At 69.4% G+C, this 57,671-nt stretch carries 43 protein-coding genes, 1 other RNA gene and 3 pseudogenes (1 of these 47 running past the window's edge); 37 read left to right on the top strand and 10 right to left on the bottom strand.

Going from position 1 to position 57,671, the window contains the following annotated elements:
* Positions 1-408, top strand: partial view of a peptide chain release factor 2 gene (gene prfB / locus ACIBAG_RS43395; protein WP_399113365.1) — the final stretch only. 699 nt of this gene lie to the left of the window's left edge; the window shows 408 of its 1,107 coding nt (coding positions 700-1,107); its start codon lies beyond the left edge, outside the window; it ends in the stop codon at positions 406-408.
* 292 nt (positions 409-700) lie between these two features.
* On the top strand, positions 701-1,330 hold the full coding sequence (locus tag ACIBAG_RS43390; RefSeq protein WP_399113363.1) for an LPXTG cell wall anchor domain-containing protein: 630 nt from the start codon (positions 701-703) through the stop codon (positions 1,328-1,330).
* Positions 1,331-1,436: 106 nt separating this feature from the next.
* Here the strand turns inward: ACIBAG_RS43390 and ACIBAG_RS43385 are convergent, their stop codons facing one another.
* Complete coding sequence (locus ACIBAG_RS43385; protein ID WP_048586204.1) at positions 1,437-1,628, bottom strand: hypothetical protein; 192 nt, start codon at positions 1,626-1,628, stop codon at positions 1,437-1,439.
* Positions 1,629-1,920: 292 nt separating this feature from the next.
* Here ACIBAG_RS43385 and ftsE point away from each other — a divergent pair, with 292 nt between their 5' ends.
* The 9 genes from ftsE to ACIBAG_RS43340 all read left to right on the top strand — a co-directional run bounded on the left by ftsE (position 1,921) and on the right by ACIBAG_RS43340 (position 8,770).
* Positions 1,921-2,610: a cell division ATP-binding protein FtsE gene (gene ftsE / locus ACIBAG_RS43380; protein ID WP_031478235.1), complete on the top strand. Its 690-nt coding sequence runs from the start codon at positions 1,921-1,923 to the stop codon at positions 2,608-2,610.
* Between the two features lie 34 nt (positions 2,611-2,644).
* Positions 2,645-3,562, top strand: a complete 918-nt coding sequence (gene ftsX, locus ACIBAG_RS43375) for a permease-like cell division protein FtsX (protein WP_399113360.1) — start codon at positions 2,645-2,647, stop codon at positions 3,560-3,562.
* A 67-nt stretch (positions 3,563-3,629) separates the two neighbouring features.
* Positions 3,630-4,796: a S41 family peptidase gene (locus ACIBAG_RS43370; RefSeq protein WP_399113358.1), complete on the top strand. Its 1,167-nt coding sequence runs from the start codon at positions 3,630-3,632 to the stop codon at positions 4,794-4,796.
* 59 nt (positions 4,797-4,855) lie between these two features.
* Positions 4,856-5,398, top strand: a complete 543-nt coding sequence (gene smpB / locus ACIBAG_RS43365; protein ID WP_399113432.1) for an SsrA-binding protein SmpB — start codon at positions 4,856-4,858, stop codon at positions 5,396-5,398.
* Positions 5,399-5,492: 94 nt separating this feature from the next.
* Positions 5,493-5,861, top strand: a transfer-messenger RNA (tmRNA) gene (ssrA, locus tag ACIBAG_RS43360).
* A 188-nt stretch (positions 5,862-6,049) separates the two neighbouring features.
* Positions 6,050-7,093 carry a DUF4232 domain-containing protein gene (locus tag ACIBAG_RS43355; RefSeq protein WP_399113356.1) on the top strand — a complete coding sequence of 348 codons (1,044 nt, stop codon included), beginning with the start codon at positions 6,050-6,052 and terminating at the stop codon, positions 7,091-7,093.
* Between the two features lie 105 nt (positions 7,094-7,198).
* Entirely contained in the window at positions 7,199-8,188 is a 990-nt protein-coding gene (locus ACIBAG_RS43350; protein WP_399113354.1) for an alpha/beta hydrolase family esterase, read from the top strand.
* Between the two features lie 4 nt (positions 8,189-8,192).
* The gene (locus ACIBAG_RS43345; RefSeq protein ID WP_399113352.1) at positions 8,193-8,576 is read left to right on the top strand and encodes a hypothetical protein; all 384 of its coding nucleotides are present in this window, start codon (positions 8,193-8,195) and stop codon (positions 8,574-8,576) included.
* Complete coding sequence (locus tag ACIBAG_RS43340; RefSeq protein WP_399113351.1) at positions 8,573-8,770, top strand: hypothetical protein; 198 nt, start codon at positions 8,573-8,575, stop codon at positions 8,768-8,770. Before ACIBAG_RS43345 ends, ACIBAG_RS43340 begins: the two co-directional genes overlap by 4 nt.
* A gap of 113 nt (positions 8,771-8,883) precedes the next feature.
* On the opposite strand, the gene ACIBAG_RS43335 is transcribed toward ACIBAG_RS43340, so the two are convergent.
* Positions 8,884-9,894: a LacI family DNA-binding transcriptional regulator gene (locus tag ACIBAG_RS43335; protein WP_399113350.1), complete on the bottom strand. Its 1,011-nt coding sequence runs from the start codon at positions 9,892-9,894 to the stop codon at positions 8,884-8,886.
* Positions 9,894-12,146, bottom strand: a complete 2,253-nt coding sequence (gene yicI / locus ACIBAG_RS43330) for an alpha-xylosidase (RefSeq protein ID WP_399113348.1) — start codon at positions 12,144-12,146, stop codon at positions 9,894-9,896. Before yicI ends, ACIBAG_RS43335 begins: the two co-directional genes overlap by 1 nt.
* Before the next feature lie 165 nt (positions 12,147-12,311).
* Here yicI and ACIBAG_RS43325 point away from each other — a divergent pair, with 165 nt between their 5' ends.
* Positions 12,312-13,685 (top strand): cytochrome P450, encoded by a 1,374-nt coding sequence (locus ACIBAG_RS43325; RefSeq protein ID WP_399113346.1) that lies wholly within the window; start codon positions 12,312-12,314, stop codon positions 13,683-13,685.
* On the opposite strand, the gene ACIBAG_RS43320 is transcribed toward ACIBAG_RS43325, so the two are convergent.
* On the bottom strand, positions 13,669-14,955 hold the full coding sequence (locus ACIBAG_RS43320) for an MFS transporter (protein ID WP_399113344.1): 1,287 nt from the start codon (positions 14,953-14,955) through the stop codon (positions 13,669-13,671). The two genes, ACIBAG_RS43325 and ACIBAG_RS43320, sit on opposite strands and share 17 nt — an antisense overlap.
* A gap of 83 nt (positions 14,956-15,038) precedes the next feature.
* Between ACIBAG_RS43320 and ACIBAG_RS43315 the strand changes: the two genes are divergently transcribed.
* The 4 genes from ACIBAG_RS43315 (at position 15,039) to ACIBAG_RS43300 (ending at position 21,182) form a co-directional block, all read left to right on the top strand.
* Positions 15,039-16,049: a LysR family transcriptional regulator gene (locus ACIBAG_RS43315; RefSeq protein ID WP_399113342.1), complete on the top strand. Its 1,011-nt coding sequence runs from the start codon at positions 15,039-15,041 to the stop codon at positions 16,047-16,049.
* A 253-nt stretch (positions 16,050-16,302) separates the two neighbouring features.
* Complete coding sequence (locus tag ACIBAG_RS43310) at positions 16,303-18,552, top strand: transglycosylase domain-containing protein (protein ID WP_399113341.1); 2,250 nt, start codon at positions 16,303-16,305, stop codon at positions 18,550-18,552.
* Positions 18,553-18,600: 48 nt separating this feature from the next.
* Positions 18,601-19,887 (top strand): hypothetical protein, encoded by a 1,287-nt coding sequence (locus ACIBAG_RS43305; RefSeq protein WP_399113339.1) that lies wholly within the window; start codon positions 18,601-18,603, stop codon positions 19,885-19,887.
* 131 nt (positions 19,888-20,018) lie between these two features.
* A complete protein-coding gene (locus ACIBAG_RS43300) occupies positions 20,019-21,182 on the top strand; it encodes an amidase domain-containing protein (RefSeq protein WP_399113337.1) in 1,164 nt (387 codons plus the stop codon).
* Between the two features lie 64 nt (positions 21,183-21,246).
* Here the strand turns inward: ACIBAG_RS43300 and ACIBAG_RS43295 are convergent.
* Positions 21,247-24,731 (bottom strand): annotated as a pseudogene (locus tag ACIBAG_RS43295) (DNRLRE domain-containing protein).
* Between the two features lie 544 nt (positions 24,732-25,275).
* Between ACIBAG_RS43295 and ACIBAG_RS43290 the strand changes: the two are divergent.
* The 3 genes and pseudogenes from ACIBAG_RS43290 (at position 25,276) to ACIBAG_RS43280 (ending at position 33,191) form a co-directional block, all read left to right on the top strand.
* Positions 25,276-31,365 (top strand): RHS repeat domain-containing protein, encoded by a 6,090-nt coding sequence (locus ACIBAG_RS43290; RefSeq protein ID WP_399113335.1) that lies wholly within the window; start codon positions 25,276-25,278, stop codon positions 31,363-31,365.
* A gap of 278 nt (positions 31,366-31,643) precedes the next feature.
* Positions 31,644-32,091 (top strand): annotated as a pseudogene (locus ACIBAG_RS43285) (polymorphic toxin-type HINT domain-containing protein); the annotation flags it as partial.
* A gap of 425 nt (positions 32,092-32,516) precedes the next feature.
* Complete coding sequence (locus tag ACIBAG_RS43280; protein ID WP_399113334.1) at positions 32,517-33,191, top strand: hypothetical protein; 675 nt, start codon at positions 32,517-32,519, stop codon at positions 33,189-33,191.
* Positions 33,192-33,265: 74 nt separating this feature from the next.
* Here the strand turns inward: ACIBAG_RS43280 and ACIBAG_RS43275 are convergent.
* The 4 genes and pseudogenes from ACIBAG_RS43275 to ACIBAG_RS43260 all read right to left on the bottom strand — a co-directional run.
* Positions 33,266-33,586 (bottom strand): annotated as a pseudogene (locus ACIBAG_RS43275) (tyrosine-type recombinase/integrase); the annotation flags it as partial.
* A 25-nt stretch (positions 33,587-33,611) separates the two neighbouring features.
* Entirely contained in the window at positions 33,612-33,839 is a 228-nt protein-coding gene (locus ACIBAG_RS43270) for a hypothetical protein (RefSeq protein WP_399113332.1), read from the bottom strand.
* Positions 33,840-33,955: 116 nt separating this feature from the next.
* Positions 33,956-34,138 (bottom strand): DUF397 domain-containing protein, encoded by a 183-nt coding sequence (locus ACIBAG_RS43265; protein WP_399113330.1) that lies wholly within the window; start codon positions 34,136-34,138, stop codon positions 33,956-33,958.
* A gap of 7 nt (positions 34,139-34,145) precedes the next feature.
* Entirely contained in the window at positions 34,146-34,997 is an 852-nt protein-coding gene (locus ACIBAG_RS43260; protein ID WP_399113329.1) for a helix-turn-helix domain-containing protein, read from the bottom strand.
* A gap of 233 nt (positions 34,998-35,230) precedes the next feature.
* Between ACIBAG_RS43260 and ACIBAG_RS43255 the strand changes: the two genes are divergently transcribed.
* The 10 genes from ACIBAG_RS43255 (at position 35,231) to ACIBAG_RS43210 (ending at position 47,337) form a co-directional block, all read left to right on the top strand.
* The gene (locus tag ACIBAG_RS43255) at positions 35,231-35,698 is read left to right on the top strand and encodes an ATP-binding protein (protein ID WP_399113327.1); all 468 of its coding nucleotides are present in this window, start codon (positions 35,231-35,233) and stop codon (positions 35,696-35,698) included.
* A 171-nt stretch (positions 35,699-35,869) separates the two neighbouring features.
* On the top strand, positions 35,870-36,967 hold the full coding sequence (locus ACIBAG_RS43250) for a hypothetical protein (protein WP_399113325.1): 1,098 nt from the start codon (positions 35,870-35,872) through the stop codon (positions 36,965-36,967).
* Positions 36,968-37,228: 261 nt separating this feature from the next.
* Positions 37,229-38,611: a nitrate/nitrite transporter gene (locus ACIBAG_RS43245; protein WP_399113324.1), complete on the top strand. Its 1,383-nt coding sequence runs from the start codon at positions 37,229-37,231 to the stop codon at positions 38,609-38,611.
* A gap of 148 nt (positions 38,612-38,759) precedes the next feature.
* Positions 38,760-39,911, top strand: coding sequence for a uroporphyrinogen-III synthase (locus tag ACIBAG_RS43240; protein ID WP_399113323.1), 1,152 nt, complete (start codon positions 38,760-38,762; stop codon positions 39,909-39,911).
* A 255-nt stretch (positions 39,912-40,166) separates the two neighbouring features.
* Positions 40,167-40,763, top strand: a complete 597-nt coding sequence (locus ACIBAG_RS43235) for a CGNR zinc finger domain-containing protein (protein WP_399113321.1) — start codon at positions 40,167-40,169, stop codon at positions 40,761-40,763.
* Between the two features lie 319 nt (positions 40,764-41,082).
* Positions 41,083-41,604: a sigma-70 family RNA polymerase sigma factor gene (locus ACIBAG_RS43230; RefSeq protein WP_010039908.1), complete on the top strand. Its 522-nt coding sequence runs from the start codon at positions 41,083-41,085 to the stop codon at positions 41,602-41,604.
* Positions 41,604-42,437 (top strand): anti-sigma factor family protein, encoded by an 834-nt coding sequence (locus ACIBAG_RS43225; protein WP_399113319.1) that lies wholly within the window; start codon positions 41,604-41,606, stop codon positions 42,435-42,437. The genes ACIBAG_RS43230 and ACIBAG_RS43225 overlap by 1 nt, the downstream gene beginning before the upstream one ends.
* A 71-nt stretch (positions 42,438-42,508) precedes the next feature.
* Positions 42,509-44,902: a HelD family protein gene (locus tag ACIBAG_RS43220; RefSeq protein ID WP_399113318.1), complete on the top strand. Its 2,394-nt coding sequence runs from the start codon at positions 42,509-42,511 to the stop codon at positions 44,900-44,902.
* A 346-nt stretch (positions 44,903-45,248) separates the two neighbouring features.
* On the top strand, positions 45,249-46,673 hold the full coding sequence (locus tag ACIBAG_RS43215; protein WP_399113317.1) for an NAD-dependent malic enzyme: 1,425 nt from the start codon (positions 45,249-45,251) through the stop codon (positions 46,671-46,673).
* Positions 46,674-47,055: 382 nt separating this feature from the next.
* A complete protein-coding gene (locus ACIBAG_RS43210; RefSeq protein WP_004000874.1) occupies positions 47,056-47,337 on the top strand; it encodes an HU family DNA-binding protein in 282 nt (93 codons plus the stop codon).
* Between the two features lie 216 nt (positions 47,338-47,553).
* On the opposite strand, the gene murA is transcribed toward ACIBAG_RS43210, so the two are convergent.
* Positions 47,554-48,894 carry a UDP-N-acetylglucosamine 1-carboxyvinyltransferase gene (gene murA, locus ACIBAG_RS43205; protein WP_399113315.1) on the bottom strand — a complete coding sequence of 447 codons (1,341 nt, stop codon included), beginning with the start codon at positions 48,892-48,894 and terminating at the stop codon, positions 47,554-47,556.
* Between the two features lie 253 nt (positions 48,895-49,147).
* Between murA and ACIBAG_RS43200 the strand changes: the two genes are divergently transcribed.
* The 8 genes from ACIBAG_RS43200 to ACIBAG_RS43165 all read left to right on the top strand — a co-directional run.
* A complete protein-coding gene (locus tag ACIBAG_RS43200) occupies positions 49,148-49,720 on the top strand; it encodes a YqgE/AlgH family protein (RefSeq protein WP_030054423.1) in 573 nt (190 codons plus the stop codon).
* A gap of 29 nt (positions 49,721-49,749) precedes the next feature.
* Entirely contained in the window at positions 49,750-50,037 is a 288-nt protein-coding gene (locus ACIBAG_RS43195) for a DUF3039 domain-containing protein (protein WP_031478284.1), read from the top strand.
* Between the two features lie 187 nt (positions 50,038-50,224).
* Positions 50,225-51,544 carry an extracellular solute-binding protein gene (locus ACIBAG_RS43190; RefSeq protein WP_399113312.1) on the top strand — a complete coding sequence of 440 codons (1,320 nt, stop codon included), beginning with the start codon at positions 50,225-50,227 and terminating at the stop codon, positions 51,542-51,544.
* Positions 51,541-52,437: a carbohydrate ABC transporter permease gene (locus ACIBAG_RS43185; RefSeq protein ID WP_399113311.1), complete on the top strand. Its 897-nt coding sequence runs from the start codon at positions 51,541-51,543 to the stop codon at positions 52,435-52,437. The genes ACIBAG_RS43190 and ACIBAG_RS43185 overlap by 4 nt, the downstream gene beginning before the upstream one ends.
* A 5-nt stretch (positions 52,438-52,442) precedes the next feature.
* Positions 52,443-53,294 (top strand): carbohydrate ABC transporter permease, encoded by an 852-nt coding sequence (locus tag ACIBAG_RS43180; RefSeq protein WP_399113309.1) that lies wholly within the window; start codon positions 52,443-52,445, stop codon positions 53,292-53,294.
* Position 53,295: 1 nt separating this feature from the next.
* Entirely contained in the window at positions 53,296-54,921 is a 1,626-nt protein-coding gene (locus ACIBAG_RS43175) for a beta-N-acetylhexosaminidase (RefSeq protein ID WP_399113307.1), read from the top strand.
* 226 nt (positions 54,922-55,147) lie between these two features.
* Complete coding sequence (locus ACIBAG_RS43170) at positions 55,148-56,041, top strand: FAD binding domain-containing protein (RefSeq protein ID WP_399113305.1); 894 nt, start codon at positions 55,148-55,150, stop codon at positions 56,039-56,041.
* A partial coding sequence (locus tag ACIBAG_RS43165; protein WP_399113304.1) for a 2Fe-2S iron-sulfur cluster-binding protein occupies positions 56,038-57,671 on the top strand: 1,634 nt, incomplete at its 3' end. The genes ACIBAG_RS43170 and ACIBAG_RS43165, both read left to right, overlap by 4 nt.

Genomic DNA, 57,671 nt, shown 5'->3' with positions numbered 1-57,671 from the left:
GACGAGTCCGAGCTGCGCATCGACGTCTACCGGTCCTCCGGGCCCGGTGGTCAGGGCGTCAACACCACCGACTCCGCGGTGCGCATCACCCACCTGCCCACCGGCATCGTCGTCTCCTGTCAGAACGAGCGGTCGCAGATCCAGAACAAGGCCACCGCGATGAACGTCCTCCAGGCCAAGCTGCTCGAGCGGCGCCGCCAGGAGGAGCAGGCCAAGATGGACGCCCTGAAGGGCGACGGCGGCAACTCCTGGGGCAACCAGATGCGGTCGTACGTGCTGCACCCGTACCAGATGGTCAAGGACCTGCGCACCGAGTTCGAAGTCGGCAACCCCGAGGCCGTGTTCAACGGTGAGATCGACGGGTTCCTCGAAGCCGGAATTCGCTGGCGCAAGCAGCAAGAGAAGTAACTTTGTCGACAAGGCAACTGCCGCCTCCCTGGCGGCAGTTGCCTTTTCTGTTCCTGCATGTCTGGGTTTTACATCACACTCACAGTCTCCAACCCCCGGCATAACTCCCGTTTTTGGACATGGCGAACGTAAACGGCCTTGACGAGTCTTTGAAAAATGGGAAGGGTAAAGCGTGGCATGCGTATCTCTGGGGCGCATGTGAACCGGGGGGCTCAAGTTCAGCTACCTCCGTCGATCACGGCCCCCGAGCGCCCGCCTCCTTGACGATTCAGCTACTGGGGGTAGCAACCACATGACTAAGAAGACGCGGATCCGTATCGCGCGGCTCGCGGCCGGCGCCGTGATCGCGGCCGGTGCCTCGCTGACCGCTGCGGGTGCCGCATCTGCCGCGGAGACGGAGGGCGACGGCTGCCTGCTCGGCATCTGCCTCGGCGACGAGGACCCGACCGAGCCGCCGGCGCCCACCGACCCGCCGACGGACATCCCCACCGACATCCCGACGGACATCCCGACCGAGGACCCGATCCCGACGGAGGACCCGACGCTCGAGCCGACCGAGCCGACGGAGCCCACCGACGAGCCGACCGACGACCCGGGCAACGGGAACGGAAACGGCAACGGGAACGGCAACGGCAACGGGAACGGCAACAACGGCGGCGGTAACGACAACACCGACCCCGACGGTGGCACCTCCCCGCAGCAGGAGGGCTCCTCCGGCCTCGGCGACACCGGCTCGGACAACAACACCGGCACCGGCACCGGCACCAGCACGTCCGCCCAGGGCGGCGGCGAGGAGCTCGCCGAGACCGGTGCGGCCCAGACCACGTTCCTGCTGGTCGGCGCCGCCACGATGATCGCCGGCGGTATCGGCTTCCGCATGCTGCCGCGCCTCGTCGCCGGCCGTGGCGGTGCGGCTGCCTGACGGCAGTCGGTCGTTCACACTGTGTGACGCATGTCGTACGGCCGAGGGGCCCGGAGCGTGTCTCGCTCCGGGCCCCTCGGCATGTTCGCCTACGGTGTGTGTCGCCCTACGCCGTCTGGTGGGCCAGCAGCGCCACCGCGGCGATCAGCACCGCCAGCAGGGCGATCAGCGTCATGGGGTTCAGGCCCGCGAACGGGTTCTCCTGCTGCAGCCGCTCGCGGTTCGCCCGGCACACGGGGCAGCGGCCCTCACTCACGGGCGCGGCACAGTTCGCGCACACCAGCCGGTCGTACGTCATGCGCCACCCTCCTAAGCCGACGGTTCCAGTGGGACAACGCTTGCAGGCGCGTGAACGTTCCCCCCTCCACAATGCCAGGTTCCCGCGGAAGCCGCGCCGGGTCGCCCCAGAGGGGCGGCCGAGGGGATTTCGCGGCCGCGGCGCTGTTCGGGGCGCTTTACCCGCCGTCCGTCAAAGAGCTGAGCCCGTACAAAAGTGCACAAGGGTCGCGCAACCCACTCGGTGACTGCGCCTCCGCCCCCGGTTCGCGTATGGTCACGCTCATCTACCCCCGGCGACCCGTGGTGCATCCGTGATCCGATTCGACAATGTCTCCAAGGTCTACCCCAAGCAGACCCGCCCCGCACTCAGGGATGTGTCCCTGGAAGTGGAGAAGGGCGAGTTCGTGTTCCTCGTGGGGTCCTCCGGCTCCGGAAAGTCCACCTTCCTGCGGCTGATCCTCCGCGAGGAGCGGTGCAGCCACGGGCAGGTGCACGTCCTGGGCAAGGACCTCGCACGCGTCTCCAACTGGAAGGTGCCCCAGATCCGGCGCCAGCTCGGGACGGTGTTCCAGGACTTCCGGCTCCTGCCGAACAAGACGGTCGCCGAGAACGTCGCCTTCGCGCAGGAGGTCATCGGCAAGTCGCGCGGCGAGATCCGCAAGTCCGTGCCGCAGGTGCTCGACCTCGTCGGGCTCGGCGGCAAGGAGGACCGGATGCCCGGTGAGCTCTCCGGTGGTGAGCAGCAGCGGGTGGCCATCGCGCGGGCCTTCGTCAACCGGCCCAAGCTGCTCATCTGCGACGAGCCCACCGGCAACCTCGACCCGCAGACCTCCGTCGGCATCATGAAGCTGCTCGACCGGATCAACCGGACGGGCACCACCGTGGTGATGGCCACGCACGACCAGAACATCGTGGACCAGATGCGCAAGCGCGTCATCGAGCTGGAGCAGGGCCGCCTCGTCCGCGACCAGGCACGCGGCGTCTACGGCTACCAGCACTGACCGCACCGTCCACGGAAAGGCTCAACCAGACGTCATGCGCGCCCAGTTCGTACTGTCCGAGATCGGTGTCGGTCTCCGCCGCAATCTGACGATGACGTTCGCGGTCGTCGTCTCCGTCGCCCTGTCGCTCGCCCTGTTCGGTGGGTCGCTCCTGATGAGCGACCAGGTCAGCACCATGAAGGGCTACTGGTACGACAAGGTCAACGTCTCCGTCTTCCTCTGCAACAAGAGCGACGCCGAGTCCGACCCCAACTGCGCCAAGGGCGCGGTCACCGACGACCAGAAGAAGGAGATCCTCGCCGACCTGAAGAAGATGTCGGTCGTCGAGAAGGTGACGTACGAGTCGCAGGACGAGGCGTACAAGCACTACAAGGAGCAGTTCGGCGACTCCCCGCTGGCCGCCTCGCTCACGCCGGACCAGTTGCAGGAGTCGTACCGGATCAAGCTGAAGAACCCGGAGAAGTACCAGGTCGTGGCGACCGCCTTCAACGGGCGGGACGGCGTGCAGTCCGTGCAGGACCAGAAGGGCATCCTGGACAACCTCTTCAAGCTGCTCAACGGCATGAACTGGGCGGCACGCGCGGTGATGGCGCTGATGCTGGTCGTCGCGCTGATGCTGATCGTCAACACGGTGCGCGTGTCGGCGTTCAGCCGTCGGCGGGAGACCGGGATCATGCGGCTGGTCGGCGCCTCGGGCTTCTACATCCAGGCTCCGTTCATCATGGAGGCCGCGGTCGCCGGACTCATCGGCGGGACGGTCGCCTGCGCCTTCCTGGTGATCGCCCGGTACTTCCTCATCGACCACGGACTGGCCCTGGCCGACCAGCTGACACTGGTCAACTTCATCGGCTGGGACGCCGTCCTGACCAAGCTCCCGCTCATCCTCGCGACGAGCCTGCTGATGCCGGCGTTGGCGGCGTTCTTCGCGCTGCGCAAGTATCTGAAGGTGTGACCAATGCCAAGGGGGCCGTACGGGCAACGGACCGTACGGCCCCTTGCGTTGTCCTAGACTCACCGGCATGTCAGGTCGTGACCTGTTCTGTCAGCCCCGCCGCTTCGGCCGCGGGGCCGCCCTGACATTGGTCTTCGCCAGCGTGCTCGTCGCCGGTGCCGCGACCGGCTCCCTGCCCGGCCCCGACCGGAAGTCGCCGGACCACCCGACCCGTTCGGACGCCTCCGCCGTCCGGCACGAGGACGTCGCCGAGGCGGCCGCCGAGGCCATGGCCGCCGGCAAGTCCCCCGTGGAGGCCGCCGAGCGCGCGGTCAGCCGCAGCGGGGACCGCTGGGGCGCCGTCTACTCCGAGGGCGAGTACGAGGAGTTCGAGGAGGCCCTCGACGGCGAGTACACCGGCGTCGGGCTGTGGGCGCGCCGCGAGCGGGACGGCCGTATCGAGGTGACCAAGGTGCGGCCGGGGTCGCCCGCGGCCGCCGCCGGGGTCCGCGCGGGCGACCGGCTGCGCAGCGTCGACGGCGCGAAGGTCGACGGACGCCCCGTCACCGAGGTCGTCTCCTTACTGCGCGGCGACGCCACGGACGCGCCCGCCGGTACGGCCGTGACGGTGGGGCTGGAGCGCGGCACGCGCGCGTGGGACCTCACTCTGCGCCGGGCCGTCCTGTCCACCGACTCGGTCACCGTTCGAGAACTCGCCGGCGGTGTCACCGTCATCCGGATCGCCTCCTTCACCAAGGGCTCGGGCGACGCGGTCCGCTCCGCCGTACGGCAGTCCCCGGACGCCGCCGGCATCGTCCTCGACCTGCGGGGCAACCCGGGCGGCCTGGTCACCGAGGCCGTCACCGCCGCCTCCGCCTTCCTCGACGGCGGCCTCGTCGCCACCTACGACGTCGACGGCGACCAGCGCGCCCTGCACGCCGAACCAGGCGGCGACACGGCCAGGCCGCTGGTCGCGCTCGTCGACGGCGGCACCATGAGCGCGGCCGAGCTGCTCACCGGGGCTCTCCAGGACCGCGGCCGCGCCGTCGTCGTAGGCACCCGCACCTTCGGCAAGGGCTCGGTCCAGATGCCGAGCCGCCTCCCCGACGGCTCCGTCGCCGAGCTGACCGTCGGCCACTACCGCACCCCCTCCGGGCGCGCGGTCGACGGCACCGGGATCACGCCCGACCTGGAGGCCGACCAGGGAGTACTGGAGCGGGCCGAGACGGTGCTCAGCGGCCTCGGCGAGTCGTAAATCGGCTTTCCGCGCACCCCCTCCGTGGTGCGAAAATGGACGGCACTATGAGCAAGGGAATGTACGTACCCAAGGAGTCCCAGCCCAAGCAGGGCGGGGCCGCCGCCAAGGCCAGGGACGGCGAGAAGGGCGGCAAGCGCAAGATCGTCGCCCAGAACAAGAAGGCCCGGCACGACTACGCGATCATCGACACCTATGAGGCGGGCCTGGTCCTCATGGGCACCGAGGTCAAGTCGCTGCGCGAGGGCCGGACGTCGCTGACCGACGGCTTCGTCCAGATCGACGGGGGCGAGGCCTGGCTGCACAACGCCCACATCCCGGAGTATCACCAGGGCAGCTGGACCAACCACTCCGCGCGCCGCAAGCGCAAGCTCCTCCTGCACCGCGAGGAGATCGACAAGCTGGAGGCCAAGGCCCAGGAGACGGGTCACACGATCGTGCCCCTGGCCCTGTACTTCAAGGACGGCCGGGCGAAGGCCGAGATCGCTCTCGCACGGGGCAAGAAGGAGTACGACAAGCGCCAGACCCTGCGGGAGAAGCAGGACCGGCGGGAGTCGGACCGGGCGATCGCGGCGGCACGCAGGCGCCAGCGCGGCGTCTGACGGGCGGGAATACAGTGGCATCGGCGTGCGTTGGTCACGTACGATGGCAACAACACCGGGCGGACCCCCGGTGTGCGCATTGAAAAATCAACATGGGGATGATCGGTTTCGACAGCGGCTGTTGAAGCAGGGGAAGCGTGTCGAGGAAGCGGCAATGATCTCGTAAACCATATGTCGCAAAAAATAATCGCCAACACCAAGCGCGATTCCTTCGCCCTCGCTGCCTAAGTAGCGACTTGCGAAGTGTCAGCCCGGGGCTGTTCCCGACCCGGATCCTGGCATCAGCTAGGGAACTAAACCTTGATCCCGGTCACGGGGTGAAGAGGGAAACCAAACAGTGACTGGGCCCGTCGGCGACTTGTTCGCGTGATCGCCGGGGCCGAGAAAATCACAGCGGACTGCACACGGAGAAGCCCTGATTCTGCACCGTTGGACGCGGGTTCGATTCCCGCCATCTCCACTCATCCCATGTGGGCAAAGGCCCCGCCGCCTCCGGGCAGCGGGGCCTTTGTCATGCGGCCGTGCGGGTACGGCAAAAGGCTGGGGGATCATGACGCGGCCTGGGGATGCCCAGTGATCTGTGACACCGCTGTGACCGGAGGTGTGGGTTCCACCACAGCCTGTGGGGCCGGTGCTTGGTGAGGTGGGCGGATGCCTACCAGCCTGCGCACCGTCCGCGCCGTTCCGGCCGTCCTCACCGGGGTTCTGTTGCTCGCCGCCTGTGGTTCCGAGAGCGCCGCACCGGGCGGTGACGGCCGGGTCCGTGCCGAGGCGTTGTGCCCGTCGGGGTTCGCGCAGTACGGCAGCCTGCCGACGCAATACGGCACCCTGCCGTCGGCCGCTGGAACGTCCGACGGCAGCCGGACCTCGGGTACCGCGACGCCGCTTCCGCTGCCCTCGCCCGACGCGACGGCCGAGAGCGACGTGAAGGTCACCGCGCTGTACGCCTGGGGGAGCGACAGCGGCTGCGAGGCGGATTTCTCCGCCGACTTCGAGGTCACCAACAGCGGTAAGGAGAAGGCCACTTACACTGTCAACCTCGGGTTCTTGTCGTCGTCCGGCACCATCGCCGGGTATGCGGAGCAGACCGTCGTGTCGGTCGGACCGGGGCGTACCGTCAAGGGGACCGCCGGCTTCGGGCAGTCGGTCGCAGACGCGCCCGACATCTCGAACGTCAAGGTGGAGAAGGTACGCAGCGTCCCCGCCGACGAGGCGTCCTCCGCCTCGGGACCGTGCCCCGCCTCCGGGCTGCACGTCTACGCCGACGAAGGGGACGCCGCCATGGGCCTGCGCGTCCTGGGCCTGCATCTCATCAACTGCGGGACCCGGCCCTATGAACTCAACGGCTACCCGGAACTCGAGATCCTCGACGAGGACCACGACAACGTCGACAGTGTGCGGATTCTCCACGGGACCGACCGGATCAGCACCGGCACCGGTGGCACGGGCGCCCCGCAGCGCGTCGTCCTGCGCCCGGGCGAGGCCGCGCAGGCGTCACTGGCCTGGCGGAACACCACCGAGTTCGGCGAACCGGTGAACGCGCCGTATCTCCGCGTGCGGGCCAAGCAGGGGGCGCGCCCCGTGATGGTCGTGCCGGAACTGGACCTGGGCACGACGGGGAAGCTCGGCGTCGGGCCGTGGGAGCGGGACGAGACGTACCGGGATCCCACGGCGGCCGCCACCCCGCGCCCGTGATCGGTTCCGTACGGCCGGCACTCGGTGAACCACCATGACGGGCACGTCCGTTGTGTTGTCCGACTCCATATCGACGGGTCGTTCACGCTTCTACGGTCCCTCCCCATGACACAGACCAGAGCCGCAAGCCGTCGTACTCGTGTACCTGTCCTGGCGACCCTTCTCGTCGCCCTGATCGCCGCCGTCCTCACGCCGGGCCGAGCCGCGGCGGCCTCACTTCAGGAGGTGACCGGGTTCGGTTCGAACCCCGGCGCCCTGCGCATGTTCCGCCATGTCCCCGACGGGCTGCCCGCCGGTCGGCCCGTGGTCGTCGCGTTGCACGGCTGTACGCAGAACGCCTCCGGCTACGGCACCGCCAGCGGATGGACCCAGCTCGCCGACCGCTGGGGCTTCTCCGTCGTCCTCCCGCAGCAGCAGACCGCCAACAACGCCTCTTCCTGCTTCAACTGGTTCCAGAGCGGCGACATCGCGCGCGGCCAGGGCGAGGCCGCGTCCGTCGCGCAGATGGTCGACCGGCAGCTCGCCGACGTCTCCGGTGACGCGTCGCGGGTGTATGTCACCGGGCTGTCGGCCGGGGGTGGGATGACCGCCGTGATGATGGCGGCGTACCCGGAGAAGTTCGCGGCGGGCGGGATCGTGGCCGGGCTGCCCTACGGGTGTGCGCAGGCCGCCGGGTCGCCGTACGTGTGCATGTACGTCGGCGCCACGCAGACCCCGAAGCAGTGGGGCGAGCGGGTGCGCGCCGCACGGCCGGGGTACGCCGGGCCCTGGCCCACGCTGGTCGCGTTCCAGGGGACGGCCGACTACACCGTGAAACCGGTCAACATGACCGACCTGATGCGGCAGTGGACCGATGTGCAGGGCGCCGATCAGGTCGCCGAGGTGAGCGACAGCGTTGCCGGGTATCCCCATCAGGTCTTCAAGGACGCGGGCGGGCGTGCCGTCGTGGAGACGTACAGCGTCACGGGGATGGGGCACGGGCAGCCCGTCGATCCGGGGAGCGGGAGCGAGCAGTGCGGGAGCGCCGGGGCGTATGTGCTCGACGTGAACCTGTGTGCCGCGTATCGGATGGGGCGGGCTTGGGGGTTGGGCTGAGCGCATGACGCCGGAAGAACCGCGGCACCTGCTGGTGCGGGCGCGGGGCGGACCGTCTCCGCGGTACGAGGCGGAGGATCCGTGGGCCATCGAGGACCTCGGCGCCTACACCCGTGACGTCCCGCTGGACGACGACCGGCCGGCTCTCCCGGCAGAGCTGGCGGACGCGCTGCGTTCCTGGTCGCTGTCCCGCCCGCCGGACGGGTTCGCCTCCCGTGCGGAACTGCGGGGACACGTCGAGCAGGGGCTGACCCTCGCCCGGCGGCTCCGCAGCGGTCCGACGGGTTCGGGGACTTCGCCCCCGATGATCCGGCCGCCGCGCCGGCTCTGTCCGACGGCCTCGTCGCCGACCTGTACGCCTGGGCGAAGAGCAGCGACGCGACGGTGAACCTGGACCTGCGGGACCTTGTGGACGGCAAGTACGAGGGTGAATGGGAGCGGCTGTTCCGCGAGGGGGAGGAATTGGCACGACGCCTCGCGCACGAGCTGGGCCCGGACCGGACGGTGACGTACAAGGGTGTGGCTCATGGTGGTCCGGCCGCGCTGACGGCGGTCACCTGGCAGGGGTGCCGGCGGTTGTAGTCGCGTGAGGGACGAAGGGCGAGCCGGCCCCCGTCCCTCCGGGCAGGACGGTGAACCGGCGAGGACACCGCCGTCCCGGCACCGCACGGTGACCGGCACCGCACGGTGACCGCTCACGTGAGCTCCCGCGGTGCCGTGCTCGCCCGTTCCGTCATCCGCGGTGGCAGCAGAGTGGCCTCCGGTACGGCCTTCCCGCCCAGCTTCCGCATCAGCAACTCCACGGCGCGCGAACCGACTTCGGCGGACGGCAACACGATCGAGGTGACCGGTACGCGCAGGGATGCGGCGACTTCGTCGGGGCAGATCGCCGTGATCGACAGATCGGTCGGCACCCGGAGCCCGAGCTCCTCGAAGGCGTCGACCAGCGGTTCCAGGACGGCCTCGTTGTGGACCACCACACCCGTCAGCGCCGGCTGCTCCCGCAGCAGTCGCTCGGCGACCGCGCGGGCGGCGGCCGGTGCCGCCTCGCAGGGGTGCACGGCGGACGACATCCGGTTGCGGTCCGCGGCGGCCGTGAAGCCCTGGACGACCCGCTGGGCGAAGGCCGTCCGCCGTACGTACACCTCCGGCGGCGACCCCACCAGCGCCACCACCCGGTGCCCGAGCCGCGCCAGATGCTCCACGCAGGCTTCACCCGCCGCCTTGAAGTCGAGGTCGACGCAGGTCAGTCCGTCGGAGTCGGCAGGGAAGCCGATCAGTACCGACGGGCGGTCCAGGTCCCTCAGCAGCGGCAGCCGGGGATCGTCCAGCTGGACGTCCATCACGATCAGCGCGTCCACCAGTCCCGTGTCCACGACCCGCCGCAGCCCCTGCTCGCCCTCCTCCTGGGTCAGCAGCAGCACGTCATGGCCGTACCGTCGCGCCGTCGTCACCACCGACACCGCGAACCGCATCACCACCGGCACATCGATGCCGGCCCGCAACGGCATCACCAGCGCCAGCACGTCGGAGCTGCGGCCGGCCAGCGCGCGGGCGCCGGCATGCGGGTGGTAGCCGAGCAGGCGGACGGACTCCTCGACACGGCGCCGGGTCTCCTCGGAGATCGGGCGCTTGCCGCTCAGCGCGTACGACACCGTGCTGGGGGAGACCCCGGCGTGCCGGGCCACGTCCGTGATCTTCACCATCAGCCCAGCTCCAGGGAGAGGAAGCCGCATCCCGCCCGGGCCCGCGCCGCGCGCTCGCCGGCCGCCAGACCCCAGGGCGCGGACGGGTCACTGCAGGAGGCCCGCAGCGTGTCCCCTTCCCGTACGACCGTGAAGGCCACCTCCCCGACCCGCACCGTCACCTGCGCGCCCCGCACCGGCCCGAACGCCCGCAGCGTGACCCCGTCGGCGTGGGCGTAGTCGGGCCGGTCGTCCACCGCGCCGACCGGGATCACCGCCCCCGGCCGCACCAGCAGCGGCACACTCAGGAAGTCGTGCTTCTCACGAACCCAGCGCGGGCCGGTCACCGTCTCCCCGCTGAGGTAGTGGGTCCAGGTGCCCTCGGGGACGTAGTACGCCACGTCCCCCTCGTCGCTGAACACGGGCGCCACCAGCAGATCCGGGCCGAGCATGTACTGCCGCTCCAGATGCGCGCAGCCGGGGTCGTCGGGGAACTCCAGCACCATGGCCCGCATCATCGGCAGGCCCTCGGCGTGGGCGGTGCGGGCGACCTCGTAGAGGTAGGGCATCAGGCTCAGCTTCAGGCGGGTGAAGTGGCGGGCCACGTCCACCGCCTCCTCGTCGAACAGCCACGGCACCCGGTACGACGACGACCCGTGCAGGCGGCTGTGCGAGGACAGCAAGCCGAATGCCAGCCAGCGTTTGAAGAGGGACGGCGTCGGGGTGCCCTCGAAGCCGCCGATGTCGTGGCTCCAGTAGCCGAAGCCCGACAGTCCGAGCGAGAGGCCGCCCCTGAGCGACTCCGCCATCGACTCGTACGTCGCCTCGCAGTCGCCGCCCCAGTGCACCGGGAACTTCTGGCTGCCCGTCGTCGCCGAGCGGGCGAAGACCACCGCCTCCTCCTCGCCCCGGTGCTTGCGCAGCACGTCGAAGACGGTGCGGTTGTAGAGGTAGGTGTAGTAGTTGTGCATCCGCTCCGGGTCGGAGCCGTCGGACCACCGCACATCGACCGGCACCCGCTCGCCGAAGTCCGTCTTGAAGCAGTCCACGCCCTGCGCGAGCAGCGCCTCCAGCTTCCCGGCGTACCACTCGCGGGCGGCGGGGGAGGTGAAGTCGACCAGCGCCATGCCCGGTTGCCACAGGTCCCACTGCCAGACACTGCCGTCCGGCCGCTTCAGCAGGTGCCCGAGGGCCTTGCCCTCCGCGAACAGCGGCGAGCGCTGCGCGATGTACGGGTTGATCCAGACACAGACCCGCAGGTCCTTCGCCTTCAGGCGGGCCAGCATCCCCTCCGGGTCCGGGAACACCCGCGGATCCCACTGGAAGTCGCACCAGTTGAACTCACGCATCCAGAAGCAGTCGAAGTGGAAGACGGAGAGCGGGAGTCCGCGCTCTCTCATGCCGTCCACGAAGGATGTCACCGTCTCCTCGTCGTACGACGTCGTGAAGGACGTCGACAACCACAGGCCGAAGGACCAGGCGGGCGGCAGCGCCGGGCGGCCGGTCAGAGCCGTGTACTTGCGGAGGATGTCCTTCGGGGTCGGGCCGTGGATGACGTAGTACGTCAGCTTCTGCGCCTCCGCGCTGAACTGCACCCTCGACACGACCTCCGAGGCGACCTCGAAGGAGACCTTGCCCGGGGAGTCGACGAAGACGCCGTAGCCCGCGTCCGTCAGGAAGAAGGGCACGTTCTTGTACGCCTGCTCGCTGCACGTGCCGCCGTCGGCCTGCCAGATGTCGACGACCTGGCCGTTCCTGACCAGCGGCCCGAAGCGCTCGCCGAGGCCGTAGACGGACGTGCCGACCCGGAGGACCAGCTGTTCGCGCAGGTAGTGCGCGCCGGTCGCGTCCCGCATGATGCCCATGCTCTTCGGGCCGCTGGAGGTGAGGGTGCGGCCGCCGGCGAGGAAATCGACCTGCCAGGGGCCGCTGCGGGCGACCCGGACCGACAGCGCGCCGGAGGTCAGGGTCGCGTGCTCGTCGTCGTACGAGATCTGCGGGGCCGTCTCGGCGGACTCGGTGAGTTCGAACTCGGGGCCGCGTGGCTGCTCGCCCGCGAAGTGGGTGAGGGTGAGGCCGATGACGTCGGGCATCGGGGTGTGCGCGTTGATGGTCATGACCGGTCCCGTCATCAGGTCGCCGCGCGAGCGGATGGGCCGGGTCGGCGCGTGGATCTCCAGCGCGCCGTCCTGCTCGGTGACGTCGAGGACTTCGGCCGGGTGGGCCGCGGTGACGCCCTCGCGCAGCAGCCAGTAGCCGTCGGTGAACTTCATGCGGGGGTCCTTACGTGACTGCGTCCACGATGATTGCCGCGCTGCGAGCGTGGGCTTTCGTCGAATCGATTCGACGGTTGGCATCGAAGCGCTTCGATTGCTCGCTTGCCGAAGGTATGTGGGGGCCGAGGGTGCGTCAATGGCCCGTGCGGGAATGGGGGAGCCATGACGATGACGACTACGGCCGGCCGGGCGCCGATCGTGACGGGGAGTCCCCTGCTCGGCTCGATGAGCGATCTGCTGAACGATCCCCTCGCCGCCTATCTGCGGGCCCGCCGCGACCACGGCGACGTGGTGCGCTTCCGGGCCGGGCCGCCCGGGCTGCGGTCCGACATCTACGCGGTGTTCTCCGCCGAGGGCGCACAGCAGGTGCTGGCGACGCGGGCCGCCGACTTTCGCAAGGACAACGTCTTCTACGAGGAACTGCGCCAGTCGGTCGGCAACGGGCTGCTCACCAGCCAGGACGACACCTACCTGCGGCAACGGCGGCTGGTACAGCCGTTGTTCACCCGCCGCAGGGTGAACGGTTACGCGTCCCAGGTGGCCGGGGAGGCGGCTTCGCTGGCCGCGGGGTGGCGCACGGCGCCGAGTGACGTCGTCGAACTCGTCGGTGAGATGCACCGGTTCGCCCTGCGCGTCGTCGGTCGCATTCTGTTCGGGACGGACGTGGAGAAGGCGTTCGAGGTGATCGAGCGCACCCTGCCCCCGCTCCAGGAGTACTCCCTCAAGCGCGGCTTCTCCCCGGTCAAGGCGCCGCGCACCTGGCCCACCCCCGCCAACCGCCGTGCCGGACGCCTCCAGGCGGAACTGCACGCGCTGTGCGACGGCATCATCGACAGCCGCCGGGACCGGGACGACCGGGACGACCTGGCCACCCTCCTCGTGCACGCCGAGAACTCCGAGGACGGCAGCCTGGACGCCGATGAACTCCGCGAGCAGGTACTGATCTTCCTGCTGGCCGGCCACGAGACGACCGCCACCGCACTCGCCTTCGCCCTGCACCTCCTCGCCCGCCACCCCGAGGAACAGCGGCGGGTGAGCGACGAGGTGAACCGCGTGCTCGGCGGGCCGGGCGGACGGGCGCCCACCGCGGCCGACATGGAGGAACTGCCGTATCTGACGATGGTGCTGAAGGAGGCCATGCGGCTGTATCCCTCCGCGCCCGTGATCGGCCGCCGCTCGGTCGCCGACACGGAGGTGGACGGCGTACGGATCCCGGCCGGTGCCGACATCCTGGTCAGCCCCTGGGTCACCCAGCGCCACCCCGACTACTGGCCGGACCCGGACCGTTTCGACCCCTCGCGCTTCACCCCGGAGGCCGAGGCGGGCCGCCCGCGCTACGCCTGGTTTCCCTTCGGCGGCGGTCCGCGCGCCTGCATAGGGCAGCACCTGTCGATGCTGGAGTCGGTGCTCGGGCTGGCGGTGCTGCTGCGGGAGTTCGAGTTCGAGGACGCGGAGGTGGGGGAGGTGCCGCTGGGGGCGGGGATCACGTTGATGGCGAAGGGGCCTGCCCGGGCCCGTATCAAGCCGCGTTCCTGACGGCCGGGGCCGCGAGGGCGACAAGCAGCGCCGCGCCCGCTGCCGTGACCGGGATGCCGTACGCCGCCGTCGGCGAGAGGTGCTCCACCACCCACCCTCCGGCCGCGCTGCCGCACGCGATCCCGCCCAGCAGCGCGGTCACCGCCAGGGTCATGCCCTCGTTGAGGCGGCCGTCCGGGGTGCGCTGCTGGACCAGGGCCATGTTGGTGATCATGGTCGGGGCCGTGGCCATGCCGGAGACCAGCAGGGCGGCGGACAGCATCAGGAGCGAGCCGGTGAGGGACGCGGCGAGCAGGGGCAGCGTCAGCAGGGCGGTCATCGCCGCTATGCACCAGGGGTAGCGGTGCTCGGCCGGTCCGGACAGCCTGAGCCGGCCGAACCACAGGCCCGCCGCGCAGGAGCCCGCCGCCTGCAGCGCGAGCACCGGGCCCGCCGCCGTGCGGTGGCCCTGCGCGTCCGCGAACGCGATCGTGACGACCTCCGTCGAGCCGAACACCGCGCCCATGGCGAGGCAGACGGCCAGCAGCGGGGGGATGCCGGGGCCGCGCAACGGAGACTTCGAGGTCTTCGCGGCCGTGCGGCCTCGCGGCGGCGGCTCCGTCGACCGCTGGGCCGCGAAGGCCAGCACCCCGGTCACCAGGAGCACCACGCCGACCAGCGTCCCCGCCTCCGGGAAGAACGCCCCGCACAGGAAGGCCGCGAGCACCGGCCCCAGCATGAAGCACAGCTCGTCGGCGGCCTGTTCGAAGGAGTTCGCGGTGTGCAGGGACGCGGCGTCGCCCTTGAGCAGGTGGGCCCAGCGGGCGCGGGACATGCCGCCGGTGTTGGGAGTGGTCGCGGTGGCGGCGTACGCGGCGAAGAGGGTCCAGGCGGGGGCGTCGTCCCGCACGCACAGCACCAGCGCGAGGCTGCCCAGCGCCGCGAGGAGCGTGGCGGGTACGGCGACCCGTGCCTGGCCGTACCGGTCGATCAGCCGCGCGGTCCAGGGCGCGACCAGCGCGGTCGCCGCGAGGCCGGTCGCGGTGACGGCGCCGGCGAGGGCGTACGACCCGCGCGTCCCGGCGATCATCACGACCGCGCTCACGCTGAACATGCCCATGGGCAGGCGGGCGACGAGGTTCCCGGCGGTGAAGGCGCGGGCGCCGCGGTGAGCGAAGAGCCGGCGGTACGGGCCGGGCGGGCGGCTGCGTCCACGGGGCGTGAAGTCGACGGCCACGAGTGTGTCGCCGGTGACGGTGAAGAGCGGGGAGTTCATCGGCTGCTGCGGCATGGATCCACCGTCGCCCGCGGTGGATCATGGCGTCCAACACCTGCTCGGCACGGATTCACGCACCCACGTTGTAAGTTCACGGCATGTCCGCGCCCCCTCACCTCGACCCCCGCCTCCTGCGCGCCTTCCTCGCGGTGGCCCACGAGCTGCACTTCACGCGGGCCGCGGCCCGGCTGTACGTCGCCCAGCAGGCGCTGAGCCGGGACGTACGGCGGCTGGAGCGGGAGCTGGGCGCCGAGCTGTTCGTGCGGACGACCCGGCAGGTGACGCTGACGGCCGACGGCGAGCGCCTTGTGCCGTACGCCCGCCGCGCCCTGCAGGCCCAGGACGACCTGCTCGCCGCCTTCGGCCGGGCCCGCCCCCTGCTGGTGGACCTGAACTCGCCGGGCATGGCCACCGGCCGCAGGGTCCTGCACCGGGCCCGCGAACTCGCCCCCGAGCAGGAGCTGATGGCCCGCTACGAGAGCGGCCTGACGGGTGCGGCCGGCGAGTTGGTCGCCGGGCGGCTGGACGCCTCCTTCGGGCGGTTCGCGGGGCTGGACCCGGCTCTGCGGGCGGGCCTGGACCATCAGCCGGTCCGCTACGAGCCGATGGCGATCCTGCTGCCCGAGGGCCATCCGCTGGCGGAACGGGAACAGGTCCCGCTGGCCGCGCTGGCCGGGCAGACCGTGTACGCCGGTGCGGGCAACCCCCGTACCCCGGAGTGGACCGACCTCGCACACCGGCTGTTCGACGGGCGGGGTATCGAGGTCGCCGCGCCGGCGCCGCTCGCCGTCGGCGTCGAGGAGTTCCAGCGGATCATGGCCAAGACACGGACGCCCGTGCTCGCCGTCGTCGAATTTCCGGCCATGCCGGGGGCGGTGCTGCGCCCGTTGACCGATCCCGTGCCGCTGTCGCCGGTCTCGCTGGTGTGGCGGAAGGGTCTGGCGCATCCCGCGCTGGACGCCCTTCGGCGGGCGGCGGAGCAGATCGCGGCGGAGGAGGGGTGGCTGCGGCGGCCGGTCGGTGGATGGATTCCGGCCATCGATTCGGCCGCGATGAGTGGACATGGCGAGTTGAAGCGCTTCACCGCAGAAAATGCGAGTGAGGGCTGAGAAAGTCGCCATTGGTTTCGCGCCAATTGGCGAAGCGATTCGATGGTGAGCATCAGCACCAAGGTGCGGCGAGATGTCCCTTATCAGGGATTACACACCATTATTTCCCGCCTTTGCGTGTGGAGGGAATGTGAAGGGCGCTGGTAATTTATAGGCGCACCGAACTGCGGGACCGGCGGTCGGGCGAAAGGCGAAGGGGGATGCGGTGGCGCCGACGGGGCGTGGGGAGGGGTCTCAGGAGCCGGACGTCACTATGCAGTTGAAAGTGCCGGACTCATTCAAGGCGGATGAGACGGTGCAGTTGCGGGTGCCCGTGCAACGCATATCCGACGAGTCCGAGCGGCACACCAAAAGCGAATCAACAATATCCGACATACCTTCTCCCGAGGTCGCGGGGTCGTCGGATCGAATACGTGCCGACAATTCAGCCGATCAGCCCCATCGCCGTAAGAACCGGAACCCCCGCAAAGCCCCCCGCCCACCCTTTGCCCCCCGCCTGGTCGCAGCCCTCCGCCTGGCGCCCCTGCTGGCCGTCCTCGCCCCGCTGATCGCGCGCCTCACGCCGTATGCCCGCCGTATGCGGCCGCAGTACCCCCGGCCCGGACGCACCGGCTGGCGCCGATGGGTGCCGTCCTGGCGGCAGTCGCTCGGCGCGTCGCTCGCCGGAGTCGGGCTCAGCGGCCTCCTCCTCGCCGTCGCCTACGCGGCCACCGACATCCCGGACAACCTCAATTCGTACGCCACCCAGCAGGACAACGTGTACTTCTGGGCCGACGGTACGCCCATGGCCCGCACCGGCTGGGTGCAGCGGCAGGCGATGCCGCTGGAGGACATTCCCGAGGACGTGCGCTGGGCGGTTCTCGCCGCGGAGAACGCGAGCTTCTACAGCGACCCCGGCGTCTCCTTCAAGGGCATCACACGCGCCCTGTTCCGCACGCTCGGCCAGGGTGACACCCAGGGCGGCTCGACCATCACCCAGCAGTACGTCAAGAACGTCTACCTGAACCAGGACCAGACGGTCAGCCGCAAGTTCACCGAGGCCATGATGGCCCTCAAGCTCGACAACCGGATGAGCAAGGACGAGATCCTCGAGGGCTACCTCAACACCAGCTGGTTCGGCCGCGGCACCTACGGCATCCAGCGTGCCGCCCAGGCCTACTACGGCAAGGACGTGAGCAAGCTCAACGCCAGCGAGGCCGCCTTCCTGGCCGCCCTGCTCAAGGGCGCCGGCCTGTACGACCCGACCCTGAGCGGCGCCAACCGCGACCGCGCCGTGGAGCGCTGGTCCTGGACCCTCGACCGGATGGTCGCGATCGGCAAGCTCTCGCAGGCCGAGCGGGCGACGTACCAGAAGTTCCCCGAGCCGCTGAAGCGCAACCCGCTCTACGACACCGGCGAGCAGAGCGACTACCTGGTCGAACTCGCCTCCCAGTACGCCAAGAAGGCCGCGAAGATCTCCGACCAGGAATTCGACCTCGGCGGCTACCAGATCTACACGACCTTCGACAAGAAGCGGGAGGACAGGCTCACCGAGGTCGTCACCAAGGCGCGCAAGGACGCGCTGAAGGACCAGCCGAAGATCGCCAGGACCGCGCACTACGGGGCGGCCTCGGTGGCCCCGGACGGCCGGATCCTCGCCGTCTACGGCGGACCCGACCACCGTGAGCAGGGCTACAACGAGTCCAACGCCACCACCGTCCCGGCCGGTTCGGCCTTCACGCCGTTCGTGTACGCGGCCGGCCTGGAGCACGGGGTCCGCAAGACCCGCGACGGGGCGGCGACCCCGGTGACCGGGGACTCCCTCTACAACGGCGACGACGACGTGCCGGTGACCACGCCGGAGGGGCCGTACTGGGACCGCAGCGGCCGCAAGGTGGCCGCCAGCAACGACGGGGACCGGTCCTACGGGCAGATCTCCCTGCACCGGGCGATGGAGCTGTCCGTGAACACGCCGTTCATGCAGCTCGGCATGGACACCGGCCTGGACAGGGTGCGCTCCACCGCCGAGGCCGCGGGCCTGCTGCCCTCCTCCATCGGGGCCCAGGTGCCCGCGCTGTCGATGGGCAGCTCCACGCCCAGCGCCATCCGCATGGCCAGCGGCTACTCCACGTTCGCAGCGGCCGGCAAGCACACCGAGCCGTACTCGGTGCGCCGGATCACCCACAACGGCACCGCCGTGCCCCTCGAACTGCCCCGTCCGCGCCGGGCGGTCGGCGCCGACGTGGCCGAGGAGGTCACCTCCGCGCTGACGGACGCCTTCCGCACCGCCCACCCCGACGGCGCGCCCGCCACCGCGAAGGTGGCCGGGAAGCCCGGGACCACGCCGAACGACACCGCCGCCTGGTACGTCGGCACCTACGAGTCCGTCTCCACGGCGGTCGTCGTCTACCGCATCGACCTCGCCAAGAGCCTTGAGCCGCTGCCCCTGAAGGGCATCGCCGGCAGCGCCGACGACAGCGTCCCCTACGGCATCTGGTCCGGTGCCGTGACTCCCGTCGGCTGACCACCGACCCGACAGCACCGTCCCCACCGCTTGGAGAAAGAGCCGCACATGAAGCAACCCTCGGGGCGCCGCCGCAAGTCCCGGGCACCGCGCCGCACCGATGCCCTCCGCCCGGGGTTCCTGACCGTGGCGGCGCTTCTCGTCGTCGCCTCGCTGACGGCGGGCTACCTGGTGCTGAACCGTATGGACAACACCGCGCCGACCGCGTCCTCGGGGGGACGCAAGAAGGTCGTGGAGGCGGGCGGCGCCAAGCAGCCGCAGTGGGACGGCCGGACGAAGGTCCTCGGGGACGGCTCCACCTCCTACACCGGCCCGCAGAAAGGCCAGTTGAAGCCGGAGCCGCTGAAGCCGGGCCAGAAGCCGCCCCAGTTCGTGGTCTTCTCCTGGGACGGCGCGCTGCAGGGCGACGACCAGCTCTTCTCGCACTACCGGGAAGTGGCCAGGAAGTACGACGCCCACATGACGTTCTTCCTCACGGGGATCTACCTCCTCCCCAAGGACAAGAAGACGCTGTACGACCCGCCCCAGCACGACAAGGGCGCCGCGGCGATCAGCTACCCCACCGACGAGCACATCCGCACCACGCTGGAGCAGCTCGGCAAGGCGTGGGAGGACGGGAACGAGATCGGCACCCACTTCAACGGCCACTTCTGCGGCGAGAAGGGCGGCGGCGACTGGAGCGTCGAGGAGTGGAAGAGCGAGATCGAGGAGTTCAACTCGTTCGTGGCGAAGTGGAAGACCAACACCGGCTACACCGACCTGCCCCCGCTGCCCTTCGACGTCACCAAGGAGGTCGTCGGCGGTCGCGCCCCCTGCCTGGAGGGCCAGAAGAACCTGCTGAAGGCCGCGGCGGACTACGGCTACCGCTACGACGCCAGCTCCGCGGGCGACTTCCAGATATGGCCCACCAAGAAGAACGGCATCTGGGACTTCCCGCTGCAGATGCTCCCGTACGAGGGCGGCAAGTACCAGGGCCTCTCCATGGACTTCAACTTCCTCTACAACCAGTCCGACGGCGAGACCGAGGGCGACCCGGCCAAGTACCCCCAGTGGGAGGAGGAGACCTTCAACACCTACATGGCCGGGTTCAACCGTGTGTACTACGGCAGCCGGGCACCCCTGTTCATCGGCAACCACTTCGAGAACTGGAACGGCGGCATCTACATGCGGGCCGTGGACCGGGCCATCGAGAGCATGTGCACCAAGAAGGACGTCAAGTGCGTGTCCTTCAAGGAGCTGGCCGACTGGATGGACGTACAGAAACCCGCCACGCTCGAGCGGCTGCGCACCCTCGACCCGGCCCAGTCCCCGGACTGGTCGACCGTCGTGCAGTGACGTTCGCATAACGTCCTTGGCTCACAGGCGCATCCGTCTTCACAAGAGCCACACACGCCATGCAAAGATGCGCTTCCCCGGCCATCCGTCTGCCGGGGGCAAGAGGGGAATGACCAGTGAAGTCAAGGAAATTGAGCCGTACTCGGCGCCGCGCCACCATACTCGGGGCGGCCGCCGCCTCGGTCGTCGCCGGAGTGGCGCTGCTGCCCAACTGGAGCGCGGGCGCGTCCGTGGTCGACGACCCCACGGTGGACGCCAGGACCAAGGCGACCTTCCAGCGCCTGGCGGACGCGGTCTTCACCGACCGTACGGAGGCCCTGGTCGACGGCGGCCGGGGGGACCAGGACAAGCCGCTGACCGACGGCTTCTCCGGCGACGTCCGGCTGTCCTCCGGCCTGGCCCGCAGCGAGGACGCCGCACTGTCCGCGCTGAACCGGCGCGCGGACATGCTCGCCGATCTGGGCGAGACGTACAGCGCGGGCAGCACCACCGTCACGCTGGACGCCACGCGCGTGAAGGGCCGCAAGGCCAAGGTCGCGGTCACCGAGACCACGACCCTCACCTATGAGCAGGCCCGCGCCGGCGCACCGCGGACCACGGGCTTCCAGGCGCACCACGAGCTGACGTTCAGCGCCGACCGGTACGGAAACTGGCGGCTGACCGGCATCCGCGCGACCGACGAGGGCGACCTCGCCGTCAACCAGACGGCCAGGCCCGCCGTCGAACCCATGACCGCGAGGGCCGGCAGCACGACACCCTCGGCACCCAAGGCGTCGACCTCGTACCCCGGCCAGGCCAACCCGAAGAACTTCACCGCCAGCGGCCTGGACTACTCGGCGATGGCGGTCTACGCCAAGCAGTACTGGTCCAACTACAACCCCGCCTACCCCGACTTCAACGGCCAGGGCGCGGGCGGCGACTGCACCAACTTCGTCAGCCAGGCCCTGAAGGCGGGCGGCTGGAAGCACGTCCCCGGCTATGTGTACGACTACACCAGGTGGTTCGGGAACGCCGACATCCAGTCGCACTCGTTCGTCGGCGTCAACGAGTGGTCCTGGTTCGCCCAGAACTCGAAGCGGACGACCAGCCTCGCCAACGTCTACCAGATGGACGTCGGCGACGTGCTCCAGATCGACTTCGACCGGGACGGCTCGAAGGACCACACCATGATCGTCACGTCCCGCAGCCGGGGCGTGCCGTATCTGACGTACCACTCCACCAACACGTACAGCAGGTCGGTGGCGAGCATCGTGGCGTCGTACCCGAACGCGTCGTACTACGCCTACCGCACCTGATCCGGCCCGGTTCGGAATCCGTCCCTGGCCGCTGGTGTCGTCGACTGGCGGCCAGGGATTGCGTCTATCCGATGGCGATGCGTGTCTTCCAGTAACCCGCCGGAGTGATGATCTCCGTGCCGGACCCCGGCACGACCGCGCTCGGGCCGCCCGCGTAGAAGCGCACCGACCCGTCGGAGCGCACACCCCAGATGTCGGGGGTGGTGCCCGCGTCGCCGTCCGCGTCGGGGGTGCCCATCAACAGCGGGAAGCTGCTGACCGCCCAGCCCGCGGCGCCGTACTCGCTGTCCTCGCCCCCGGCCGAACTTCCGGCGTTGCCCAGCGAGGCGAGGCTGACTCCGCCTCCGGAGGCGGCTATGCCCCTGCGGAGCTGGAGCTTGCCCGACGTGTCGGACCGGTAGAGAAGGTCGGTGACACCGTCGCCGCTGATGTCGAGCGCGGTGACGATGTCCCGGCTGGTCCAGCCCGAGGCCCACAGACGGGTCGCCTGGTCGATGGTCGCTCCGTGGTAGCCGGTGAAGACCCACAACTCGTCGCCGATCGTGGCGAAGAAGTCGGTCCGGCCGTCTCCGGTGGCGTCGCCCGCCGACACGATCTGGGTCAGATCGGCGGGGTTGGGGGCGCCGTCGGGGAGGAGGATCTCGCGGCGCTTGTCGATGTTGACGGCGCCGTAGCCGTCACCGGGGTACACCCACAGCTTGCCCCGACGCGCACGACCAGGTCCTGGAGGCCGTCGCCGCCGTAGATGTCACCGTTGTGGGTGATCAGGGCGCCCTTGAAGTGACCGTTGGGTGCCGCCACGTAGGCCGGCAGCTCGTCGCCGTTGGGATCCTTGGCGGGATTGTCCCGGTAGGCGCCGGGCATCGAGTAGTCCAGGTCGCCGCTGCCCTTGTTGAGGTCGGTGGCGATGGCCTGCGAGGGATACATGGCCAGATTGCCGGCCTCGGTGACGACCATCATGTCGGGCAGCTTGTCGCCCGTGAAGTCGCCGGGCGCGTCGGCCTGGTCTCGGGGCGTGACGTAGAAGAAGTACTTCGTGGCCTGCGAGGGGTTGCCCGCGCCGTCCACGGCCCTGACGTAGAGCACGTTGGGTCCGGCCGCGGGCGGTTTGGCGTTGGCGAGGATCGCGCTGACGCTGGTGGCCGTGCCGGCGGTGCGGGCGATGCTGCCGGTGTAGCTGGGCGAGTTGAAGCCGTACTCGTAGCGCACGACGTCGCTGTTGAGCGCGCGGACCGTGAACGACCCGGGCGTCCCGAACTTCTTGGTGGACCAGTTGGCGTCCTCGGCGTCGTTGCCGAAGCCGTTCTCGCTGCCGTCGGCGTTGGGGAAGTCGGTGGAGCTGACCTTGGGCGGCCTGGGCGCGGTGGTGTCGAGGACGAAGCGGCACGGCGTCCTGGCCGGTGCGTAGCCCGAGCTGGTACCGGCGTCGTCGACGGCGCGCACGCGCCACGAGTACAGGGTGCCGTTGGTGAGCTTGCTGGTGGAGAAGCCCGTCGTCGTACGCAGTGCGGTGCCCTTGTCGCCGCCGACGGAGACCTTGCCGGTGGAGCCCAGCAGATCACCTGTCGTCTGCCACTTGCCGTGCGGCCACAGGTCGAAATCGAGGTAGTCGAGGTTGCTGTCCTTGTCGGACGCCCGGGCGGTGAACGTCAGGTCGCCCGAGCCCATGCGGACGTACGGCTCGGTGGTGGTGCACTTGGCGTCGGGGCCGAGGTCGAGTGACTTGGAGTCGACGGTCGGCCTGCGGTTGTAGACGAGCTCCAGTACGGGCGCGTTGTCCCCGTTGGCCTGGAACTTCTTCCAGGCGTACTGCGAGTGCTCGTCGCGGGCGCGCAGGCCGAAGGTGATGGTGTCCTTGCCTTGATCGGCGCGCTTCTGCGCGGCCTTCTTCACGTCGAACGTCTCGTACGCGTCCCGGCAGCCGGACTTGTATCCGTGCGCGAAGCTCTTGGTCGCGAACTTGTTGCCGTCGTGCAGCTTCGGCGCGTTCTTCCAGTTGGTCTTGGCGTGGACCGGACCGGTGAGGTGCACGCTCATCGAACGGGCGCTGCACGACCAGGAGTACGTCTCCAGCATGCGCAGCTTGGCGCTGGTGATCTTCGCGCCCTTGAGGTCCTTGTCGAAGGCGATGTTGAAGTACGAGCGGGAGGTGCCCCAGGTGTCCGACTCGAAGCCGACGCGGGCCTCGTGCGTACCGCCCTTGTTGAAGCCCTTGCCGTTGTAGAACGTGGCGTTGGGGTGGCGGCTGTAGGCGGTGGTCCAGTTCTGGGTGTGCTTCTTCACCGACGGGTCGATGAAGACCGGATACGTGGTGGCCGGGTCGTCGAGGAAGGCCAGGTCGGGGGTGAGCACCCAGGTCGCCCTGTTCAGGCTGGGTTCGACCAGCTCGCCGCGCGAGTCGGGCGAGGGCCCGTCGAGCCCGGGAAGGCTGAGGGTGGCCGCCGAGCCGGTCTGGGAGGGAGCGGGTGTCGGCTCAGCCGGCGCGGACGGCAGCGGGGACTCGGACACCGAGGGCTCGGGGCCGTCGGTGGCCGCCGGCAGAGTCTCAGGGGCGGTGTCCGCCTGCTCGTCGGTCTCGATGAGCTCCTCGGTGGGGCTCGTGCTCTCACTCGGCCCGTCGGCGGCCGACTCGGTCGGTGCGGGGCCTTCCGTGGTGGTCGGCTGGGCGGTGGCGCCGACCGACCCGTCGGTGACGGCCGGCTGGCCGCTGCTGTCCCACATCAGCGGGGTCGGCGACATCGCGACCTCGTTGGCGAAGGCGTCCTCGGCGGTGAGGACGCCCGTGAGCGGATCCAGGCGGAAGTTCAGGGTGGGGGAGGTGATGCCGTACGAGATCTGCCGGGCCCGCGGATCGGCGGCGGCCTGCCGGTTCTTGAGGACCAGCAGTTGGGCGAATCCGTCGTCGTCGGCCGTCAGCACCAGATCGGCGCCGGGGAAGATCTCGGGGTACAGGGCGCGTGAGCCGTCGATGATGGGGGCCGGGACCGTGCCCGGCCAGGTGAGCTGGATTTCCTGGCCGTCGACGGTCAACGTCACCAGAGGGCTCGCGGTCTCGTCAGCGGCCGCCTTCAGTCCGCTGGCCAGAGAGACCCGGCGCACACCGGTCCGCGAGGCGCGCTTCTCCCCGCCGTGCGTACCGGAGCCGGCCGAGAACACGATCCGGGCGTTCGTGGCCCGGGGCTCCCAACCTGCCCTCGTGCGGTGGAGGTCATAGTCGATGTCCCTCCATTCGCCGCCCACCTTGGCCCGGATCGGCGACGAGTACAGCTTCTTGGCCAGCAAGCCGTCGGGCCGCGCCCACGTGGTGGAGCGCGCGGTGCGCAGCTCGGTGACCTCGACGGACTTGCCGGCCTTCGCCGCCCGCGCGATCGCCACGGCCTCGGTCACGGGCTTCGCCCTCTCCGCTCGGCCGGACTCGCCGTGCGAACTCGGGTCGTCCAGACCGACGCCGATCAAGGTGATGCCGGTGGCGGCGAGCGCCGCTGTCACCACGGCGGCGGTGGTCCGACGTCCGGGCACACGGCGCCAGTTGCGCGTTCTGCGCGTCATCGGGCGAGCTCCCCTTCCCCCCTTGGAACCGGCGCGGGACAGGGCGCGGCCGGGCGAGCCGATGATGACCCATGAGCGGGCTGTCGTCACCCTTCGCGAGCGGGGCAGGGGTTTGAGTGAATCAACCTCGGGTGCCGTAAGGGTGGTTGTGCACGGTCGGCATCAACTCGCATGCAGCAATTCGGCTTACGGGCAAAGCCCCGCGAATCATTCTTCAACACTCCCGATTTGACGTCTATTTGCCATGTGAATCGACCAATTGCGCGATTGATCGCGGAGGTACGGCATCTGTCGCTATCACCAGCAGGCGGCAGACCTGGGCGTCACTTACCGTTATAGATCACTACGTCCGGTGACAGTCATCACATCCGCACAGTCGATCTAGCGGAACTCCACAGGGGCATCACAAAATCTCCGGCATCTGATACGCCATCACGCGTGGTCCGATCCAGGTCCCGCCTCAGTGGTCCGGGGGGACCTCGTCGTGTTCGGTCGCTCTTCGCATGCCCGTCGCCGTCGTCTGCGTCGTCTGCGCACTGCCGTCGTGCCCACCCTCGGGGCGGCCCTGCTCGTGGGCCTCCTGCCCGCGCAATCGCTGGCGGTGCCGCCCGATCCATCGGTCGCCGAAAAGGGCCGCGAGACGCTGGACCTGGAGACGCTCGACCAGGACGAACCCGTTGACGGCCAGGTCTTCGAGCGTGACCTGGAGTCGCTGAAGGTCGAGGTCCCCCCGGACCAGCAAGCGGCCCCGGCCGGCACGACGACAACACCACAGCCCGACACCGGCACGGTGAGCTTCGGCGCGCCGGCTTCCACCACGACCCAGGCCTCGGCTCGCACGGTCACGACCGTCCAGCCGGTTGCCCTTACCCCCGTCGACGACCTCCCTGTCAGCCTCGGCCAGGCCCCGGACCAGCAGGCCCCCACCGGCACCTGGTCCGTCCAGGTCTTCGACCGCACCGCACCCGTCGCCCAAGGCGTCGACGGTGCCGTGGTCAAGGTGCAGGCGCCCGACACCGGCTCGGTCCCCATCTCGGTCAAGCTCGACTACGCGAAGTTCAAGAACCTGTACGGCGCCGACTGGGCCTCCCGCCTGCGCTTCGTCCAGTTCCCCGAGTGCTACCTGACCACGCCGGACGTCGAGGCGTGCCAGGTGTACGAGGAACTGGAGACGACCAACGACACCAAGACCCAGTCGATCACGGCGACAGTCGACACGGCGGCGGACGGAACGGTCACCCCGGCCTCGGCGGAGACAACCACCGCGGCCGACGGCCCGTCGATCACCCAGGCGGCGTTCCGCACCTCGGCCACCCCTGTCGCCGCGACGGGGGACACGGCCGTCGTCGGCGCGGTGGACTCGGGCGGCGGCGCGGGCGGCACCTTCAAGGCCACGCCTCTGGTCTCCAACGGCAAGTGGGAGGCGGGCGGTTCGTCGGGCGCGTTCACCTGGTCGTACCCGCTGACGATCCCAGCCGCTCCGGCCGGCCCGGCCCCCAGCATCTCCTTCACCTACAACTCCCAGACGGTGGACGGCCGTGTCGCGGTCTCCTCTCCGCAGTCCTCCTGGATCGGAGAGGGCTGGGACTACGACCCCGGCCACATCGAGCGCCGCTACCGCACCTGCCAGGACGACCGCAAGGCGCTGAAGTCCGGCACGCCCAACAACACGGCCAAGAAGGACAAGACGTCCGACCTGTGCTGGGTGTCGTACAACGCGGTGATGTCGCTCGGCGGTCGGAGCGTCGAGCTGGTGCGGGACGCACCCGCGGGAAGCAATCCCGAGACCGACACCGAGATCTACCGCCCCCAGAGCGACGACGGCACCCGCGTCGAGCGCCGCACCGGCGGCAGCAACGGCGACAACAACGGCGAGCACTGGATCGTCACGACCCGGGACGGCACCAAGTACTACTTCGGCCTCGACCAGGTCGGCGGCGGCCACGCAGACACGAGCTCCGTCTCAACGGTCCCCGTCTTCGGCAACCACCCCGGCGAACCCTGCCACGCCACCGCCTTCGCCGACTCCCGCTGCGGCGCCGGAAAGAGGCAGGCCTGGCGCTGGGGCCTGGACAAGGTCGTCGACGTGCACGGCAACACGATGGTCGTCAACTGGAAGCAGGAGACGAACTACTACGCCGTCAAGAAGAAGTTCAAGTCTCCCGAACAGTACGACCGCTACGCCTACCCGACGTCGATCGAGTACGGCATGCGTCCGTCCGATCTGACCAAGCCGTCCGCCACCGTCGAGTTCGGCGTGGCGCAGCGTTGCCTGAAGTCGGCGACCGCCTGCGATCCGGCGAACTTCGCCAAGACCGACGACCCGGGCGCGTACCGCCCCTGGTGGGACACGCCCGGCAATCTCAATTGCAAGTCCACGTCGAAACTGTGCCCGCCGTTCCCGTCCTTCTGGACGCAGTTGCGCCTGGACTCGGTGACGACGAAGGCCGCCCGCGCGGGCCAGACGGGCCTGGGCAAGGTCGACACATACGAACTGCACCAGTCATTCCCCGAGGACTGGTACGACACGGCCCCCGGCCTGTGGCTCAACTCCATCACCCGTCGGGGCTTCGCCCCGGGCGACACCACCGGCACCCTCCAGCACAAGGACGGCGTCAGCTTCGCCGAGTACTCGGTCGGCTCCACTTCGCCCCTCCACAGCCGCTTGAAGGACCGCCAGCTGCCCAACCTGGTGCCGAACGGCCCGAACGACCAGCGCCCCGCGTTCACACGCCCGCGCATCGGCACGGTGGCCACGGAGTACGGCGGTGCCGTCGAGGTCGAGTACACGGGCGGCTGCGCCGCCGAGCCGTCCGAGGACAAGGGCGAGAGGAACGGCACCTGCTTCCCCGTCCGCTGGTCGCCCGACGGCGACGAGAAGACGCCCGCCAAGTCCTGGTTCAACAAGTACGTTGTCGACTCCGTGACCGAGACCGACAAGGTCACCTCGCACGGCAAGCCCGTCCACACGACGTACACGTACGAGGAACCCGCCTGGGCCAAGAGCGACGACGAGTTCACCCGCCCGTCCCTGCGGACGTACAGCGTCTGGCGCGGCTACCGCCAGGTGGCCGTCACCAAGGGCAGCAGAACCAGCAACCAGCTCAACTTCCCGCAGGCCCAGTCGTACTCCGTGACCCGGTACTTCCAGGGCGTGGGCGGCACGGTCAAGGACTCCGAACAGAAGCACACGCTGCTCGCCGACGACGCACCGCAGTACGCGGGCATGCCGGCGGAGACCATCGTCTACCGGGACGCCGACAAACGGATCCACAAGCGCACGCTCAACTACCCCTGGTCGAAGCAGACCGCCTCCCGCCCGCGGGAGGCCGAGAACGGCACCGACATGGATCCGCTGCTCGCGCACCGCAGCGGGATAGAGCGTACGGAGGAGATCCAGCAGGCCGACACCAGCTGGCGGGCCGTCCGGACGCTGACGACGGTCGACGACACGTACGGCCTGCCGACCCAGGTGGAGACCGCCGTGGTCACGCCGAACGGCAGCACCGGTGAGACCCTCTCCGACCAGACCTGCACCAAGACGTCGTACGTGCACAACACGTCCGCGTGGCTGATCGGTCTGCCGAAGGAGCAGCGCAGTACGGGCACGACCTGTGCGGCCCACGACACCGCGGACCCGGCGACCAAGCTCATCAAGGCGGTGCGGAACAGCTACGACGCCCTGGCCTACGGCGAGGCGCCGACGAAGGGGCTGGTCACCTCCGCCGCCGGGGTCAACGGCGCCGGAACCTCGTACTCGGTCGTCACCAAAACCACGTACGACCCACTGGGTCGCATCCGCACCGTCACCAAGCCGGAGGTCGGCACCACAGAGACGCAGTACACGCCCGCGGACACGGGCGGACCGCTCACCTCGCTGAAGACGATCAATGCCAAGGGCCACGCCGTCACGACGACCTTCGACCCGGGCCGCAGCCTTGCACTGACGGTCACCGACGCCAACAGCCGGGTCACACGCAACGAGTACGACGCCCTCGGCCGCCTGGTGAAGGGCTGGTCGCCGTCGCGCTCCTCGGGCGGCAAGTCCCCGGACGTGGAGATCGCGTACCAGGCGGCGGTGGCCACCTCCGCCGAGACCAAGCCCGCCGCTGTCACCACGAAGACGCTGAAGGACGACGGCACGTACAGCCGTCAGGTGACGATCTACGACGGCCTGATGCGTCAGGCGCAGACTCAGGCCGAGGCACACGGCCCGGGCCGGATCATCACCGACACGAAGTACGACGACCACGGCCTGGTCGCCGAGCAGTCGAGTGGCTACCTCGCGAAGGGCGAGCCGGCGGCCGAGTTGTTCGCGCCGAGATCGAAGGCGCTGATCCCGAGCCGGGTCCAGCACATGTATGACGGTCTGGAACGGCCGTCGATCCAGCTGACGTACCACGGCGACACCCACAGGGCCGACTACCTCTCGTACACCTTCTACACGGACACCGGCGCTTTCACGGACCCGGCGGGCTCGACCGCCCCTCAGACGCGCACGTACACCGACGCGCTCGGCCGGGTCACCGCGATCCGTCACTACAAGGACAACGTCGCAACGGCCAACTGGGAACCCGCCACCTCCGAGAACAGCGGCCGCAAGACGACGTACGAGTACGACGCCCGCGGCTACCGCACGAAGGTCACCGACCCGGCAGGCAACAGCTGGACGTACACGTACGACGCCCGGGGACGCGTGACGTCGACGACCGACCCGGACACCGGCAGGACGGACACCTGGTACGACGACGCCGACCGCCCGGTCAAGGTGACGGACGCCAAGTCGCGGACGACGTACACGAACTACGACGAGCTCGGTCGGATCACGTTCGTCCGTGAGGGCTCGGCAACCGCCGCACCGGTCAAGTCGTTCACGTACGACAGTCTCCCGGGCGCGCTGGGCCAGCCCGTCGCCTCGACCCGGCACACGTCGGGCGGCGACTACCTCAACCGGGTCACCGGCTACGACACCGACTACCGGCCCACGGGCAGTGAGACGGTGATCCCGTCGAACACGCTGACCGCGGGCCTGTCCGGCACGTACGCGTACGCCTACACCTACACCCCGACCGGCAAGCCGCATTCGGCCACCTTGCCTGCCGTGGGCGGACTGGCGAAGGAGAAGGTCGTCACCCGCTACAACGGCGACGGCCTGGCCGAGTCGACCTCGGGCCTCGCCTGGTACACGTCCGACGCCACCTACTCGCCGTACGGCGAGGTCCTGCGGTCAGTGTCCAGCTCCCAGCCGTACCGGGTCTGGACCACCAACTTCGTCGACCCGCACACCGGCAGTCTCCAGCGCACGGTCACCGACCGCGAGACCTCCGGACCGCACCGCATCACGGACAGCTACTACTCGTACGACGCGTCCGGCACCATCACCTCGAACTCCCGCCAGCTGTCGGATGCTTCGGGTTCGACGTGGGACACCCAGTGCTTCACGTACGACGTGATGGGCGAGCTGGTGAACGCCTGGACGTCGAACATCACCCCGGCCGGCAACGCCACGGGCTGCAAGGCGTCGAACGGCAAAACCTGGGGTTATCGCACCGACCACCGGAACTCCTCGGGCCCGGTGGCCCATGCCCCGGACACAGCGAGCGACAAGTCGAGCCCGGACACGTCCCTGTCGTCGACTCTGGCGACCACGGCCCCCGACGCGACGACCGTGACCACGGGCGCCACGGCGTACCACCAGTCGTTCACCTTCGACTGGCTGGGCAACCGCGCCACCCTCACGGAACACGACCCGGCGGACGCGACCAAGAACGTCACCTACACGTACGGCTACGACACCACCGCGCAGCCGCACACGATGAAGTCGATCAGCTCCAACCCGTCGGGCAAGGGCAGCAGCTACACGTACGACGCCGTCGGCAACACCGAGACCCGCGAACTGCCCGCCACCAAGCAGAACCTGACCTGGACGTCCGAGAACAAGCTCGACACGATCACTGACGCCGGCAAGAAGACGACGTACGTCTACGACGCCGCCGGCAACCGCCTCCTGGAGAACTCACCGTCGGGCTCGACGCTCTACCTCGGTGAGGCCGAAGTGACGACGGACGCCACGGGGACGATCACGAAGGCCTCCCGCTCCTACGTGCAGGCAGGTGCTCCCACGGTCGTCCGCACCGCGACGGGCGGCGCGACGACGGGCCACAAGCTCAACGTCCTGCTCGCCGACCACCTGGGCACGGCGAACACATCGGTGGATGTGTCGAGCGGCCAGCCGGTCACCCGCCGCGCCTTCAAGCCGTACGGCGAAGTCCGCGGCACCAAGCCGACCAACTGGCCCAACAAGCGCGGTTACTTGGGCGTCGGCATCGACGACGCGGCCACCGGTCTGACCCATATCGGCGCTCGTGAGTACGACCAGAACTCGGGCCGCTTCCTCTCAGCAGATCCCCTCATCGACGTCGCCGACCCGCTCCAGATGAACGGGTACAGCTACGCGAAGAACAGCCCGATCAGCTCCAGCGACCCGGATGGCCTCCGGCCGGTCACCCTCTGTGAGCACAGCTGCTCGAGAGGCGACGACACCTACCGGGACTGGATGTCCTCGAACGGTGACGGAACCTGGTCCTACCACTACGAGAACTCCACCACGTCTACGACGGCACAGGCCGCTTGAGCAGCGTCGTCAAGATCAGTAGTGATGTGCCGCTCGGCAAGAAGATCGTGCACAAGGCGTACGACCTGTCGGCTCAGATGGCGGCCTTCAAAGCCCTTGCCACGGTGCTCCTCCCCGACCCGAAAGCGTGGCGGGACTGCTTCTCCGGCTCCGGAGCAAGCAGCTGCATCATCGCGGGAACGGACCTCCCCCTCCTCAAAGCCCTGAAGCTGGTCCCGGACTCGGTGATCAAGAAGGGCGCCGAAGCGGTCGAGGGATGGCTCAAGAAGACACCCAAGGGATGCAAGTGCTTCCTCGCCGGCACCGACGTCCTCATGGCAGACGGCACCAGCAAGGACATCGAGGACGTCGAAGTCGGCGACGACGTCCTGGCCACCGACCCCGAAACCGGCGAGTCGGGCCCCAGGAGAGTCACCCGCCTCATCGTCACCGAGGACGACAAGCACTTCAACGAGCTGTCCATCGCAACAGAGGACGGCATCGACAAGCTGACCGCCACGCACGAGCACCCCTTCTGGTCGCCGTCCGAGCGCGAGTGGATCGAAGCGCGGAATCTCAAGCCGGGCATGACACTGCTCACCGACGAGGGCGACACCGTCATCGTCACCGGTAACCGCTCCTTCACCAAGCACGCCCGTACGTACAACCTCACGGTTGATGATCTGCATACGTACTATGTGCTGGCGGGCGAGACTCCGGTTCTTGTTCATAATTCGAACTGCCCGTCAGGGAAAGCGCCGCGCACGCCTGACGGGAAATTCGCAAAGCGGAATGGAGAGCCGGGAACGGACGGCTCTCTCGATGAGCGAACCGTCATGGATCAGCTCGAATTGGATGGTGCTCGAATCATCCGAGGTCAGGTCTATGTGCGGGTTCCCGGTTTTCCGCTGCGGAAATATGACGGAGCGGTTGAGGTCGACGGGCGCTGGCTCGGAGTGGAGACAAAGGGGGGATCTTCACCCCTGACCCCTCCGCAGAGGAGATTTGACGACTGGCTCAATACGCCGGGGAACTCGGTCACAATTAGCGGAGGTATTACCCTAGATGGGACCTTCAATGCTTGGGTTCCTCGCTGATTGTCCGGGGCAGCCTGTCTCTGTAGGCTGCCCCCGACAGCGCTGGCAGGGTGTTCCCGCTACAGGAGTGATCTCATGAGCTTTGATCTTGGATTTTGGTGGGAGGAGCAGTCTATTTCCCCCGCCGAAGCGGCCCGAAAGTATGGAGCCATGGTTGAGGGTGGCGCTGGCATCGCGGATGAGCACCCCGCGTTGGAAAGGTTCTATGCTGAGCTGACCACTCGTTTTCCGGACTTGACGGAGGAGAACTTCGAAGTCTCTCCGTGGGCGGCGCCCTTGTACCGGACTAGCGAATGCCTGATCGTCTCGATCTCGTATCCGCGGCAGTCGGAAACTTCCGAGTACTTGCTAGGGCTAGCCAGTAGGAGTGGGGTAACTTGTTACGATCCGCAGTCCGGTAAGGTTTATGTCCCGAAAGGTGGAAGCTCGGCAACGCTGGAACTTGCCGAGGGATCTGTTATCGACGATCCAAGCCAAGGTGACGTGATCCAGGCATTGGGTGAACTTTCACCGGAAGACTGGTATGCCATCCTTGAAACTCGGCCAGGCTGGTTCATTCAAGTGGGGTTTGGCGTTGCTGCGGGAGTGCCCGCTGGGGCATATGCCCTGGAGTTCAAAGAAGGGGCCGAGGACAAGCATTTCCGGGCCGTAGTTGGAGATCTTGCAACAGTTATTGACGCCTTTCGGAGATTCTTGTCAGGGGATACGTCCTGGCGTGCTGGACTCCAGTTCTCCCGCGTTTCTTTCTGAGAAAAGTCTGGTTGAGAACGGTATTCCGCACAGTAAGTAGAGATGGGCCCCTTCCGAAGATCGGAAAGGGCCCATCAGCCTCTTGACGGCAAGGTGACGGCAACGTCAGCGGACGACCGCTGCGGCAGGTGGGTGCCGATGGCGTCACGTTGGAGTCGGAGTCGGACGTGGGCGTAGACGCCGGCGGTGACGCCGATGTTGGCGTGGCCGAGGAGTTCCCTGATGGCGACGAGGTCGACGCCTTGCTCCAGAAGCAGGATTGCCCGCGAGTGCCTGAGGTCGTGGAAACGGATGGTCCGAAGTCCTGCTCTACGAAGGAGCCGACGGAAGCGGCGCGTGAGGTTGGTCGGGTCGAGAGGGCTCCCGGACGTGGGGGTCGTGAATACGAGGTCAGTCTCCGCCCACCCCGTTCGATCGACCTCAAGAGTCCGCACTGTCACCGCTCTTCACCTCCGGGAAGAACTGCACCATCCGCTTCGGGATCTCGATCACGTCCTCGTGGTCTGGAAGGTCCAGATGCGAGCGCCCGGCCTCGTCGACCACCTTCCAGCCCTGTACCAGGAAGGTGCCCTTCTCGTCGTCGAGGTAGATGGTGGGTGACTTGCCGTCCGGGCTCTCGGGATCCTGGCCAAGTTTGATCAGAGCCATTGCCGCCTCCCCTGCCGCTGGGCGTCTTCGCTCGATCTTGGGACCAACGGTCCGGCAGAGGCCAGGAACTTACAAGAACGTGCGCCCCTGATCACCCGAGCGAGTGTGCCTCGTGCTCAGAGCCTCGCGTCCACGGCGTGCGCGAGGAAGTCCGCCCAGGTGGTGGGTGGGAATGTGAGGTGGGGGCCGGTGGGGGTTTTGGAGTCGCGGATGTGGATGGTGGTGGGGGTGGTGGCTATCTCGACGCAGTTCGAGGCGTCGGGGCTGTAAGTGGACTTCTTCCAGTGGAGTTCGGACACGGTTACCTCAGACGGTCTGGGCGATGCGGTGGATCAGGTCACGGGACTCTGCGGGTTTGAGGGCGTTCGCCTCCATGCGGTCGAGTACGAGGCGGTACTTCTCCAACTGGGCCTCCGCGTCCAGGAACTCGCAGCCGTGGTGGGTGTCCAGTTGAACAGTGTCGAGCTGCGGAACCGGCCCCGCCAGATAGTCGACGGACTGTCCGGTGCCGGGAAAGGAGCCCTTGCCGAAAGGGATGACCCTTACGGTGATGTGGTCCAGCTCGCTCAAGTCCAGGAGGTGCTGGAGCTGACCGCGCACGGTGGCGGGGCCGCCGTACCCCATGTGCAGCGCGCACTCGTGGATTACTGCCGTGTACGGGGGCGGGTCTTCGCGGTGGAGGATCCCCTGTCGCTTGATCCGGTGGCTGACGCGGTGTTCGATCTCGTACTGCCGCAGTTCAGGCACCGCCTCCTTGAAGAGGGCACGGGCGTGGTCGGTCGTCTGGAGCAGAGCAGGGATGTGAATGACCAGGGCGACGCGCAGGGCTGCGGCGTGGTGTTCCAGCTCGGCGAGGTCGATGAGGCCGGCCGGCAGGTGATCGCGGTAGCTGTCCCACCAGCCGCGCGTCTGGCGTTGCGCCATCGCGGCAAGGGCATCCACGAGGCGGGGATCTCCGCAGTCGTAGGCGCGTGCGAGTGAGCGGACGCGGTCGGCACTGAGGGGGCTGCGCCCTGTCTCGATCATGCTGACCCGCCCTTGGTTGACGCCGAGCTTTGCGGCTGCGCCGGTGGCCGTCAGCCCCCCTCGCTCGCGAAGCTTGCGCAGCTCAGCGCCCAGACGCCGTTGTCGCAGGGTGGGTGTGCTGACGGGTGGCACGGGGCCTCCTTTCCGGCCGCGGAGCGGCGCTCGTGTACCTCACACGAGGTAATCGCTGATGCATTTCCCAGGATTCACTGAGAAGTATCTCAATAGCGCGCTAGCGTAGCGCTACATCGCCCAACTCCCCGCGCCCATAAGCCGGAAGCGCACCAACCCAGGCAATGCCACCGCCCGGCACGGCAGTTGAGCGCACCCAAGCCCCCCTCCCTGTGAGACTCCTGGAGGTTTCCATGCGCACCGTATCCCCGGCCGACACCTGGGTGTACGCCCTCCGCCTGCCCCACGACCCCCGCGCGGCACGGGTCGCACGTATGACCGTGCGGTCGGTGCTGAGCGGCCACGGGAGACTTGAAGTCCTGGACGTCGTCGAGCTGCTGGTCTCCGAGATGGTCTCGAATGCCTACCGGCACGCCATCGGCCCCGCGTCCCTGCGCCTGACCGCCCTGAGCGACGGGCGACTGCGGGTCGGCGTCTGGGACACGAGCCCCTACATCCCCGCCCCTTTCGATCAGCCGCCCGGCATTCGCCGCCCGCCCGCACCGGCGGACGCCCTCGGTGGGCGTGGGCTTCTCCTCATCCAGGAGTACGCCGACTGTTGGGGCGGCGTAGCCCTCGGTGACGGACTTCTCGACCGGGGTGCGGGGAAGCTGCTCTGGTTCGAGGTGGGTGGGAGGCCGGGGCGGGACGTGGCCGCATGATCCGCAAACCGGCACAGCAACCCTGCGGCAAGGTTCCACCAAGATCCTGTGAAGCACGCCCACCCACGTACCGACTGTCAGACCCCCATGGAACACTGGCCGAGTTGCGCAAGTGAACGGGGTGGCCCAAGGGGCCGAGTGGCCCAAGGGGTCGGTGGGGAGCGGACGGCGATGAGCAAGCGGCAAGTGCAGAAGATGCTGCAGTTGATGGCGAGTGGGGAGCCCGTCGAGCTCACCAGCCCGCTGGCCTCGGTGAAGAAGCTCGCCACGCTCGCCTTCATCGCCCAGCAGTTCGGGTACGAGTACGTGGACGTACGGCAGAGCGCCGGGCGCAACAACGCGCTCGTCATGCTGATCGCACCCGACCCCAGCCCCCACGCCCGCGCCCGCGCCGCGCAGAACTGGGCGCAGTACCCGAACGCCGGAGACGGGGTGTCCGTACCGCCCCTGGTGCCCGACGCCTTCGAGCTCCTCAAGGCCCGCATCAACTTCGATCTCACCGGCAAGAGCGCCGAGAAGCGGATGGGCTACGGGGCCATCGGCCTGACCATCGGCGCCGGCATCATCGGATTGCGGCTCGGCGGGGACGCCGGTGCCTGGCTCACGGCGTTCATCACGTGGGCGCTCTTCATGGCGATCATCGGCTTCGGCTTCGTCTTCAACCGCAAGCGCAACGCCAAGTTCGCGGCCCGCCTGCAGGCAGCCGGGTTCACGCCGGTCACCGACGAGACCGGGCGGGTGCGCTACCTGCCGCCCGGCGCACAGCTGCCGGGGCACGGCAACCCCTTCGCGGCCGGACCCTACGGCCACCAGGCCCCGGCCCCCGCTCCCGCTCCGGGCGCCCCGGCCGGTTACGGGCAACAGGCCCCCGGGCCGTACGGCCAGCCCGCGGCGCCCGTGCCGACGCCCGGTGCGTACCCTGCCCAGCCTGCCGCCCCGGCGCCCGGGCCTTACGGTGCCCAGCCCGCGGCTCCGGCACCCGGGCCTTACGGCGCCCAGCCCGCCGCCCCGGTCCCCGGTTCATACGGCAACCAGCCCGCTCCGGCTCCCCACGGCGCTCCCCAGACCCCGGGCCCGTACGCCACGCCGCAGCAGCCCCAGCCCCAGCCTCAGCCCCAGCCCCACTCGCCGTACGGCCAGCCCCAGCCGCCCCACGCCCAGCCGCAGCCCCCCTACCCGCCACAGCCCCACCCCCAGCAGCAGGGCCCCCAGCAGCCCCAGCCGCCCCACCGCCAGCAGAACCCCCACTGGCAGCCCCCGCAGCGCTGACCCGTCCGTGCACCCTTCGCCCCATATATCCTTCCTCCCTGGGGCCATCTCCAGCTGGCCCTCCAACCAGCCCCACATCCCGCCCGCGTACAGCGACGTACACAGGGACGACGCACACAACCTCTCATCGGCCCTCCCCGCAGGGTGAGAGCAAAGTTCCTTTCCGGTCACCCGGTGCCACAGACCGGAAACGCGCCCTCCCTACCTTCGGGACCAGCCACTCGAAAAGCGCGACCGAGCCCCGAAGACCGTGGAGGCGTCATGACAGCCCCTAGCACAGCCCCCGCCTCGAGCAGGGGAGGCCGCTGGATAGACCACTGGGACCCCGAGAACGAGACCTTCTGGAACGAGACCGGTGAGAAGGTAGCCCGCCGGAACCTCTTCTTCTCCGTCCTCTCCGAGCACATCGGGTTCTCGATCTGGACCCTGTGGTCCGTGATGGTGCTCTTCATGGGCCCGGAGTACGGGCTCACCCCCGCCGACAAGTTCACGATCGTCTCGATGGCCACGCTCGTCGGCGCCATCGTCCGCGTGCCCTACACCTTCGCCGTCGCCATCTTCGGCGGCCGGATGTGGACGGTGATCTCGGCGAGCCTGCTGCTCCTGCCGACGGTCGCCGCCTTCGCCGTGATGGAGCCGGGGACGTCGTTCACCACATTCCTGCTGTGCGCGATGCTGGCCGGTGTCGGCGGCGGAAACTTCGCCTCCAGCATGACCAACATCAACGCCTTCTTCCCCCTCCGTAAGAAGGGGTGGGCGCTCGGGCTCAACGCCGGCGGCGGCAACATCGGCGTGCCCGTGGTGCAGCTCGTCGGCCTGGCTGTCATCGGCGCGAGCGCCGGCCCGCGCGTCCTGCTCGGGATCTACATCCCCTTCATCGTGATCGCCGCCGTCCTCGCCTGGCTCAAGATGGACAGCATTTCGTCCGTCAAGAACGACACCGGCGCCGCCAAGGACGCCGTGAAGGACGCCCACACCTGGATCATGTCCTTCCTCTACATCGGCACCTTCGGTTCGTTCATCGGCTACAGCTTCGCGTTCGGGCTGGTCCTTCAGACCCAGTTCGGCCGTACGCCGCTGCAGGCCGCCTACGTCACCTTCATCGGCCCGCTGCTCGGCTCCCTGATCCGCCCCCTGGGCGGCGCCCTCGCCGACCGGTTCGGCGGCGCGAAGATCACGCTGTGGAACTACGTGGGCATGGGCGTGGCGACCGCGGTCATCATCGTGGCCTCGATGCAGAAGTCGCTGGCGCTGTTCACCACCGCGTTCATCGCCCTGTTCATCCTGTCCGGCGTCGGCAACGGCTCGACGTTCAAGATGATCCCCGGCATCTTCCACAACAAGGCCCTCGCCAAGGGGCTCACCGGTGACGCGGCCGCCGCCTACGGCCGCCGGCTCTCCGGCGCCTCCATGGGCCTCATCGGTGCGGTGGGCGCGCTCGGCGGGCTCGGCATCAACCTCGCCTTCCGCCAGTCCTTCCTCACCGTGGGCTCCGGCACCGGCGCCTTCGTCGCCTTCCTCGCCTTCTACGGCGTCTGCTTCCTGGTCACCTGGGCCGTATACCTTCGCCGCCCGGCGGCCTCCGAGACCCACGCCACATCGGCAACCGAGGCAAAGCCGCAGCTCAGCTACGCCGAGGTGTGACGTAACACTGCCGACATGAAGCCGAACCGAGCCTGTCACGCACCGTTGACAGGCTCGATCGGCATGCAGGTGCAAGCCCCATCGGAAGTAGCCACCCGGTGTGCGATCACCTGGCCAAGCACCACAACTCGAGTGCGGGACGAGAGTTATGTACGACGAACAGCAGCAACCGGAACACGGGCCGCTCGCGGGATTCACCGTGGGCGTGACCGCCGCGCGCCGGGCCGACGAGCTCGGGGCGCTGCTTCAGCGTCGCGGCGCCGCCGTTCTGCATGCCCCTGCCCTGCGCATCGTGCCGCTCGCCGACGACAGCGAGCTGCTCGCCGCCACCAAGGAGATCATCCAGCGGACGCCGGACGTCGTGGTCGCCACGACCGCGATCGGCTTCCGGGGCTGGATCGAGGCCGCCGACGGGTGGGGACTGGGCGAGGACCTGCTGGGTCGGCTGCGCGAGGTCGAGATCCTCGCGCGCGGGCCCAAGGTCAAGGGCGCGGTACGGGCCGCCGGGCTGACCGAGGACTGGTCGCCGTCCAGCGAGTCCATGGCCGAGGTGCTGGACCGGCTGTTGGAGGAGGGCGTCGAGGGGCGCCGTATCGCCGTACAGCTGCACGGTGAGCCGCTGCCCGGGTTCGTGGAGGCGTTGAAGGAAGGGGGAGCGGAGGTGCTCGGGGTACCGGTCTACCGGTGGCTCCCGCCGGAGGACATCGGCCCCGTCGACCGCCTGCTGGACGCCACGGTCTCCCGCGGCCTGGACGCCCTCACCTTCACCAGCGCCCCGGCCGCGGCGTCCCTGCTGTCGCGGGCCGAGGAACGCGGGCTGCTGCCCGAGGTACTTGCCGCCCTTCACCACGACGTCCTTCCCGCCTGCGTCGGCCCGGTCACCGCGCTGCCGTTGCAGGCCCACGGCGTAGACACGGTCCAGCCCGAACGCTTCCGGCTCGGGCCGTTGGTCCAGCTGCTGTGCCAGGAGCTGCCCGGCCGTGCCCGGTCGCTGCCGATCGCGGGGCACCAGGTGGAGATCCGGGGCCATGCGGTTCTGGTCGACGGGGCGCTGCGGCCTGTGCCGCCCGCCGGTATGTCCCTGCTGCGGGCCCTGTCCCGGCGGCCGGGCTGGGTGGTGGCCCGGGCGGACCTGCTGCGGGCGCTGCCGGGCGCCGGGCGCGACGAGCATGCGGTGGAGACGGCGATGGCTCGGCTGCGGACGGCTCTGGGGGCGCCGAAGCTGATCCAGACGGTGGTGAAGCGGGGGTATCGGCTGGCGCTGGATCCGGCGGCCGACACGAAGTACGCGGACGTGTGAGTGAGGCACCCGGCGTTGGTGAGGCACCCGGCGTTGGTGAGGCACCCGGCGTTGGTGTCGCGCCCCCGCTGGGGGCTTGCCCCCCCCAGACCCCCGCTTCGGCCTTAAGGGGCCTCGTCCTCAAACTCCCCCAGAGGGGGCCCGAGATGGGCTGGGATGTGCGACCGGTACGAGGGGTTCCTGCCTCGCATGCGGGCAGGCACTGTTAGAGGGAACGGTTCCCCCAGCGGGTGACCCCTAGGCGGTGACAGGCACATGGCACTGGGTACGGCCACGGACGCGTACGAGCTGCGGTTCGACGCCGGGCGGATCTGTCTGGATCTCCTCGCGACCACACATCCCGAGGAACATCTGGACTCGGTCGAGGTGTTGTGCGCCTGGATCACCGGCGCCGGCCTCGTCCCACCGGGCACCCCGCTCGCCCACGCCGACGCCTCCTGGCTCGTCGCCTTCCGTGAACTGCGCGGACGCCTCGGGCAGTTGGTGCGGGGAGGTCTCACCCCCGAGCCCTGGCCGTCGTACGACATCGCGCTCGCCCGGGTGAACGACATCGCCCTCGCCGCGCCTCCGGCACCCCGCGCCGTACGGAGTGAAGACGGCACCCTCGTGCGCGAGTTGGACGGCCCGCCCGAGTGCGGCGCCCTGCTCGGGGCCGTCGCCCGGGATGCCGTGGAACTGCTCACCGACCCCGTCGCGCGGGCCGCGCTGAGGGAGTGCGAGGGCGACAACTGCCCGATCGTCTATCTCGATACGTCCCGGGGGCGCAGGAGGCGCTGGTGCTCCAGTGAGGTCTGCGGGAACCGCGAAAGGGTCGCCCGGCATCGCCGGCGAGCGGCCCTCGCCCGCACCTGACAGTCCGTTATGCGGCTTCTGTGGCTTGGCTGTCGAAGTGATTTCGATTACATCTCGTTTACCTACGCACCCGTAGGGAAGCGGCGGCTCGATCTTGTCGATGTGGTGGAAATGTAAAGATCGCACGGTGGGAATGTGCTGCCATGTCCCCCTCGTCACGTCACTCCGAAGAAAACTGTCGCCTCACTTTGAACACTCAACGCGCCGCTTGCGTACGGGTGGTCGAGCGACCGACTGGGGGAACCCCCGGACATCGGAGGTGGGCGTGCGCAAGGATTCCGTCGTGGCCAATGAACGTGGATCGAGGGCCCGACATCGCATGTCCCAGCCCTCGGAACCTGATGAGGAGCTGATGCGTGCGCTGTACAGAGAGCACGCCGGACCCCTCCTCGCGTATGTCCTTCGACTGGTCGCCGGTGATCGGCAACGAGCAGAGGACGTCGTGCAGGAGACGCTCATCCGTGCCTGGAAGAACGCCGGACAGCTCAATCGAGCGACCGGATCGGTACGCCCCTGGCTGGTGACGGTCGCGAGGCGCATCGTCATCGACGGCCACCGCAGCCGGCAGGCCCGGCCGCAGGAGGTCGATCCGTCGCCGCTGGAGGTCATCCCCGCGGAGGACGAGATCGACAAGGCGCTGTGGCTGATGACGCTGTCGGACGCACTCGACGACCTGACCCCCGCACACCGGGAGGTGCTGGTCGAGACGTACTTCAAGGGGCGTACCGTCAATGAGGCGGCGGAGACGCTCGGCATACCCAGCGGCACCGTCCGCTCCAGGGTCTTCTATGCCCTGCGGTCGATGAAGCTGGCTCTGGAGGAGCGGGGGGTGACGGCGTGATGAGTGTTTACGGGGGAAACCAGGGATTCGGGATGGGCGGTTCGGGTATGTCTGGACCCATGACGGGACATCCGGTTCCGAGCGAGCACGAGACCGTCGGCGCCTACGCCCTCGGAATCCTCGACGACGCAGAGGCAACCGCTTTCGAAGCACACCTCGCGACCTGCGAGTGGTGCGCCCAGCAGCTGGACGAGCTCGCCGGGATGGAGCCGATGCTGGCCGCGCTCGCGGACATGCCCGGTTCCGGCTCGCCCGCGATCGGCGAGTCCCTGTCGGCGAAGCCCAGCCCGCGGCTGGTGAACAAGCTCGTCGACGAGGTCGCCGAGCGCCGCGCCCAGAAGCGCCGGCGCAGCTTCTACCTGGTGGCCGCGGCGGCCGCGCTGATCGTCGGCGGTCCGTTCGCCGCGGTGGCGGCCAGCGGCGGCGACTCGGACAGCGGCGGTACCGGCACCAACCAGACGGTCGCGGCCAACCCCGCCAAGGACCTGTTCACGAACATCAAGGACAAGGTCTCCGGCACCGACTCGACGACCGGCGTCACCGCCACCGTCGCCATGTCGGAGAAGCTCTGGGGCACCGAGACGGCCCTTGAGCTCAGTGGGGTCAAGGGGCCGCTCAAGTGCTCCATGATCTTCGTCAGCAAGGACGGCGAACGCGAGACGGCCGCCTCCTGGTCCGTCCCGAAGTGGGGTTACGGCATCCCGGACGCCAAGACCGAGCAGGCCAGGAACCCGCTCTACATCAGCGGCGGCGTGTCCATGTCCCCCGACCAGGTCGACCACATCGAGATCATGGACTTCGACGGGAACAAGCTCGCCGAGGTCGACGTATAGCCGTGCCGTAGCTTTTCCGGGTCCCCTTCGCGTACGGTTGACGGCTGCCCAGCACGTCAGAAGGGGGCCCGGTGGCCGCTCAGGCTCAACAGGAAACCGCGCTCGAAGACTCTCTGAGAGACCGAGAGATCAGCGTCGAACAGGAACACCTGGACCGGGTGTACCGGCGCCTCGAGGAGAAGATCCACGAGGCCGAGTTCCTGATGAACGACGCGGCCAAGCGCGGCCAGGTCGGCACGCCCGGCGCGCTCGCCGAGCGGGACGCGCAGGTCTTCCGGGCGGGCGTGCACCTCAACCGGCTCAACAACGAGTTCGAGGACTTCCTCTTCGGCCGTATCGACCTGCTGCTCGGCAAGGACGGCAAGAAGGGACCGGACGGCGCCTACACCGCCGTCGAGCCCGCCGAGGGCGCGGTGCGCGACGACAACACCGCCGACATCGCCGAGACCCTGCACATCGGCCGCATCGGTGTACTCGACCAGGACTACGCCCCGCTCGTCATCGACTGGCGGGCCCCGGCCGCGGCGCCCTTCTACCGCTCCACCCCGGTCGATCCGGGGCGGGTCGTACGGCGCCGGGTCATCCGCTCCAAGGGCCGCAAGGTGCTCGGCGTCGAGGACGACCTGATGCGCCCCGAGCTCAAGGCCTTCCTCGGCGGCCACGAGCTGCCGGTCATCGGCGACGGTGCCCTCATGGCCGCCCTCGGCCAGGCCCGCACCCACACCATGCGGGACATCGTCGCGTCCATCCAGGCCGAGCAGGACCTGGTGATCCGCGCCCCCGCCGCCTCGGTGACGTACGTCGAAGGCGGGCCGGGCACAGGGAAGACGGCCGTGGCGCTGCATCGCGCCGCCTACCTCCTCTACCAGGACCGGCGCCGCTACGCGGGCGGCATCCTGATCGTCTCGCCGACCCCGCTGCTGGTGGCGTACACCGAGGGCGTGCTCCCGTCGCTGGGCGAGGAGGGCCAGGTCGCCATCCGGGCGATCGGCTCGCTCGTCGACGGCGCCGAGGCCACGCTGTACGACTCCCCGTCCACGGCCCGCGCCAAGGGCTCGTACCGCATGCTCAAGGTGCTGCGGAAGGCGGCGCGGGGCGCGCTGGAGCTGGGGCCGGGCGGCGGGGCCGCTCCCGGCCGGCCCGCCTCCGGCGACACGGGGCAGCTCGCCTTCGGCGACGACGACGCCGATGCCGACGTGCCCGTGCGGACCCCCGCCGGGCCGCCCACCCGGCTGCGCGTGGTCGCCTTCGGGCGCCGGCTCGAACTGGAGGCCGCTGAGCTGGAGCGGATCCGCCGCACCGCCCTCGGCGGCACCGCCCCCGTGAACCTGCTGCGCCCGCGCGCCCGCAAGCTGCTGCTCGACGCCCTGTGGGCGAAGTCGGGCGGCGCCTCCCGGCACACCGACCCGGAACTCGCCGCCGAGCTGCGCTCCTCCTTCGACGAGGACGTCACCACGGAGGACAGCTTCATCGCCTTCCTCGACGCCTGGTGGCCCGAGCTGACCCCGAAGGCCGTCCTGGCGGCGATGGCGGACGAGCGCCGCCTCGGCCGCTGGGCCCGCCGGATCCTCAACCCCGGCGAGATCCGCAAGGTGGCCCGCTCCCTCAAGCGGGACGGCCTCTCCGTGCACGACATCGCCATGCTCGACGAGCTCCAGGCGATCCTCGGCGTCCCGGCCCGCCCGAAGAAGAAGCGCGAACTGGACCCGCTCGACCAGCTCACCGGCCTGGAGGAGCTGATGCCGGTGCGCGATGAGTCGCAGCGCGAGCGCGCCGAGCGGCTGGCGGCCGAGCGCACCGAATACGCCCACGTCATCGTCGACGAGGCCCAGGACCTCACGCCGATGCAGTGGCGGATGGTCGGCCGCCGGGGCCGCCACGCGACCTGGACGATCGTCGGCGACCCGGCCCAGTCGTCCTGGTCCGACGTCGACGAGGCGGCCGAGGCCCGCGACGAGGCCCTCGGCACCCGCCCCCGCCGCCGCTTCCAGCTCACCGTGAACTACCGCAACCCGGCCGAGATCGCCGAGCTCGCGGCGAAGGTGCTGGCCCTCGCCATGCCGGGCTCCACGGCCCCGTCGGCGGTCCGCTCCACCGGAGTCGAGCCTCGCTTCACGGTCGTACGGGACTCGCTGGCGCAGACCGTCCGTGACGAGGCCGCCCGGCTGCTGGAGCAGGTCGACGGCACGGTCGGCGTCGTCGTCGCCATGCAGCGGCGCGAGGAGGCGGCCAAGTGGCTCGCCGGGCTCGGCGACCGGGTCGTGGCGCTCGGCAGCCTGGAGGCGAAGGGCCTGGAGTACGACGCCACGATCGTCGTCTCCCCGGCGGAGATCGCGGACGAGTCACCGGCCGGCCTGCGTGTGCTGTACGTCGCGCTGACCCGGGCCACCCAGCAGCTGACGGTGGTGTCGGGGGAGCGGGACGAGCCGGACGCCACCGGGGTGCCGGACCTGCTGAGGGACTGACCGGGGGCCGAACGGGGGCACTGCGGACGGCCCGGAAATGAACTCGCGGTACGGGAATGGCCTTACGGGATCTGTTTGTTAGCCTGGGTGTGGCACCGGCTCGATCCAAGCCCCCGGGCCCAACCTTCGTCGCTACGAGCGACCACTTGCCGCGAGGCGAGCATGGCGGGTCGGTGTCATGAACGTTGAAGAGGCCCACGTCACGATGTGACGTGGGCCTCTTTTCTTGCAAGGACGTGGCGAACAATACGTTCGCAATTCAAGCCCGGCTAACTCCTACTCAGCGGTAGGTGCGACGATCGGACGGCATACCAGCGACACACGGTGAAAGCAGAGGAAGTCGGCCATGGCAACGGCGCCCAGCGTCTCCTACTCGATGACGGTCCGGCTGGAGGTGCCCGCGAGCGGAACCGCGGTCTCCCAGCTCACCACGGCCGTCGAGTCCCACGGAGGCTCGGTCACCGGCCTCGACGTCACCGCCTCCGGGCACGAGAAGCTCCGGATCGACGTCACCATCGCCGCCACCTCCACCGCGCACGCCGACGAGATCGTCGAGCAGCTGCGCGGCATCGAGGGCGTCACGCTGGGCAAGGTCTCGGACCGTACCTTCCTCATGCACCTCGGCGGCAAGATCGAGATGGCGTCGAAGCACCCCATCCGCAACCGCGACGACCTGTCCATGGTCTACACGCCGGGTGTGGCCCGCGTCTGCATGGCGATCGCCGAGAACCCCGAGGACGCCCGCCGCCTGACGATCAAGCGCAACTCCGTTGCGGTTGTGACGGACGGCTCCGCGGTGCTGGGCCTCGGCAACATCGGCCCGAAGGCCGCGCTGCCCGTCATGGAGGGCAAGGCGGCCCTCTTCAAGCGGTTCGCCGGCATCGACGCCTGGCCGATCTGCCTCGACACCCAGGACACCGACGCGATCGTCGAGATCGTCAAGGCGATCGCCCCGGGCTTCGCGGGCATCAACCTGGAGGACATCTCCGCCCCGCGCTGCTTCGAGATCGAGGCGCGGCTGCGCGAGGCCCTCGACATCCCCGTCTTCCACGACGACCAGCACGGCACGGCGATCGTCGTGCTCGCCGCCCTCACCAACGCACTTCGCGTGGCGAGCAAGGCAATTGAGAACATCCGCGTCGTCATGTCCGGCGCCGGCGCGGCCGGTACGGCCATCCTCAAGCTGCTGCTCGCGGCGGGCGTGAAGAACGCCGTCGTCGCCGACATCCACGGTGTCGTGCACGCCGGCCGGGAGGACCTGCGGGAGGCTCCCGCCGACTCGCCGCTGCGCTGGATCGCGGACAACACCAACCCCGAGGGCCTGACCGGCACGCTGAAGGAGGCCGTGCGCGGCGCCGACGTCTTCATCGGCGTCTCGGCCCCGAACGTCATCGACGGCGACGACGTGGCCGCCATGGCCGACGACGCCATCGTGTTCGCGCTCGCGAACCCGGACCCCGAGGTCGACCCGGCAATCGCCCGTCAGACGGCGGCAGTTGTGGCCACGGGCCGCTCCGACTTCCCGAACCAGATCAACAACGTGCTGGTCTTCCCGGGCGTCTTCCGCGGTCTGCTGGACGCGCAGTCCCGCACGGTCAACACCGACATGATGCTCGCGGCCGCGAAGGCGCTGGCGGACGTGGTGACCGAGGACGAGCTGAACCCGAACTACATCATCCCGAGCGTGTTCAACGACAAGGTCGCGGGCGCGGTCGCCGGTGCGGTGCGGGAGGCGGCGAAGTCGGCGTCCGCGGCGACGCCGGTCGAGTAATCACCTGGACAATCGCCTGGAATCGGTGCCTCACAGCCCCGGGAAGTGTGTGTGGGCTGTGAGGATCGCCACGGCAAGCCCTTGTAACGGCGCGTCGTGGAACCAAGGGCCTGTGACCGCCGTTTATGGTGACGGCCAAGCTTTCAGGCCCTCAGGCCCTCTCTTCGTGTGACTCCCAAGGGTGTTCTCACGACTCCTCCGGGTGCCGGATTGGCTTTCCCGCAGCAGGTAGGGGCAGGATGCGTCTCTGGGCGCGAGGGTCTGACGACGGACCCGGGTCCCGGGTCTCACCGAGGACCCTGGCAGCATCGACATCGCTGTGCCCGACATGCGGCTCCGCCGCGTGGCACGCCTCAAGGCAAATGAACACGGGAGTAACAACATGAACCGCAGTGAGCTGGTGGCCGCGCTGGCCGACCGCGCCGAGGTGACCCGCAAGGACGCCGACGCCGTGCTGGCCGCTTTCGCCGAGGTCGTCGGCGACATCGTCTCCAAGGGCGACGAGAAGGTCACCATCCCCGGCTTCCTGACCTTCGAGCGCACCCACCGTGCCGCTCGCACCGCGCGCAACCCGCAGACCGGCGACCCGATCCAGATCCCGGCCGGCTACAGCGTGAAGGTCTCCGCGGGCTCCAAGCTCAAGGAAGCCGCGAAGGGCAAGTAAGCGCTCCGCTTTGAGCGCCGGGGACTGAGCGCCGTGGTGTCTGAGCGCCGTGGTGTCTGAGCGCCGTTCGCGTCTGCCAGTCCGTTGTGGCTGGTCGCGCCCGCGCGGCAGAGCCGCATATGGACTGAGTCCCGCGCCCTTATGGGGCGCTGCACTGAACGCCGCTGGGGCGGCCACCCGAACTCGGGTGGCCGCCCCAGCGGCGTTTCGGCAACGTCAGCCGAGCGCCTTGCCCGGCAACTCCACCTTCGCGCCCAGCTCCACGAGCTTCTCCATGAAGTTCTCGTAGCCCCGGTTGATCAGGTCGATGCCGTGGACCCGGGACGTGCCCTGGGCCGCCAGGGCCGCGATGAGGTACGAGAAGCCGCCGCGGAGGTCGGGGATGACGAGGTCGGCGCCCTGGAGCTTGGTGGGGCCCGAGACGACCGCGGAGTGCAGGAAGTTGCGCTGGCCGAAGCGGCAGTCGGAGCTGCCGAGGCACTCGCGGTAGAGCTGGATGTGGGCGCCCATCTGGTTCAGCGCGGAGGTGAAGCCGAGGCGGGACTCGTAGACCGTCTCGTGGATGATCGAGAGGCCGGTGGCCTGCGTCAGGGCCACCACCAGCGGCTGCTGCCAGTCGGTCTGGAAGCCCGGGTGCACGTCCGTCTCGAGCGCGATGGACTTCAACTGGCCACCGGGGTGCCAGAAACGGATGCCCTCGTCGTCGATCTCGAAGGCACCGCCCACCTTCCGGTAGGTGTTGAGGAACGTCATCATCGAGCGCTGCTGGGCGCCCCGGACGTAGATGTTGCCCTCGGTCGCGAGCGCCGCGGACGCCCACGAGGCGGCCTCCAGGCGGTCCGGAAGCGCGCGGTGGGTGTAACCGCCGAGCTTGTCCACACCGGTGATGCGGATCGTGCGGTCGGTGTCCATCGCGATGATGGCGCCCATCTTCTGCAGGACGCAGATGAGGTCCTCGATCTCGGGCTCGACGGCCGCGTTCGAGAGCTCGGTGACGCCCTCCGCGAGGACGGCCGTCAGCAGCACCTGCTCGGTCGCGCCGACGGACGGGTACGGCAGTCGGATCTTCGTGCCGCGCAGCCGCTGCGGCGCCTCCAGGTACTGCCCGTCCGCCCGCTTCTCGATCCGCGCGCCGAACTGCCGCAGCACCTCGAAGTGGAAGTCGATGGGCCGGCCGCCGATGTCGCAGCCGCCGAGACCGGGGATGAAGGCGTGGCCGAGGCGGTGCAGAAGGGGGCCGCAGAACAGGATCGGGATGCGGCTCGAACCCGCGTGGGCATCGATGTCAGCGACGTTCGCGCTCTCCACGTGCGACGGGTCCATCACCAACTCGCCGGGTTCCTCACCCGGGCGGACCGTCACCCCGTGCAGCTGCAGCAGACCGCGTACGACACGCACGTCACGGATGTCCGGCACGTTGCGCAGTCGACTCGGCTCGCCGCCCAGCAGAGCGGCGACCATTGCCTTCGGTACGAGGTTCTTCGCACCGCGGACACGGATCTCGCCCTCCAGCGGGGTTCCGCCGTGGACAAGCAGGACATCGTCGTTGACGGTCATGTATCTCGCGTTCCGATGAGTTGGGCAGGGGCCAGGAGGGAAAGGGTAATCGCCGCCGACCCCCCTTCTGTAAGCCCGAGGACGGCTCAGGAACGTCATAGCTCTGTCACAACACGAACCGTTCGCCGTCGGGCACGAACGGTCACCACCGCCCACGTGCGCCCGGGGACGCTTCTTTCCGCCCTGAGCTGCGTTCACTCCCGAACCGGCATTGCCTCCCCACACGAAGGGAAGATGCGGGATCATGTCTGGCATGACCGAGGTGTCCTCGCTCACAGGGCGGCTGCTCGTGGCAACGCCCGCCCTGGCGGACCCGAACTTCGACCGCGCGGTGGTGCTCCTTCTCGACCACGACGAGGAGGGCTCCCTCGGTGTCGTCCTCAACCGTCCGACCCCCGTGGACGTGGGCGACATCCTGGAGGGCTGGGCGGATCTCGCCGGCGAACCCGGCGTCGTCTTCCAGGGCGGCCCGGTGTCCCTCGACTCGGCGCTCGGCGTCGCCGTCATCCCCGGTGACGCCAACGGCGAGAGCGCCCCGCTGGGCTGGCGCCGGGTGCACGGTGCGATCGGGCTCGTGGACCTGGAGGCGCCGCCGGAGCTGCTCGCCTCGGCCGTGGGCAGTCTGAGAATCTTCGCCGGGTACGCCGGCTGGGGCCCCGGCCAGCTGGAGGACGAGCTGGTGGAGGGCGCCTGGTACGTCGTCGAGTCCGAGCCGGGCGATGTCTCGTCACCGTCCCCGGAACGGCTGTGGCGCGAGGTGCTGCGCCGCCAGCGCAATGAGCTCGCGATGGTGGCCACCTATCCGGACGACCCTTCGCTCAACTGAAACATGTGAGCTTCAGTACTCTTGGCGTTATGAGCACTCTCGAGCCCGAGCGCGGGACTGGTACGGGGACCCTCGTAGAGCCGACGCCACAGGTGTCCCACGGTGACGGCGACCACGAGCGCTTCGCCCACTACGTCCAGAAGGACAAGATCATGGCGAGCGCCCTCGACGGCACCCCCGTCGTGGCGCTCTGCGGCAAGGTCTGGGTGCCTGGTCGCGACCCGAAGAAGTACCCCGTGTGTCCCATGTGCAAGGAGATCTACGAGTCCATGGGCGCGGGCGGCGACGACAAGGGCAAGGGCGGCGACAAGAAGTAGTCCTGCCTTCGGCCTGAGCTTCCTTCCGAGGCCCCCGGGTGCGTTTGAGCGCGCCCCGGGGGCCTTTGTTGTGTCACGAAGTGGTTGAGACCTCTTGTCGGCATGTTCATGTAGTCCATAGCCTCCTGGGTGTTGTGCAGAGCGAAATACACATTGCGTATGTTGCAACGCCCTGGAGGGTCACTCCATGAAGCTCCCCGCCACACTCCCCGTCCGGCTGGCCGCCCGACTGGCCGCGCTCACCGCCGCCGCCCTCGTCGCCACCGCCTGCGCCCCGCAGACCTCCACCAACTCCTCCTCCGACAAGGACGAGAAGACCGGCACCCTGCGGGTCTGGCTCTTCCAGGAAGTCGGCAACAAACCGAAGGAGAAGGTCGTCGACTCCGTCGTCGCCGCCTTCGAGAAGAAGCACGAGGGCACGAAGGTCGAGGTCGAGTACATCCCGATCGAGACCCGCGCCCAGCGCGTCAAGGCCGCCTTCAACGACCCCGAGTCCGCGCCCGACGTGATGGAGTACGGCAACACCGACACCGCCGGCTATGTGAAGGACGGCGGACTCCTCGACGTCACCGAGGAGTTCGGCGACTGGAACGAGACGAAGGACACCGACCCCACGGCCAGGCAGTCCGTCACCGTGGACGGCAAGATCTACGGTGCGCCCTTCTACGTCGGCGTCCGCGCCCTGTACTACCGGACCGACGTCTTCGAGGAACTCGGCCTCGAAGTCCCGAGGACCATGGCCGAGTTGGCCGAGACGGCTCGCAGGATCCGCGCCGCCAGGCCCGAGCTGTACGGGCTCGTGGTGGGCGGCGCCTACACCTACGGCGCGATGCCCTTCGTATGGGCCAACGGCGGTGAGATCGCCACGGGCAAGGGCAACTCGTACGCCTCGGCGATCGACAGCGCGGCGGCCCAGAAGGGGATCAAGGCGTACACGTCCCTCTTCTCCGACGACAACTGTCCCGCCGCCAAGTGCGCGGGCATGGGCGGCAACGACACGGTGACCGCGTTCGCGGCCGGCAAGGCGGGCATGGCGATCGGCGGCGACTTCAGCCACGCCGCGGTGGAGGCCGGGAAGGTGAAGGGCAAGTACGCGGTCGTGCCGCTGCCGGGGGCGAAGGCGGGGTCCATCGCGCCGGCGTTCGCCGGGGGCAACAACATCGGGGTGCTGAAGAGCACGTCGCACCGGACGCTGGCGGTCGAGTTGATGGAGCAGCTGGCTTCCAAGGAGACGCAGGCTTCGATGTTCGAGGCGATGGGGTTCCTGCCGACGTTCGGGGACGTGCGGGAGAAGGCGGCCGCAAAGGAGCCCTTCGTGAAGCCGTTCGCCGAGACGCTGGCGTCGGGCACGAAGTTCGTGCCTGCCTCGCCCGCGTGGTCCGAGATCGACTCGTCTCTCGTTCTGCCGACGATGTTCCAGGAGGTCATCAGCGGCAAGAAGGATGTCGCGGGTGCTTCCAGGGACGCGGCGCAGAAGATGGATGACGCGTTCGGCTCCGCCGGATGAGCGGTTCCCCGCGCTCCGGGGCACGTGTCAGCACCCCTTGGCTGTATCTCGCCCCGGCCCTTGTCGTCCTCGGCGGGCTGCTCGTCTATCCCGTCTACCAGCTCGGGCTGATCTCGTTCTTCGAGTACACCCAGGCTCAGGTCAGCGGCGGTGAACCCACCACCTTCCAGGGGTTCGGGAACTACGCGGAGCTGTTCGCGGACCGCCAGTTCTGGCAGGTGCTGCTCGCCACCGTCGTCTTCGCGGCGGCCTGCGTCGTGGCCACCATCGCCGTCGGGTGTGCGCTCGCCGTGCTGCTCACGCGCGTGCGGGCGCTGCCCCGGCTGGCGCTGATGCTGGCCGCGCTGGGTGCCTGGGCCACCCCCGCCATCACCGGGTCGACGGTGTGGTTGTTCCTGTTCGACCCGGACTTCGGGCCGGTCAACCGGATGCTGGGGCTCGGCGACCACTCCTGGACGTACGGGCGTTTCAGCGCCTTCTTCCTCGTCCTGCTCGAAGTGGTGTGGTGCTCCTTTCCGTTCGTCATGGTGACCGTCTACGCCGGCATCCGCGCCGTACCGGCCGAGGTGCTGGAGGCCGCCGCGCTGGACGGCGCCTCCCAGTGGCGGATCTGGCGGTCGGTGCTGGCACCGATGCTGCGGCCGATCCTGGTGGTCGTCACCATCCAGTCGGTGATCTGGGACTTCAAGGTCTTCACACAGATCTACGTCATGACGAACGGCGGCGGCATCGCGGGCCAGAACCTCGTGCTGAACGTGTACGCCTACCAGAAGGCCTTCGCGTCCTCGCAGTACAGCCTCGGCTCGGCGATCGGCGTGGTGATGCTGCTGATCCTGCTGGCGGTGACGCTCGGGTACCTGCGGCTGCTGCGCAGGCAGGGAGAGGAGCTGTGAGTTCCATGGGTTCCCTGAGCCCGTCGAGGCTCGTACGGCGGCCCTGGCGGCTGCTCGCGGAGGCGTCCGCGGTGCTGGTCGCCGTGGTGGTGGCGTTTCCGCTGTACTGGATGGTGCTCAGCGCCTTCAAACCGGCCGGGGAGATCGAGTCGAGCGAGCCGCGGCCGTGGACTCTGGCGCCTTCCCTGGATTCCTTCCGGCGGGTCTTCGAGCAGAACGAATTCGGCCGTTACTTCGTCAACAGCCTTGTCGTCGCGTGCAGTGTCGTGATCGTCTCGGCGTTGATCGCGTTTCTCGCGGCGACCGCGGTGACACGCTTCCGCTTCCGGTTCCGGACCACCCTGCTGATCATGTTTCTGGTGGCCCAGATGGTGCCCGTGGAGGCCCTCACGATCCCGCTGTTCTTCCTCATGCGGGACTTCGGCCAACTGAACACGCTGGGCTCGCTCATCCTGCCCCACATCGCCTTCTCCCTGCCGTTCGCGATCTGGATGCTGCGGGGGTTTGTGAAGGCGGTTCCCGAGGCCCTGGAGGAGGCCGCGTACATCGACGGGGCGAGCCGGTCGCGATTCCTGTGGCAGATCCTTTTCCCGCTGGTCTTCCCCGGGCTCGTGGCCACCAGCGTTTTCTCCTTCATCTCCGCCTGGAACGACTTCCTGTTCGCCAAGTCCTTCATCATCAGCGACACCTCGCAGTCGACCCTGCCGATGGCCCTGCTCGTCTTCTACAAGCCGGACGAGCCGGACTGGGGCGGGGTGATGGCGGCGTCCACGGTGATGACGGTTCCGGTGCTGATCTTCTTCGTACTCGTGCAGCGACGGCTGGTCTCCGGGCTGGGCGGAGCGGTAAAGGACTGACGTGACCGAACTCATTCCAGCGCCCCGCAGCGTCGTCGCCGGCTCCGGCGAGGTACGGCTGACGGCGCGCTCCCGGCTCTACGCCGGCACCGGGACGGAGGGCGTCGGCCACTGGCTGCGCACCGTCCTCCACCAGGCCACCGGCCTGCCGTTGCGCGAGGGGAGGGTGCTCGACGACACCGAGGGCGACGGCATCGGGCTCCAGCTCGACACCGGGCTCGGCCCCGAGGAGTACCGCCTCGCCGGCGACAGGGGCGGCGTCCTGATCGAGGGCGGCAGCGCGGCCGGCGTCTTCTGGGGCGCCCAGACGCTGCGACAGCTCCTCGGCCCCGACGCGTACCGCAGGGCGCCGATCGACCGCGACCGCACCTGGACCGTGCCGCACGTCACGATCGAGGACTCCCCCCGATTCCGCTGGCGCGGCCTCATGCTCGACGTCGCCCGGCACTTCATGCCCAAGGACGGTGTCCTGCGCTACCTCGACCTGATGGCCGCCCACAAACTCAACGTCTTCCACTTCCACCTGACGGACGACCAGGGCTGGCGTATCGACATCGAGAAGTACCCCCGGCTCACCGAGGTCGGCTCCTGGCGGGCTCGCACCAAATTCGGCCATCGGGCGTCCCCGCTGTGGGACGACAGGCCGCACGGTGGTCACTACACCCAGGACGACATCCGCGAGATCGTCGCGTACGCCGCCGAGCGGCATATCACCGTCGTCCCCGAAATCGACGTACCCGGCCACTCGCAGGCGGCCATCGCCGCGTACCCGGAACTCGGCAACACCGACGTCATCGATACCTCCGCCCTCTCCGTATGGGACACCTGGGGGATCAATCCGAACGTACTCGCCCCCACTGACAACACCCTGCGCTTCTACGAGGGCGTCTTCGAGGAAGTCCTGGAGCTGTTCCCCTCGGAGTTCATTCATGTCGGGGGTGACGAATGCCTCAAGGACCAGTGGCGGCAGTCACCCACCGCGCAACGGCGCATCAGGGAACTCGGGCTGAAGGACGAGGACGAGCTCCAGGCGTGGTTCATCGGCCACTTCGACAGCTGGCTCTCCGCGCGCGGGCGCCGGCTCATCGGCTGGGACGAGATCCTGGAGGGCGGGCTCGCGCCGGGCGCGACGGTGTCGTCCTGGCGTGGGTACGCGGGCGGCATCGCGGCGGCCCGCGCGGGCCACGACGTCGTCATGTGCCCCGAGCAGCGGGTGTACCTGGACCACCGTCAGGACGCAGGCGCGGACGAGCCGGTCCCCATCGGCTACGTCCGCACCCTGGAGGACGTCTATCGGTTCGAGCCCGTTCCCACGGAGTTGACGCCGGACGAGGCCCGGCATGTGCTCGGCACGCAGGCCAACGTGTGGACCGAGGTGATGGAGGACCACGCGCGCGTGGACTACCAGACCTTTCCGCGCCTCGCCGCCTTCGCCGAGGTGGCCTGGAGCAGCCTGCCGGCCCCGGAGGAACGGGACTTCGCCGACTTCGAGCGGCGGATGACCGCCCATTACGGGCGACTTGACGCCCTGGGAGTCGCATACCGGCCGCCGGCCGGACCGCGGCCGTGGCAGCGGCGCCCCGGTGTGCTCGGCCGTCCGATCGACGGCCCGCCCCCGAACAGGTAATGGAAAAAAACCGGCAAGGTGTCACCGAAGAGTGTCAATCGGAATGCACCGGTGATGCCGTGCGAAAACGGACCATCTACGCGATGAGGTGGGCGAATGCCTCCTAGCGGACCCCTGTCCTCGGGTCCTGCGAAGATGTGCCAGAGTTGCCACGTCCGCCCTGTCAGCACGTACCGTACGGCAGCACAGGTGGGACCATGTGGGGCAGCGGGAAGGGGCAGCCGGTTTGACCACGAGCGCACCGCAGGCGGCGCAGGCCGTCACGCTGCCCACGACGCTGGACGAGGCCGTGGCGGCACTCACCGCCATGCCCGCCGCCGTTCCGGTCGCGGGCGGTACCGACCTCATGGCCGCCGTCAACTCCGGACAGCTCAGGCCCGCCGCGCTGGTCGGCCTCGGCCGGATCAGCGAGATCCGCGGCTGGCAGTACCAGGACGGCCACGCCCTGCTCGGCGCCGGCCTGACGCACGCGCGTATGGGCCGCCCCGACTTCGCGGCCCTGATCCCGGCGCTCGCGGCCGCCGCGCGCGCCGCGGGCCCGCCGCAGATCCGCAACGCGGGCACCCTCGGCGGCAACATCGCCTCGGCCTCCCCGAACGGTGACGCGCTGCCCGTCCTCGCCGCCCTCGAAGCGACCCTGATCATCGCGGGCCCGGGCGGAGCCCGCCGGGAGATCCCGGTGTCGCACCTGCTGGCCGGCATGGAGATGCTGCGCGCCGGCGAACTCATCGGCTACGTGCGCGTGCCGCTGCTGCACGCCCCGCAGGTCTTCCTCAAGGCCACCGGCCGCACCGGCCCGGGGCGTTCGATGGCGTCCGTCGCGCTGGTCCTCGACCCCGCGCGGCGCGGAGTCAGGTGCGCCGTGGGCGCCATAGCGCCGATGCCGCTCAGGCCCCTGGAGGCCGAGCACTGGGTCGCCCAGCTGATCGACTGGGACAACAACCGCGCGATCGTCCCGGAGGCGCTGCACGCCTTCGGGGAGTACGTCGCCGCGGCCTGCATCCCCGACCCGGTCCCGGCCGAGGACGGGTCCGTGCAACAGCATCCGCCCGCCGTACTGCACCTGCGGCGCACCGTCGCCGCGCTGGCCCGACGAGCACTCGGGAGGGCGCTGTCGTGACCGACGACCAGCACGGAGAGAGCACGCCCCAGGGCGCGGGCCGCTGGGACCCGCTGCCCCAGGGCGAGTACGACGACGGCGCCACCGCCTTCGTCAAGCTCCCCGAAGGGGGCATCGACGCCCTCCTGGCCTCCTCCGACAGCCCGCTCGCCGCGCCCGGCCACGGGTATGTGCCGCCGCAGATAACGTTCGCGCCCGGCTCGGCCGCGGGCACCGACCCCGCGGCCCCCGGCGGCTGGCCGGTCGCGGGCGCGCCCGCCGAGGGCGCCCGGTGGCCCGACCCGAACGCCGCCCCGCAGGGCACGGACGGCGACAGGTTCACGTACAACCCCGGGGCCACCCAGCAGTGGAACTTCTCGGAGACCGCGGCGGGCCGGCCGGGCCGGGAGGTCGCGGCGGGGCCCGGTCAGGACGTCACCGGACAGTGGTCGATTCCCGTCGCCGACGGTGACCTGCCGGACGAATCGGGCGAGTTCACGACGTCGTCGCTGGTCGAGCAGTGGGGCGGAACCCCTCCGGCCACGCTGCCGGGCGGCGCGCCCGCACCCTGGGCGACGCAGGCCACGGGTCAGCCGTGGGGGCAGCAGGCCGCCGAGCCGACCGAGGAGACGACCGGGGCCGGGCACGAGTCCGGGCAGCCGACCGCGGCCGGGTACACGCCCGGGCAGCACGGCGCGCATGCCGACGACCAGCCCGCCGTACCCGCCGAGCAGCCTGCCCCGAACCCGCACGAGGAGCCCGCCGAGGCCGCGCCCGGGCCGGACGCACACGCACGCGTGGAGCCCGGTTCCGCCGCGCCCGCCTCCGGGGACGCCGCACCCGCGTCCGAGCGGCCGGCCGAGATCTCCGCCGAAGCGGCCTCACGGCCCCCGCAGGACGCTCGTGCACCGGGCGCGCCCGGTGAGGCCGCCACGGACGCCCAAGGCGCCCCAGAGGCCGCCGAGCGCCCCGCAGAGGCTCCTGCCGAGCCCACCCCGGCCGGGACCGGCGAGTCCGGTCCGGAGGCCGCCGCGGAACCCGCGCAGGCCGCCGCCCCCGGCGACGCGCCGCCGCCCCCGGGCGAGGAACACCCCCTCGCCTCCTACGTCCTGCGCGTCAACGGCGTGGACCGGCCCGTCTCGGACGCCTGGATCGGCGAGTCGCTGCTCTACGTGCTGCGCGAGCGGCTCGGTCTCGCGGGCGCCAAGGACGGCTGCTCGCAGGGCGAGTGCGGGGCCTGCAACGTGCAGGTCGACGGCCGGCTCGTCGCGTCCTGCCTGGTGCCCGCCGTGACCGCGGCCGGCGCCGAGGTCCGCACGGTCGAGGGCCTCGCCGAGGACGGGCAGCCGTCGGACGTGCAGCGCGCGCTCGCGCGGTGCGGCGCCGTCCAGTGCGGCTTCTGCGTGCCGGGCATGGCGATGACCGTGCACGACCTGCTGGAGGGCAACCCGGCGCCCACCGAGTTGGAGACCCGCCAGGCGCTGTGCGGCAACCTGTGCCGCTGCTCCGGCTACCGGGGCGTGGTGGACGCCGTCAAGGAGGTGGGGGGGGGGGGGGGGGCGCCCCCCCCGGCCGCCGCGCCCGAACAAGACCGCGCCCAGCCGCGGCTTACTCACCACGCCCGCCCCGGGGCCGGGGGGGTGAAGCAGGC

Source organism: Streptomyces sp. NPDC051243, assembly GCF_044455405.1.
GTDB lineage: Bacteria > Actinomycetota > Actinomycetes > Streptomycetales > Streptomycetaceae > Streptomyces.
The sequence above is the reverse complement of the archived record's forward strand: the minus strand, read 5'-3'. Positions and strand labels throughout refer to the sequence as shown.

Excerpts from the sequence above, each read along its gene's own strand:
- ACIBAG_RS43305 (WP_399113339.1), top strand. The coding sequence starts at position 18,601 with ATGAAGCAACCCTCGGGGCGCCGCCGCAAGTCCCGGGCACCGCGCCGC.
- ACIBAG_RS43200 (WP_030054423.1), top strand. The coding sequence starts at position 49,148 with ATGACCGAGGTGTCCTCGCTCACAGGGCGGCTGCTCGTGGCAACGCCC.
- ACIBAG_RS43270 (WP_399113332.1), bottom strand. The coding sequence starts at position 33,839 with ATGGCTCTGATCAAACTTGGCCAGGATCCCGAGAGCCCGGACGGCAAG.
- ACIBAG_RS43195 (WP_031478284.1), top strand. The coding sequence starts at position 49,750 with ATGAGCACTCTCGAGCCCGAGCGCGGGACTGGTACGGGGACCCTCGTA.
- ACIBAG_RS43315 (WP_399113342.1), top strand. The coding sequence starts at position 15,039 with ATGTCCGCGCCCCCTCACCTCGACCCCCGCCTCCTGCGCGCCTTCCTC.
- ACIBAG_RS43280 (WP_399113334.1), top strand. The coding sequence starts at position 32,517 with ATGAGCTTTGATCTTGGATTTTGGTGGGAGGAGCAGTCTATTTCCCCC.
- ftsX (WP_399113360.1), top strand. The coding sequence starts at position 2,645 with ATGCGCGCCCAGTTCGTACTGTCCGAGATCGGTGTCGGTCTCCGCCGC.
- yicI (WP_399113348.1), bottom strand. The coding sequence starts at position 12,146 with ATGAAGTTCACCGACGGCTACTGGCTGCTGCGCGAGGGCGTCACCGCG.
- ACIBAG_RS43190 (WP_399113312.1), top strand. The coding sequence starts at position 50,225 with ATGAAGCTCCCCGCCACACTCCCCGTCCGGCTGGCCGCCCGACTGGCC.
- ACIBAG_RS43355 (WP_399113356.1), top strand. The coding sequence starts at position 6,050 with ATGCCTACCAGCCTGCGCACCGTCCGCGCCGTTCCGGCCGTCCTCACC.
- murA (WP_399113315.1), bottom strand. The coding sequence starts at position 48,894 with ATGACCGTCAACGACGATGTCCTGCTTGTCCACGGCGGAACCCCGCTG.
- ACIBAG_RS43325 (WP_399113346.1), top strand. The coding sequence starts at position 12,312 with ATGACGATGACGACTACGGCCGGCCGGGCGCCGATCGTGACGGGGAGT.
- ACIBAG_RS43185 (WP_399113311.1), top strand. The coding sequence starts at position 51,541 with ATGAGCGGTTCCCCGCGCTCCGGGGCACGTGTCAGCACCCCTTGGCTG.
- ACIBAG_RS43215 (WP_399113317.1), top strand. The coding sequence starts at position 45,249 with ATGGCAACGGCGCCCAGCGTCTCCTACTCGATGACGGTCCGGCTGGAG.
- ACIBAG_RS43390 (WP_399113363.1), top strand. The coding sequence starts at position 701 with ATGACTAAGAAGACGCGGATCCGTATCGCGCGGCTCGCGGCCGGCGCC.
- smpB (WP_399113432.1), top strand. The coding sequence starts at position 4,856 with ATGTACGTACCCAAGGAGTCCCAGCCCAAGCAGGGCGGGGCCGCCGCC.
- ACIBAG_RS43335 (WP_399113350.1), bottom strand. The coding sequence starts at position 9,894 with ATGGTGAAGATCACGGACGTGGCCCGGCACGCCGGGGTCTCCCCCAGC.
- ACIBAG_RS43385 (WP_048586204.1), bottom strand. The coding sequence starts at position 1,628 with ATGACGTACGACCGGCTGGTGTGCGCGAACTGTGCCGCGCCCGTGAGT.
- ACIBAG_RS43320 (WP_399113344.1), bottom strand. The coding sequence starts at position 14,955 with ATGCCGCAGCAGCCGATGAACTCCCCGCTCTTCACCGTCACCGGCGAC.
- ACIBAG_RS43255 (WP_399113327.1), top strand. The coding sequence starts at position 35,231 with ATGCGCACCGTATCCCCGGCCGACACCTGGGTGTACGCCCTCCGCCTG.
- ACIBAG_RS43240 (WP_399113323.1), top strand. The coding sequence starts at position 38,760 with ATGTACGACGAACAGCAGCAACCGGAACACGGGCCGCTCGCGGGATTC.
- ACIBAG_RS43250 (WP_399113325.1), top strand. The coding sequence starts at position 35,870 with ATGAGCAAGCGGCAAGTGCAGAAGATGCTGCAGTTGATGGCGAGTGGG.
- ACIBAG_RS43245 (WP_399113324.1), top strand. The coding sequence starts at position 37,229 with ATGACAGCCCCTAGCACAGCCCCCGCCTCGAGCAGGGGAGGCCGCTGG.
- ACIBAG_RS43180 (WP_399113309.1), top strand. The coding sequence starts at position 52,443 with ATGGGTTCCCTGAGCCCGTCGAGGCTCGTACGGCGGCCCTGGCGGCTG.
- ACIBAG_RS43345 (WP_399113352.1), top strand. The coding sequence starts at position 8,193 with ATGACGCCGGAAGAACCGCGGCACCTGCTGGTGCGGGCGCGGGGCGGA.
- ACIBAG_RS43370 (WP_399113358.1), top strand. The coding sequence starts at position 3,630 with ATGTCAGGTCGTGACCTGTTCTGTCAGCCCCGCCGCTTCGGCCGCGGG.
- ACIBAG_RS43310 (WP_399113341.1), top strand. The coding sequence starts at position 16,303 with ATGCAGTTGAAAGTGCCGGACTCATTCAAGGCGGATGAGACGGTGCAG.
- ACIBAG_RS43225 (WP_399113319.1), top strand. The coding sequence starts at position 41,604 with ATGAGTGTTTACGGGGGAAACCAGGGATTCGGGATGGGCGGTTCGGGT.
- ACIBAG_RS43350 (WP_399113354.1), top strand. The coding sequence starts at position 7,199 with ATGACACAGACCAGAGCCGCAAGCCGTCGTACTCGTGTACCTGTCCTG.
- ACIBAG_RS43230 (WP_010039908.1), top strand. The coding sequence starts at position 41,083 with ATGTCCCAGCCCTCGGAACCTGATGAGGAGCTGATGCGTGCGCTGTAC.
- ACIBAG_RS43210 (WP_004000874.1), top strand. The coding sequence starts at position 47,056 with ATGAACCGCAGTGAGCTGGTGGCCGCGCTGGCCGACCGCGCCGAGGTG.
- ACIBAG_RS43235 (WP_399113321.1), top strand. The coding sequence starts at position 40,167 with ATGGCACTGGGTACGGCCACGGACGCGTACGAGCTGCGGTTCGACGCC.